This is a genomic window from Chenggangzhangella methanolivorans (genome assembly GCF_042648545.1).
GTDB lineage: Bacteria > Pseudomonadota > Alphaproteobacteria > Rhizobiales > Methylopilaceae > Methylopila > Methylopila methanolivorans.
In genome coordinates, this window is record NZ_JBHRXS010000015.1 from 107,915 (window position 1) to 162,849 (window position 54,935).

The following is a 54,935-nucleotide window of genomic DNA, read 5'->3' on the forward strand; positions in this document are numbered from 1 at the left end:
AGCGTCTCGGCGTCGACCGCCGAGGCCTTGTTCAGCACGATCACGTCTGCGAACTCGATCTGGTCGACGAGCAGGTCGACGAGCGTGCGCGCGTCGCCCTCCCCCGCGGTCTCGCCGCGGGCCGCCAGAAAGTCGCGGCTCGAGAAATCCCGCAGCAGGTTCGAGGCGTCCACCACAGTCGTCATGGTGTCGAGCCGGGCGACGTCGGAGAGCGAAAAGCCGTCCTCGTCGCGGAAGTCGAAGGTGGCGGCGACCGGCAGAGGCTCCGACACCCCAGTCGACTCGATGACGAGATGGTCGAAGCGCCCGCTCATCGCCAGCCGCCGCACCTCGCGTAAAAGATCGTCGCGCAGCGTGCAGCATATGCAGCCGTTGGTCATCTCAACCAGCGTTTCGTCGGCGCGCAGCACGCCGCCGTCGCGCACGAGATCGGCGTCGACGTTCACCTCCGACATGTCGTTGACGATCACCGCGACCTTGAGGCCCTGCCGGTTCGACAGGACGTGGTTCAGCAGCGTGGTCTTGCCAGCGCCGAGGAAGCCGGACAGCACGGTGACGGGAAGGCGGCGGTCGGACATCGAAGCCTCGAATGTTAATGTTATAACATCACATTTTTAGCCTCTGGATCGGTCGCGGCGCAAGCGGCGGAAACCGCGTTCGGCGAAAACAGTCGCGCGGCGGCGCCGCGCCTGCTAGACGCGCGGCGTTCATCCTCTTCGCCGCAACAGCCGAACTCCTCCCGATGCCGCGCGCCGCGACCCTTCCGAAAGACTTCGTCGACCGCCTCGAGGCCGCAGGCTTCGCGCGCGTCGAACCCGCGGTGCTGCAGCCGGCGGAGCCGTTCCTCGACGTGATGGGCGAGGAGCTTCGCCAGCGCGTCTTCCTCACGAGCGGCGCCGAGGGCCAGGAACTCTGCCTGCGGCCCGACTTCACCATCCCGACCGCTCTGGCGCACATCGCGCAGGGCGAGGCGTCGGGCGCGGGCGCCTATTTCTACGAAGGCGAGGTGTTCCGGCAGGGCTCGAACGGCGGCGAGGCCCGGCAGGCGGGCGTCGAAAGCTTCGGACGCGCCGACGCCGTCGAGGCCGAGACCGAGGTGCTGAAGCTCGCGCTCGAGGCCTGCGCGGCGCTCGGCGCCCCCTCCCCGACCATCCGGCTCGGAGACCGCGCCATCCTCGACTCCGCGGTCGATTCGCTCGACGCTCCGGTCGGCTATCGCCGCCGTCTCAAGCGCGCGCTCGCCCATGGCGGAACGATCGACGACCGCGCGCCGACGCCCGGCCAGGCCGGGCATGCCGGCCTCTACGCCGCGCTCGCGGCCGCCGGGCCCGAGGCCGGCAAGGCGGTGATCGAGGATCTCCTCTCGCTCGCCGGCATCGCGGCGGTGGGCGGGCGCACGCCGGGCGAGATCGCGGAGCGGTTCCTCGAGCGCGCGGAAGCCCAGGCCGTGACGCTCGGCGGCGCGGACCGGACGCGGCTCACGAGCCTCCTCGCGGTCGACGCGGCGGCGCCTGCCGCGCTCGCCACACTCGACTTCGTCGCCGAGGGCGGCGCGCCGAAGGTGCGCAGCGCCGTCGACGCGCTGCGCGCGCGGCTCGACGCCTTCCGCGCCGCCGGGCTGCCGGTCGACGACATGCGGTTCTCGGCGCGCTTTGGCCGCGGGCTCGACTATTACACCGGCCTCGTGTTCGAGCTGGCCGACCCCGCCACCGGCGCGGCGCTCGCGGGCGGCGGGCGGTACGACGGGCTGCTTTCGGCGCTCGGCGCGCGCGAGCCTTCGCCCGGCGTCGGCTTCGCGCTCTGGCTCGACCGGTTCGGGGAGGCCCGGCCATGAGCGGGAAGCTCATTCTCGGCGTGCCCTCGAAGGGGCGCCTTCAGGAGAACGTCGCGTCCTTCTTCGGGCGCGCGGGCCTCACCTTCGTGCAGCCCGGCGGCGCGCGCGACTATCGCGGCGCGATCGCGGACCTCGCCGACGTCGAGGTCGCCTATCTCTCGGCGTCGGAGATCGCCGGCCAGCTCGCGAGCGGCGCGATCCATCTCGGCGTCACGGGCGAAGACCTGATCCGCGAGAACATTTCCGACGCGGACACGCGCGTAAAACTGCTGCAGCCGCTTGGCTTCGGTTACGCCGACGTCGTCGTGGCGGTTCCGCAGGCCTGGATCGACGTCGCCACCATGGCCGACCTCGACGACGTCGCCGACGACATGCGGCGGCGCCACGGCAAGCGCCTGCGCGTCGCGACGAAATACGTGAACCTCACCCGCGGCTTCTTCGCCTGGAAGGCGCCGGCCGACGGGCGGCCCGGACGCGGCGTCTCCAACTACCGGATCGTGGAGAGCGCCGGCGCGACCGAGGGCGCGCCCGCCGCCGGCGCGGCCGACGTCGTGGTGGACATCACCACCACGGGCGCGACGCTGAAGGCCAACGCCCTGAAGGTTCTCGACGACGGCGTGATGCTGAAGAGCCAGGCGCAGCTCGTCGCGAGCCTCGCCGCGCCGTGGAGCGCGTCCGCGCGCGCGGCCGGCCGCACGATCATGACCCGGATCGCAGCGGAGACCCGCGCCCGCGCCGTGCGCGAGATCCGCGCCCAGATGTCGACCCGGATGGAGCGCCAGATCGTGGACCTCGCCGCCCGCTTCGACGCCCGCGCCCCGTTCGGCCCGCCGGTCGAGGGCGCGCCGCTGGTGCTTCATGCGCCCAAGAAGGCGGTGTTCGCGGTGATCGAGGCGCTGCGCTCGGCCGGCGCCGGGACCGTGACGGTCGCGACGCTCGAGGACGTGTTCGAGCCGGAGCCGCCGCTGGTCGCGACATTCGAGGCGGCGATCGGAAAGGCTTGAGGCGTCGCCGCCGGCCGTCGCTAGAGCGGGGTGCGTTTTCGCCGAAATGGGCGAACCGCCGCCTGCCGCCTGTCCGTGATGGGGCGCAGAAAAAGAAAAAGGCGGAACCGCCTCGGGGGGTAGCGGTTCCGCCTTCGTGAGGCTGACCAGTCGGGGGATCCGGTCGCCTGTCCAAAAGCTCGTCTTGGCGAGCTTTCGAGCACAGAACGCAGAGCCCCGAACCCGGTTCCGGACTTCTGAAAAAAAATTCGAACCGTTATCGGGTGGGCGGAACGGCCGCCCCCAGGCGCCCTTCCAGAAAGGCGATCGTGCGGTCCCAGGCGAGCGCCGCCGCGCGTCGTTCGTAGCGCGCGGGATTGGCGTCGTTGTTGAAGGCGTGGTCGACGCCTTCGTAGAACTCGACCTCGAACTCCTTCTCGTTCGCTTTCAGCGCGTCCTCGAAGGCCGGGACGTCGACATTGATGCGCTCGTCGAGCCCGGCGTAGTGCAGCAGCAGCGGCGCGCGCACCTTGGCTGCCTGGTCGGGAGGAAGCGCCTTGCCGTAATAGGCGACCGACGCCTTGAGGTCGGGCGAGGCGACCGCGAGCCGGTTCGCCATGCCGCCGCCCCAGCAGAAGCCGACCGCGCCGACCGAGCCGTTCGACTCCGGGTGGTCCTTCAGGAAGGTCACGGCGGCGACGAGCTCCGCGGTCGCCTTCTCGAGATCGAGCGCGCCGATCATCTCGCGCGCCTTGTCCTCGTCGGCCGGCGTGCCGCCGGCGGGCGACAGCAGGTCGACGCCGAAAGCGAGGAAGCCCGAGACGCCGAGCCGGCGCGTCACGTCCTCGATGTGCGGGTTGAGGCCGCGGTTCTCGTGGATCACCAAGACCGCCGGGCGCTTGTCGCCGCTTTTGGGCCGGGCGAGCAGGCCCGAGATCTTGCCGTCGGCGGCGTCGTAGGAGACGCGGTCGATCGCGAGCCGCCGGTCGTCCGGCGCGACGATCGCGGCGCGGGCGTAGTCGTTGGAGAGGCTCGAGAGCAGCGCCGAGGCGCCTGCGGCGGTGCCTGCGAGCAGAGCGAGCCGGTCGAGAAACTCGCGGCGGCTCATCTCGCCATGGGTGAAGCGGTCATAGAGCGCGATCGCGCACCGGTCGGGCCGCGAAGCCTCGGGACGATCGGTCATGTCGGCTTGATGCCCCGCTGTCGCAGCCCGCGGAGGATCCCGCTCCCGCCACCCTATACAGCCCCGCGGCCCGCGCGGCTAAGGCTTGCGGTCAGGGGATCACGTCATCGTAACCCGAAGGCTCAGCGCGGCGGAGTGACCGAGCGGGCGATCGCCTCGAACTCGCCGCGCCGCGCGGCGAAGCCGGCCTTGTCACCGACGCAGACGATCGTGGTGCGGCCCTTCGGCGTGTCCATCACGACGAGATAGGAGCGCACCTCCGGCGGCTTCTCCTCGCCCTCGACGGGCTTGAAGTCGGCCACCACCTCGGCGCCCATCAGGCCCTGATGCTCGAACGGCTCCACGGCCGCGACCTCGTAGCGCAGCGCGAGCGTGGCGCGGACGAGGTCGGTCCATTCCTTCTTGCGGGTGAAGGCGTTGATGTCGTCCTGGCTGAGCGCGGGGGAGCCGGCGGTCGGCGGCGTCGGCTGGAACGCGATCTTGCAGCCGGTGTCCTCCTCGCCCTGCTTCTGCACGGCGTAGACCACGGCGTAGCGCGGATCGCCCTCGGCCTTGCGGACCGCATATCCGGCCGGCGGCTCGACCGAGAGGCCCGTCGCCTCGTCCCGCGCCGGCTCGGCTGCGGCGGGCGCTGCGGCTGCGATCGCCAGTCCCGCCAGCGCCGCGAAGGAGAGCCGCCTGCGGCCCATTCTGGAACTCATAGTCCGAAGACTCCGATACGCATCCCCGATCCGGCGCTTCTTCTAGACCATCGACGGTCCGCGGCGCGCGTCGTCCGGTCACGATAGCCTGAGCGGGATCGAAACCGGAGGAAATGCATCATTTAAGCTAAACGACGGCGGCTTTGCGGTCGCGGCGCCGCAGGGCGCCGTCCCCTCGGCGCGTGTGAAGACGGTAAGACCTTGCGGCTTTCGCCGGAGGGTCGTTCCGGCGCGGCCCCCGCGGCCGGACGCATCGGACGGCGGTCGCATGACGTTTCTGGCACGCTTCGTTCTCGTCGCGGCGCTCCTCGCCCCCGTGGCGGCGTATGGCGCGCCGCCGCCGCCTCCTCCGCCGCCTTCCGAGGCCGACATCGACGCGGCGCGCTTCGAGGACTGGCGCGCCCGCATGGACGCTCAAGCCGCCGAGGACGATCGGCTGGCCAAGGCGCTCGAGACCGCCGAAGGCCGCTCCCGCGCCGCGCGCAAGGCGCGGGCGGAAGCGCTGAAGCAAAAGGCCGAGACCGAGAAGGCCCGCCGCAACGCGCCGCCCGACGCGTTTCTCATCCGCGTCCAGATCCTGCTCGACCGCGCCCACGCCTCGCCCGGCGTCATCGACGGGCGCGACGGCGACAATCTGAAGAAGGCCGTGCGCGCCTTCCGCATCATGCGCGCGATGCCGATCGAGGGCGGGATCGACGAGCCGTTCTGGCGCGCGCTCTCCGTGGACCAGGGCAAGGCCACCAGGGTCTACGAGCTCACCCGGGAGGACGTCGGGGGCCGCTATGTCGGAAAGCCGCTGCCGAAGGACTACGCCAAGCTCGCGAAGATGAAGGAGATCGGCTTCCGCGACGCGGCCGAGATGCTGGCCGAGCGCTTCCACATGGACGAGCGCTTCCTGAAGGCGATGAACCCGGGCGCCGACTTCGGCGCGGCCGGCGCGCGTCTGCTGGTCGCCGAGACCGGCGCGGCGCCGACGGGCCGCGCGGCGCGGATCGTGGTGGACAAGAAGGAGGGGGAGCTCCGCGCCTATGACGATACGGGCAAGATCCTGATCGCCGCTCCCGCCACCATCGGCTCGCCCGACACGCCCTCGCCGTCGGGCGCGATGAAGGTGACGAAGGCGTTCCCGAATCCGCACTACATCTACGACCCGAAGAAGAACTTCCAGCAGGGCAAGAACCGCCGCCGCCTCGTGCTGCCGCCGGGGCCGAATGGGCCGGTGGGCTCGATGTGGATCGACCTCACCAAGCCGACCTACGGCATCCACGGCACGCCGGAGCCCTCCGAGATCAGCAAGACCTCGAGCCACGGCTGCGTGCGCCTCACCAATTGGGACGCGGCCGAGCTCGGCGCGATCATCGCGCCGAACAAGACGACCGTGACGTTCGAGTAGCCTCGCCCGCCCCCGGCCCGTCCGCGAGCCAGGCGACGAGCGCCGCGGCGTAGGGCGTCAGCGCGCCGCGCCGCGTCGCCACCACGAGCGCGCGGGCGGCCCAGGGGTCGGACAACGGCACGACGCGGATCGCCATGGACCGCCGCGCGCGCCGCGCCGTGATCGCCGGCACGATGCCGACGCCGACGCCCTGTTCGGCCATCCGGCACACCGCCACGAAGCCGCGCACCCGGATGCGCAGCGACATGGTCGCGCCGAGCCGCCGCGCCTGCCCGGCGAGATAGTCCTGAAGCGCGGCGCCCGCGCCGAGCCCGACATGCTCGTAGGCGAGCGTCTCGGAGAAGGCGACGCGTCTCAGGCCGCCAAGCGGATGGTCGCGCGCCGCCACCATGGCGAGCTGATCGCGGCGGAACGTGCGGGTGTCGAGCTCGCCCCAATCGACCTGGTCGGACGCGACCCCGACCTCGGCGCGCCCCGCCGCCACCGCCTCGAACACCTCGCGGCTCAGACGCTCCTCGAGATCGACGTCGACATGCGGGTGGGCGGCGAGGAACGCGGCGAGCGGCTCGGGCAGATGCTCGGCGATCGCCGTGGTGTTGGCGACCATGCGCACATGGCCCCTCAGCCCCGATCCGAAACGCGCGAGCTCGGCCCCAAGCCGCTCGTGGCGCTCGAGAATCTCGCGGGCGTGGTGCAGCAGCGCGCGGCCGGCGGGCGTGAGCGCGACGCCGCGGTGCAGCCGCTCGACGAGCGCGGCGCCGGCGTAGGTCTCCATCGCCCTCACCCGTTCGCTCGCCGAGGCGAGCGCGAGATTGGCGCGCAACGCCCCCGCGGTGATGCTGCCGGTCTCGGCGACATGGACGAAGAGGCGAAGGTCCGGCAGGTCGAAGCGCATGGGCGGCTCCTCGATTGGCTTCGGAGTTTCCGAAGGCTGACGCCGCGAGGTCCAGATTGCGCCCGGCGCCGCGGCGGGATCAAGCTCGCCCCATGCCAGAGCTCACAATGTCCCTCGCCCTCTTCATGTTCCTGACCTTCGTGCTCGCGGGCGTGGTGAAGGGCGTGACCGGCATGGGCCTGCCCACCGTCGCCATGGGGCTGCTCGCGACCGTCGCCGCCCCCGGCGAAGCCGCGGCGCTGATGCTCGTCCCTTCGCTCGTGACGAATGTCTGGCAGCTGTCGGCCGGCCCCGATCCGGCCGGCGCGATGCAGCGCTTCTGGCCGATGATGGCGGCGGTGGCGATCGCGACGGTTATCACCGCCGGAACGCTCTCGGGCGACAACGCCCGCTACGCGGTCGTCGGCCTCGGCGCGATCCTGACGCTCTACGCCGCCTTCGGCCTCTCGGGAAAGCGCCTGTCGCTCGGAGCCTCGGCCGAACGCTGGGCCGGACCTCCGGTCGGCTTCGTCACCGGCGTGGTCACGGGCGCGACCGGGGTTTCGGTGATGCCCTCCGCGCCGTTCCTGCAGGCGCTCGGGCTCGACAAGGACGACCTCGTCCAGGCGCTCGGCCTGTCGTTCACGGTGTCGACCACCGCGCTTGCGGTCGGGCTCATGGCGCACGGCGCGCTCGACGCCCATATGGCGCTCGGCTCCGTCGCGGCGCTCGCACCGGCCGGGCTCGGAATGTGGCTCGGGCAGAGGCTTCGGGCGGTCATCTCGCCCACGACGTTCCGCACCGTCTTCTTCGTCGGGATGCTGGCGCTCGGCCTCTACCTCATGGCCGAACAGGCGGCCTGACGACGGCGGGCGCGTTCATCGCCTCGTGTTTTAGAATTTTTCAAAACAGGGGTTGCGCTCGCCCGGCGGTTGCGCCATAAGCCGCGGCCTTCGCGAGGCCTTGTGTCCGGGTTTTATGGCCCGGCTGGCGCGGACCGCCTTGCGGCCCCGTGTTCCGCCAGACGAAGTCGGCTTTGTAGCTCAGAGGGAGAGCGTCGGAAGGACGGCAAGGCGACCGCCTCGCACAATCCGCACAACACCCTCGTCTACTCCATGGAGCCGTTCTCGAAGTTCCAGGCCCCGATGGACGAGACCGCGGCGGCCTACAACGCGATCCTCCCCGAGGGCTTCCCCGTGACTCTGAAGACGGTCTCGATCGTCGAGCTGCAGTTTTCCGGCAACGTCGTGAAGGAGCTCTACCGGATCAGCCTCGAGGACGGCTCGGTCACCGACGTCGCGACGGGCAAGACCGCCGCGGCGAACTGATCTTCGCGAAATCCGCCTCCTGAGCGCGCGAAAGGCCCCGGCGCAAAATGCGTCCGGGGCCTTTCTTCGTTCACGCCACGAGCGCGAGATAGGCGCTGATCGTGACCACCGACAGAACCGTCGAGACCAGCACGACGCTCGACGTCAGGTTCGCCTCCCGCCCGTAGAACTCGGCGAGCATGAACGGCCCGGTGCCGGTGGGCAGCGCCGCGAGCAGCACGGCCGTGTGGGTGAGCGGCGCCGGCAGGCCGAACACCATCGTGGCCAGGACCCAGGTGACCGCGGGCTGGCCCAGCAGCTTGAGGGCGACGATCGCCGCGACCGCCCGGTCGTCGCGCTGCGTCGGCTCGCGCTTGGCGGCGAGGAACAGCCCGAGCGCCACCAGCGCGCAGGGCGACGCCGCCCCGCCGAGCAGCTTCAGGAACGTGTCGGCGGGCCCCGGAAGAATGAGGCCGAAAACGGGGAAGACCGCGGCGAGCGCCGGCGCGACGAGGAGCGGGTTCTTGGCCAGCGACCCGCTGACCTTCACGATCAGCCGTCCGCGGTTGCGCTCCGTCTGCAGGCCGACCTCGATCATCACGATCGCGACCGCGAACACCCCGCAGACGGTGATGAGGCTCGCGACCAGCGTCGGCGCGAGCGCCTCCCGCCCGATCGCGACGAGAACGAGCGGAAAGCCGATGTAGCCGACATTGGCGTAGGCCGCGTTCAGCCCGTCGATGGCCGCATCCGCCAGATGCCGCGGGCGGCGCAGGCGAAGCGCGACCGTGAGGCAGAAGATGACCGCGACGCCGAGCCCGAAGGCCGCCGCGAAACCCGGCCGCCAGATGTCTTCCGGACGGGCGTGGGCCACGATGTCGAACAGCAGCGCCGGCAGCGCGAGATAGACCACGAAGCGGTTGAGTTCGCGCGTCGCCCCGGGACCGAGCACGTCCAGCCGCCGCGCGAGCCAGCCGGCGAAGATCAGCACGAAAATCGGGACGACGATCGAAAGGGTCGAGAGCAAGGCGGCTGCCGGAAGCGTGAGGAGGCGTCTGCGACCTCTACCAAGCCCTTTGGGTATGATCTAATACCATTCCAAGGCGCATCCATACCTTATCGGCATCATGATCGACATCCGGCAGATGCGCTATTTCGTGGCCCTGGCCGAGACGCTGCATTTCGGGCGCGCCGCGGAGCGGTTGCGCATGAGCCAGCCGCCGCTCAGCCGGCAGATCGCCTCGCTCGAAGCCGAGCTTGGCGTGCGGCTGCTGGAGCGCCATTCCCGGCAGGCCTCGCTCACCTTCGCCGGACAGCGCTTTCTCGAGGACTGCCGGACCACGATCGCGGCCTTCGACCAGGCCTGCGAGAACGCGCGGATGGCGGATCGAGGCGAGCTTGGCGAGCTCTCGATCGGCTTCATGATGTCCTCGGCCTACACGGTCCTGCCCGCGCTCGCGCGGCGCTTCACCGCCAAGCATCCGAGGGTCGCGCTAAGACTCCGCGAGCTCCTGCCGCCTGATCTCGAGGAGGCCGTGAAGAGCGGGCGCTTCGACGCCGGCATCATGTTCGACGTGGGCGGCGTCGGCGGGCTGGAGGCGCGCGTCATCCATCGCGAGGCGCTCTGCCTGGCCGCGCCGTCCGACCATCCGCTCGCGCTGAAGGTCGAGATCGCGCCGGAGGATCTCGGCGGCGTCCCGCTCATCATCGCCCCGGCGGAGACGACGCCGTCGCTGCGCGAGGCCATCACCGGCTTCTGCCGGCGCGGCGGCTTCGAGCCGACGGCGCGCCTCGAGGCTCAGCTTCAGCAGACGATCGTGAGCCTCGTGTCGGAAGGCCTCGGCGTCGCCGTGACGCCGTCGTCGATGCGGAAGCTCGGCGTCGCCAACGTCGTCTATCGCGACCTCGTCGACGCGCCGCAGATCGAGCATGTGGTCGCCTGGCGCCCGGCGAACCTCAATCCGGCGCTGAGGCTGTTCCTCGCCGAGGCCGGCGCCGGCTAGCGCGGCGCGTCTTCGTCAGTAGAAGCTCACGAAAATGTTATCGGCGACGGCTTCATAAGAAGTTCTTGGGACCGCATTCCTCGACAGCCGATCGACAGGCGGGAGCGGCTGTCATCCAGCCGTCAATCCGAGCTGGAGAGGGCGGTCCGCGGCCCTGTATTTTCAACGAAAACAAGAAGAAATCAGCGATTTACTCGCCAATGACCGCCGTCATCGGACCGTCATGGGCGCTAAATAGCCTAATTTTAGGTAAAGCGCCAATTAATCGCGCGAACACCTGCCGTAGACAGACGCCTCACCGCCTCCGCGCCGGTCGTTCGACCAGCGCGGCGGTTGCGCGCGGCTGCACGGCTTCAAACAGCCTGGAGAGCGTCGAATGCAACAAGTCGACATATTTACGCAAATCATCGTGCCGGTCATCGGCGGCCTGGGCATCTTTATGCTCGGCCTGGAATTCATGTCGAACGGCATCCAGTCGCTCGCCGTCAACAAGATGCGGGCGATGCTCGCCAAGTTCGCCGGCACCCCCGCCAAGGGCGTCGTGGCCGGCACGCTCATCACCGGCGTCATCCAGTCCTCGACCGCCATGACCGTCATGGTCGTCGGCCTCGTCAACGCCGGCGTCGTCGGCCTCCGCCCCGCGATCTCGGTGATCATGGGCGCCAACATCGGCACGACGCTCGGCAACGGCCTAATCGCGCTGCCGCTCGGGCCGCTCGGACTGCTGTTCGCGGGCCTCTTCGCGCTGCTCTACATCTTCGCCAAGACCGACAAGGTGAAGAACATCGCGCTCGCCTGCATCGGCTTCTCGCTGATCTTCTACGGCCTCAACCTGATGACCGGCGGCCTCAAGCCGCTGCGCTCCATGCCCGAGGTGATGTCGATCATCTCGTCGCTGAAGGCCGACTCCTACGTCAACCTGCTCTATTGCGTGCTGATCGCCGCCGGCGTCACCGCGATGATCCACTCGTCCTCGGCCACGATCGGCATCGTGATGGGCCTCGGCGCCGCCGGCATCATCGACTGGAAGACCGCCGTCGCCTTCTCGCTCGGTGCCGACCTCGGCACCACCATCACCTCGTGGATGGCCTCGCTCAACCTGTCGAAGAACGCCAAGCGAGCAGCCTACGCCCACATATCCTTCAACCTGATCGGCGTGATGGTGACCATCCCGCTGTTCTTCGTCTCGATGGACGTGCTGACCTACGTCATGCAGTGGTTCGGCGGCGATCCGGGCGCGCCCGTCATGGTCAAGGGCAAGGAGACCTACCCGCTCGTCCCCGTCGCGATCGGCCTCTACTCGACCTTCTTCAACATCTTCAACGTCGTCCTGCTCTACCCCTTCGTGGGCGTGTTCGAACGCGTGCTGATGAAGGTCGGCGCCTCCTCGCTCGACGACGTCGAGGACTACTCGACGCCGAAGCACCTGACCGCCGAGGCGGCCAACGCTCCCTCGACCGCCGTCGCCGCGATCCTGGCCGAGAACGCCCGCTACCTCGAAGGCGCGCTCAAGTTCATCGACATCGCCCGCGGCAAGGAAGGCGCCCCGGAGAAGGTCGAGGTCCATTACAACCAGCTCGACCTGCTCAACCGCGACATCCGCGCCTACACCTCGGGTCAGTTCAAGGCGGAGATGCCCTATGAGCGGGCCGATCTCGTCGCGAGCCTGATCGAGGAAGAGGACTACACCGCAAGCCTCGGCGAGGCGCTCTACCAGATCGCCCGCCGCGTCGAGCGCCAGCCCTTCGGCGAGAAGGGCCGCCCGCTCGTCGACCGCCTGCTGGACCAGGTGAGCGACGCCATGCGCATTGTCGCCGACCCCGCGAGCGCCCGCCGCGACAACCTCTCGGCGGAAGCGGCGCCCCGCGTCGCCCAGCTCGGCGAGCTCCGCGCCGAAGCGCTTCGCCTCAACGGCTCGCTGCCGTGGGTCGAGCGCGGCGCGATCCTCGCGCTGCTCGGCAGCGCCGAGCGCGCCTACTTCCTGATCGAACGCATCGACGCCGAGCGCCGCTCGGTCTCGCGCGCCGTCCCGGCGGAAGCCGCGGCGGCCCGTGAAGTCGGCGGCTTCGGCGCCGCGCCGGTCCCGGCCTGACGACGCCAGGCGCGCCGGTCCGCAAGGGCCGGCGCGCCTCCCGTTCGATCTGGAGAAAACCCATGAGCCTCCGAACTCTTCGGCTCGCCAGCCGCGCGGCGCTCGCCGCGATGGCCGCAGCCCTCTTCGTCGCCACGCCGACCCACGCCCAGACCGTCACCGGCTCGGGCTCCACGCTGGTCCAGCCGCTCCTCAACCGCTGGAACCAGGACAATCTGCGCTCTCAGTGGACCGCCGAGTCCCAGCCCTCCGGCGGGCTCGACTACGAGGCCTCCGGCTCGATGGCCGGCGTCATGCGCATCAAGGACCGCGCGGTCGACTTCGGCGCGAGCGAAGTTCCGCTCTCGCCCGAAGAGGCGAAACAGTACGGCGTCGCGCAGTTCCCGATCGTGGTCGGCGGCGTCGCCGCGGCCGTCAATCTTCCGGGCGTCAGCCAAGGCGCGCTGAAGCTTTCGGGCGAACTCATCGCCGACATCTATCTCGGCAAGGTCAAGACCTGGTCGGATCCCGCCATCAAGGCGCTCAACCCCGACCTCGCGCTGCCCGCCGACGAAATCCGTCCGGTGCGCCGCTCCGACGGTTCGGGCACGACCTTCGCCTTCACGAGCTATCTCGCGAAGATCAGCGAAGGCTGGAAGACGGTCGGCGCCGGCCAGACGGTCGAGTGGCCGGTGGGCCGTCCGGCCCGCGGCAACGGCGGCGTCGCGGAGATGATCTCCCGCACGCCGAACTCGATCGGCTATCTCGACCTCGCCACCGCCCGGAAGGCCGGCCTCACGGTCGCGTCGTTGAAGAACGCCGCCGGCGCCTTCGTGGCGCCGAGCGCCGAGGGCTTCCAGGCCGCCGCCGCGAACGCCCCGTGGAACGCCGCGAACGACTTCGGCGTCTCGCTGGTCGACGCGCCGGGCGCGGCCGCCTACCCGATCGTGGTGACGACCTTCGCGCTCGTGCCGGACGCCAGGCCCGTCGCGACCGGGACCGCCGCGGCGCTCGCCTTCTTCAACTGGGGCTTCGAACGCGGCGACTCCGTCGCTGCCGAGCTCGGCTACGTGCCGCTGCCGCCCGAAACGGTGGAGAAGATCCGCGGCTACTGGCGCGACAAGCTCGGCGCCGAGCCGACGCTCGAGCCCCAGGCCGGCTGAAGGCCGCGAACCGGACGACGATCGAAGGCCCCGGCGCGAAAGCCTGCGTCCGGGGCCTTCCCCATTTCGGCCGAACAACCGCCCGGATCGGCGGCGTCAATCGACGCCGAAGCCTCGGGGGTTTTCGGGATGACCTTGGACCGACGCGCCTTTCTGGCCGCGCTGCCGTGCCTCGCCGCCGCCTCGCGCGCGCTCGCAGATCCCGGCCGGGACGACTGGCGGGCCCGTCTCCTCGCCGCGGCCGAAGCGCAGGTCGGCGTCACCACCATCTACGATCCGGCCTATGTCCGCCTCGCCTTCCCGGGCGGCGACGTGCCCCCGGAGCGGGGCGTCTGCACCGACGTCGTGATCCGGGCCTATCGCTCCGCCTTCGGCACGGACCTGCAGGCGCTCGTCAACGGCGACATGCGCGCCGCCTTCGCGTCCTATCCCAGGCTCTGGGGCATGAGCCGGCCCGACCGCAACATCGACCACCGGCGGGTGCCGAACCTCGAGACGTTCTTCCGCCGCCGCGGCGCCGAAAAGCCCGCGACGCAGGCCGGGACGGACTATCGCCCGGGCGATCTCGTCACCCAGCGGCTGCCCGGAAACCTGCCCCACATCGCGATCGTCACCGCGCGCCGAAGCGAAGGCGGGCGCCCGCTCGTCGTGCACAACATCGGCGGCGGAGCGAAGATCGAGGACACGCTGTTCGCCTATCCGATCGTCGGCCGGTTCAGCTTCGCGCCGACGGCGTGAGGGGCGAACGGTCTGACGTCATTCCGCGAACTGATAGCTCTCCGGAACCCAGCGGTAGCCCGTCCCCTCGCGCGTGACGAAGCCGAGCGAGGGAAACGACGTGTGATAGCCGAGCACGGGCAGCCGCTCGGCCGCGGCCATGTCGTAGATCTTCGCGCGCGTCGCCCGGCCCTGCTCCTTGTCCATGTCGAAGAACGCGCTCCATTCGGGATGGGCGAGCGAGGCGACCTCGTGATGCGCGCAGTCGCCCCAAACCAGCAGCCGCCGCCCCCCGCTCTCGACATGGAAGGCGAGATGCCCGGGCGTGTGGCCGTAGGCGCCGAGCGCCGAGACGCCGGCGACGACCTCCTGGCCCGGCTTCACCACATCCAGCCGGTCGCCGAGCGCCTCGATCGTCCTGGCGAAGAGCTTTGCGGACTTCAGCTCGTTCGAGCCTTCCGGCGCGGAGAGCCGCGCGGGGTTCTTCCAGAAGGCGCGCTCGATCTCGCCGATCGCGACGCGTGCGTTCGGGAAGGCCGGCGCGCCGCCGTCGAGAAGGCCGCCGATGTGGTCGACATGGGCGTGGGTCAGCGCCACGAGATCGATGTCGCCGGGAGAATAGCCGGCGCCCGCCAGCGCCTCGACCAGGCGGCCGCCGGCCGGCCGCGGGACGAAGCCGTCCGCGCCGTTGCCGGCGTCGATCAGCGTGCGGGTCCGCCCGTCGTCGATCAGCACGGGACTGAAGCCCGGCCGGAAACGCGCGGGCGGCAGAAGGCTGTCGCGCATCAGCCGCTCGACCTCTTCCTTTGGCCGGTCCTCGCCCACGATCGGCCAGGGCCCGTCGATCATCACGCTCGCGTCGGACAGGACGACGAGGTCGAGCGTCCCGAGCCGCAGGCGGCGGAACAGCGGCGTCTCGGGCCGCGCCGGCGCGGCCTCGGCCGGCCCCGAGGCTTGGCGCAGGATCGCGGGTGCGGCGAGCGCGGCGCCGGCCGCCGTCAGAACCCTCCGTCTGGACAGGATGACTTGGGTCCGGGCCATGGCTAGCGTCTCCCCGCGGCGCCTCTTGGTCGGGCGCCCGATTAGGAGACGCTAGCCTCCATGGGCGCTGCGCGCTTGTACGAACCGGCTGCCGGCCCCGGCCCGCTGTGGCGGGTCGACGCCGCCCGAACCCTGTTCGTCGGCCCGCTCGACTACAACGCCCCGCACCAGCACGGCGCGCCGGTGTTCCTGTCGAGCCTCGGCGGCCCGTTCGGCGTCCGGATCGCGGACGGACCGTGGCGCGCCTGCGAGGCCGCGATGGTCCCGGCCGGGGTCGTCCACGAATTGCGGGTCGGGATGGATCCGATCGCCGTGCTCTATGTCGAGCCGAGCGTCGCGGGGGCGGACGCCTTCCGTCCGCTGATGCGCGACGTCGAGGAGACGGGCGCCGCGCTCGTCGGCCGCTCGAACGTGATCTCGCTGGTCCGGCGCCTGCACGAGGACCGCGACAGCGCGGCCTGGGCCGGCGAGGCGCTCGACGACGTTCTGGACTTCGGCGGGCGACGCGCGCGGCGGAGCATCGATCCGCGGGTCGCGGCGGCGATCGGGCTGCTCGAGGCCAACGATCGCCTGTCATTGGCCGACGCCGCCCTTGCGGTCTCGCTGTCTCCGTCGCGCCTTCAGCATCTCTTCGCCGAAGAGGCCGGCGTGCCGTTCCGCCGCTACCGCGCCTGGACGCGCATGCGCCGCGCGATCGGCGCGGTGATCGGCGGCGCGAACCTCACCGAGGCGGCCCATGCGGCCGGCTTTTCCGACCAGCCCCATTTCGCGCACGACTTCCGCCGCACCTTCGGCGCGCCCGCGTCCTTCAGCCTGACGGGCGTGAGGCGGTAAAGAAAAAGGCCCCGGATCGCTCCGTGGCCTTCGTCATTCGCTCGGGAAAGAATTCATCAGAAGTCCATGCCGCCTGTGAAGTCGGGCTTGCCCGACTTCACCACTCTTGGTGATGGGCGGCTTTTATGGACGTCCTCAGAAGTCCATGCCGCCCATGCCGCCGCCCGGCATCGCGGGGGCGCCGGCGTCCTTCTTCGGAAGCTCGGCCACCATCGCCTCGGTGGTGATGAGCAGCGCCGCGACCGAAGCCGCGTCCTGAAGGGCGGTGCGCACGACCTTGGTCGGGTCGACGATGCCGGCCTCGATCATGTCGACGTACTCTTCGGTCTGGGCGTTGAAGCCCGAGGTCGCCTTGTCGGTCTCGAGCAGCTTGCCCACGACGATCGAACCTTCGACGCCGGCGTTGGTCGCGATCTGACGGATCGGAGCCTCGAGCGCCTTCAGCACGATGTTGAAGCCGGCCTGGATGTCCGAGTTCTCGTTCTTGATGTCGCGGATCGACGCCTTGGCGCGCAGCAGAGCCACGCCGCCGCCCGGGACGATGCCTTCTTCCACGGCCGCGCGGGTCGCGTTGAGGGCGTCGTCGATGCGGTCCTTCTTCTCCTTGACCTCGATCTCGGTCGCGCCGCCGACGCGGATCACCGCGACGCCGCCCGCGAGCTTGGCGAGACGCTCCTGGAGCTTCTCACGGTCGTAGTCCGAGGTGGTCTCCTCGATCTGGGCCTTGATCTGGCCGACGCGGGCCTCGATGGCCGACTTCTCGCCGGCGCCGTCGACGATCGTGGTCTTCTCTTTCTCGAGCGTCACCTTCTTGGCGCGGCCGAGCATGTCGAGGGTCACGTTCTCGAGCTTGATGCCGAGGTCCTCGGAGATCACCTGGCCGTTGGTCAGGATCGCGATGTCCTCGAGCATCGCCTTGCGGCGGTCGCCGAAGCCCGGAGCCTTCACGGCCGCGACCTTGAGGCCGCCGCGGAGCTTATTGACGACGAGCGTGGCGAGCGCCTCGCCCTCGATGTCCTCGGCGATGATGACGAGCGGCTTGCCCGACTGCACGACGGCTTCGAGAACCGGCAGGATCGCCTGGAGGCCCGAGAGCTTCTTCTCGTGGATGAGGATGTAGGGATCCTCGAGGTCCGCGATCATCTTCTCGGCGTTGGTGATGAAGTACGGCGAGAGGTAGCCGCGGTCGAACTGCATGCCCTCGACGACTTCGAGCTCGGTCTCGAGGCTCTTGGCCTCCTCGACCGTGATGACGCCCTCGTTGCCGACCTTCTGCATGGCGTGGGCGATCATGTCGCCGACTTCCTTGTCGCCGTTGGCCGAGATCGTGCCAACCTGGGCGACTTCGGCCGAGGTCGCGATCTTCTTCGACGAGGCCTTGAGGTGCTCGATGACCTTGGAGACGGCGAGATCGACGCCGCGCTTCAGATCCATCGGGTTCATGCCCGCGGCGACGGACTTGGCGCCCTCACGGACGATCGCCTGGGCCAGAACGGTGGCGGTGGTGGTGCCGTCGCCGGCCAGATCGTTGGTCTTCGAGGCCACTTCGCGCACCATCTGCGCGCCCATGTTCTGGAACTTGTCCTCGAGCTCGATTTCCTTCGCGACGGTCACGCCGTCTTTGGTGATGCGCGGAGCGCCGAAGGACTTCTCGATCACGACGTTGCGGCCCTTCGGGCCGAGCGTGACCTTCACCGCATTGGCGAGGATGTCGACGCCCTGAAGCATCTTCTCGCGGGCGTCGGCGGAAAACCGTACCTCTTTCGCAGCCATGTTCTCAGTTCCTTGAAACGGGGTTCAGAAGAAACCGGCTGGCTGCGGATCGTTCCGCGCCTCGCCGGCTGGAATTCACGATCCGGAAATCAGGCGATCACGCCCATGATGTCCGACTCCTTCATGATCAGCAGCTCTTCGCCGTCGATCTTGACTTCGGTGCCGGACCACTTGCCGAACAGGATCTTGTCGCCGGCCTTGACGTCGAGCTCGACGAGCTTGCCGGCGTCGTCACGGGCACCCGGGCCCACGGCGACGACTTCGCCTTCCTGCGGCTTTTCCTTGGCGGTGTCGGGGATGATGATGCCGCCCTTCGACTTCTCTTCGGCGGTGAGGCGGCGGACGACCACGCGGTCGTGCAGCGGACGGAAGTTCATGGGGATTATCCTCTTGAAGCGGCGTCTGCTTCTGAAAACTCAAGGCTCGTGACGGCCGGGCCGCCGGCGCTGTTAGCACTCCCGAAGAGAGAGTGCCAGCGCGTCGGCGAGATACGAACGGAGGCGGTCAGAGTCAAGGCCGCGAGAGGCGCGCGGGCCGAGGATTTTTGCGGAGCGCGCCGCGCGGTTAATGCGGCGCGCTCCCCCGTCCACTATCGGCCGCCCCGATGACGGCGGCGCGACAGACCCTTACGCCTCCGGCACCGGGGCGTCGGTCGAGATGATCTTGGCCTCGCGCAGCTCGCGCCAGATTTCGGGCGCGAGCGTCATACGCATCGAGCCGGCGTTCTCGGCCGCCTGCGCGGCGTCGCGCGCGCCCGGGATGATGGCCGAGACCACCGGATGGGCGGCCGCGAAATGCAGCGCCACGGTGCGCATGTCGGTTGCGTGGCGGGCCGCGATCTCCATGATCCTGGCGCGCTTCTCGAGCGCCCCAGCCGGGATCTTGCCGGCGTAGTCGTAGCGCGCCTTGCCGGCGAGGAAGCCGGCGTTCAAGGGCGCGCCCACCACCACCGAGGCGCCGCGCTTTTCGGCGAGCGGCATCAGGCGCTTCAGCGCGTCCTCGTGCTTGATCAGCGAATACTGCGTCGCCGACAGGATGATGTCGGGATCTGCGGCCTCGAACGCCGCGAGCGCCGGCTCCAGCGTGTTCACCCCCAGCCCCCAGGCCTTGATCAACCCCTGCTCGCGCATGCGGGTGAGTTCGGGCATCGCGCCCTTCTTGGCTTCCTCGAGCTTGGCCGCGTAGTCGCCGAGATCCTTGTTGTCGGGCGAGAGGTCGTGGATGAACACGATGTCGAGCGAGGCGATCCCGAGGCGCTGCAGGCTGTCCTCGATCGAGCGGCGGGTTCCTTCCGCCGTGTAGTCGTAGACGTGCTTGAAGGGCGGCACCTCGGCCCAATTGCCGACCTTGGAGCCCGCGACCGACTGGTCAGGCTTCAGCAGCCGGCCGACCTTGGTCGAGATCACGTAGTCCTCGCGCGGCTTGTCCTGCAGGAAGGCGCCGAAGCGACGCTCGCTCAGTCCCAGGCCGTACCAGGGCGAGGTGTCGTAGTAGCGGACGCCGTTCGCCCAGGCGCTCTCGAGCGCGGCGGCGGCCTTTTCGGGGCCGGTGGGGAAGAAGTTGCCGCAGACCTGCGTGCCGCCCATGCCGACCCGCATCGGCGGGCGATAGCGGCCGCCCGGCTTGTTCATGGGGAGCGGCCGCAGGTTCTGCGCCGCCGCCGGAGCGGCCGCCACGGCCGCTAGCGCTGCGCCCGCGGCGACGCCTGCTGCGGCGCCGGCGATAAAGGTTCGGCGGGTGGTCATGGGAGAGCCTCCGTGGCGATGGGAGCCGCCGTGGGGGTCGGCGGCGGTCGACCGGTAAGGCTAGAGCGCTGATCTCTCGACCAAAGTCGTAGTCGGTTCACGAATTCGCGCATTTGCGGACGTGAAGCCTGCGCGCTCCTCTGCGACGCCCGGAACACTTGATTTACGAACGACCACCGGCGATCTTCACAAAATGCCGACCCGCGATGAAATTCTCGACATTCACAACATGTGCGCCTGCTCGCACACGCGGATGGCCGCCCGCGCGGTGACGCGCTTCTACGACGAGGCGCTGCGCCCGTCCGGGCTGAAAGGCACGCAGTTCGTGCTGCTGGCCGCGATCGAGGCCGGCGAGGCCATCTCGATCACGGATCTCGCCGACCTCATCGACATCGAGCGGACCACGCTGGTGCGCAACCTCCAGCTCCTTCGCAAGGAGGGGCTGGTCTCGCCGCTCAAGGGCATGAACGGGCGCCGCAAGCCGGCGCTCACCCCGAAGGGCCAGGAGGCGCTCGACGCCGCGCTGCCGCTGTGGCGCTCGGCCCAGGGCGAGATCGAGGGACGGCTCGGCTTCGGCTCGTGGCAGGTCACCCGCCGGCGGCTGGGCGATCTTCGGAAGGCTGTGAGCTGATCTCGGACGCGACCTCGCGAGAGTAGTGCGCGTCGAGCGCGCGCTCGTCGTCGCCGCGCCGCCTCACGCCCGGATCGCGCACGAACCCCTGACGTTCAAGGCAGGCGACGCCGTCGGCGAGACGCTCGTCGACCCAGGCGTCGAGCCGCGCCGCGCCGGAAGCCGCCGCGAAGGCGTCGGCGCCGACCACAAGCGCCGCGGCGAGCCCCTGCCCTCTGGCCGAGGTCTCGAGGCACAGGAGCCGAAGCTCGAACTCTCCCGGCCGGGCGGCGGGCGCGACGCCGAGCGAGCCCGCGACGTCGCCGTCGCGCGTCACCAGCCAGAGCCGGCCGCCCGCGTCGGCGAAGGCCGAGGCCGGCTGCGCCAGCATCTTGTTTTCGGCTTGCGAAAGGGTCGCGCCATAGGCGGCCCATTCGCGCGCGAGCAGCGCCGCGAGGGCCTCGCCGTCGTCGTCGGTCGCTTCGCGGATCAGGAATTCGGGCGTCACGGTCGGCCTCCGGCCATCGCTCGGCCCCGGGACGCATATGTGTCGGCCGCGTTCCAAAGGAAGCCGGACGGACGGATCGCGACGGTGTGATAGGCCGCGCGATCCCCTCAAAACCCCGATGCAATTTGGCGACAGGAGCCTGCGAAAGCGTAACGGCGCTCGATTTGCGCTCTCGCACGCCCAAGTCCGGACAGATCATACGCGCAAGCACTTGCGCGAGGCCCGCCGCGGCGCATCATGCGGGCGGGCATGGGAGTGTCGGCGCGCGCTTTGGCCGCGCCTTTTGTCGAGGAGCCGAAAGTCTTGAACATCGTCCGCGCTTTCGCAGCCGCCTGCGCCTGCGGAGCCCTCGCTCTCGCCGTATTGGCGGCCTCGCCGGCGCCGGTCTCCGCCGACCCGGTGGTGATCCCCGCGCCCGACTACGTCCCGCGCGAGACCCAGCCGCGCCGCGTCCAGTCCTATGGCGACAGCTACGCCTACGATCGCCCGTCGCGCTCCGAACGGCGCGTCTATTACGGCCGCCGCTACGCCGAAGACATCTTCGAGGAGGACGAGGGCCGCTATTACGAGCGCCGCGTCCGCCGCATCCCGAGCGCGCGCGAGCGCGCCGCCGAGCAGGCCTATGGCGACGACTACGTCGCGCCGCGCCGCTATTCGGGCCGCGACACGCGCGTGCGCCGCTACTACGAGGACGGCGACTACTCCTACGAGTCGGTCGAGCCGAGCTACGAGCGCTCTCCGCGCCGCCTCGCCGGCCCGCCGTCTTCGATGGGCGCGGCCGAAGGCCGGCGCGCCATGGACCCGGCGTTTGCGCGCACGACCGTGCGCTATGACGGGCCGGAGCCGGCGAACTCGATCGTGATCAACACCAAGACGCGGTACCTCTACCTCGTGCAGGGCGACGGCACCGCGATCCGCTACGGCGTCGGCGTCGGCAAGGAAGGCTTCACCTGGAAGGGCGTCGAGACCATCTCGGCCAAGCGCGAATGGCCCGACTGGTACCCGCCGGCCGAGATGCGCCAGCGCCGCCCAGAACTGCCGGTGATGATGGCGGGCGGCCCCGAAAATCCGCTGGGCGCCCGCGCGCTCTATCTCGGCAAGACGCTCTATCGCATCCACGGCTCCAACGAGCCCTGGACCATCGGGCGCGCGGTTTCGTCGGGCTGCATCCGCATGACCAATGACGACGTCACCGACCTTTACGGCCGCGTCGGCGTCGGCACGACCGTCAAGGTGATGTGACGCGACCGGCTGGCGATCGCGGATCGCGACGCCTGCCGGCCCCCTCCACCATGGGCTTCGCCCATGGTCCCCCTCCCCCGCGCCGAAGCGCAGGGGAGGATCCGCGCGCGCGGTTCGACGCTTCCTTGATCCTCCTCCGCGCAGCAGAGGAGGGGGACCATCGCGCCAGCGATGGTGGAGGAGGCGAACGCTACGGTCTTCATGCAGGCCGCCCACGATTCGCCGGCTGCATGAAACAAATTGCCCTAAGCCCTAACGATCATTAAGACTTTTCAGTTTTTTCGGGTCACGAAGCCGTCACCATGAAACCAGTAGGCTCCGCCCGCGTTTACGCGCTGGGTCGCGTATCGCCGGAGTGTTTCTGATGGCGCCGTTCAACGTTCTCATTCTTGAAGACGACGCCATTCTGGCGCTCGATCTCGCCACCATCGTGTGCTGCTGGACCGACGCCAACGTCACCTCCTGCCGGTCGATCGAGCAGGCCAAGCGCGCGCTCGGCGGCGCCTTCGACCTCGCGCTGCTCGACATCGATCTCGAGGACGGCAAGTCCTACGAGATCGCGACGTCGCTGAAGGAGCGGAACTTGCCTTTCGCCTTCGTGTCGGGCGCGGCGACCGACGAGACGCCCGAGCATCTGCGCGACGTCGCCTTCATCTCCAAGCCCTACAGCCAGCGGGCGATCGAGAAGCTGATCTCGTCGGCCTCGGGCGGCCGCCGCCACCCGTAAGGCCCGCGGGCTTCGCTCACCCCTCGTCCGGCCGCCGGCGCTCTCGCGCGGCGACCGGAAACCGGTCGAGAAAATTCGACGCCTCCACGTCGTCCGACGAGGTCTCGTCATCTGCGGCCGCGAAAGCCCGCAGGGCTTCCTCGAACCTGTCGTCGGGAGCAAGGACGCGGTCCCGCGCGTCGAGCGGATGTCCGTCGCGATCAAATGTCATCGTCGAGCTCCTTCGATGACCGGCGCAGCCAGAGCGCCCTGCCCCCAGAAGTCGGACAAACGGCCCAACGGCCGATCGGTTGCATGGACGACGTCAGATCCAGCGATCGTCGCCGCCGCTGTCCCCGTCGAAATCGTCGTCGTCGCCGTCAGGCTGCGGATGGTCGTCGTTCGCCTTGTCGGTTCCGCCGAACCAGCCGGAAAACTGGTCGCTGATCTGATCCATAGTGGATCCGCCAGCCGCGCCGTCGTCCGCCGCGCCGCCGCCCGCGGCGCGCGCCGCCTGATCCGCCGCGCCGGCCTGCGCCTCCTCGCCGCCGAAGAGCGAACGCACGCCCTGGAAAATCAACGCGCCGGCGGCCACGCCCGCGGCCGTCTGCAGCGCGCCCGACAGGAATCCGCCTCCACCGCGCGAAACCTCCGCCTGCGGAGGCTGCGGCGCGCTCGGCTGCGGGTAGCCCTGCGGCCCTGAACTCTGGGGCGGCGCCCCGTAGGCGAGCCCCGAACCGCCATAGCTCGGACGCGCGCCCGGCGTCGCGCGCGGGGCGTCGTCGTCGCGACGGTCGTAGCCGTCCCGCCGCTCATAATCTTGGCGCTCATAGTCCCGGTGGCCGTAGCCGTCGCGCTCGTCGTCCTCGTCGGGCCGTCCCATCGCCTCCCGGGCGCGCGGGCCCCAGGGCGACGGCGCGGACGATCCGCGCCGGTCGTACTCCGCGCGATCCGCGGCCTCCGTCCGAGCTTGCGCGAGCTCGCGCTCCAGCGTCTCGATGCGCGCCTGCGCCGCCTTAAGCGCCTCGTCCTGCACCACCACGGTCTGGGCCATGGCGTAGGGCGCGTGCGGCTGACGCGAGACCTCGTCGGAGATATAGGCCTCGGCCTCCGGGTCGCGGCTCGCGCCTTCGGTGCGCTTGATGCGGGCGAACAGGCTCGCGATGAGATCGCGTTCGGCTTGGTTCATGGGATCGGGCCTCCGGGGCCTCGCAAGATCGACGCGGGACAGGCTCGCGCCGAGTTGTGTCCGCATCTTGGCCGAACGCCGGCCGCCCGCATGAACTCGCAGTAAGGTTTCCGGCCTTACTCCGCCGCCGCGAGCCTCCGCTCCGTCACGCGGCCCTGCAGCGCCTCGGGCAGCGGCCCGCCGGTCGCCCAGTCGAGCAGCTCCGCGGTGTGGACGCAGGGCGCGCCGAGCGCGGGCCGAAGCTGGGTGAGGCAGCCGATGTTGCCCGCCGCCACGATCTCGGGCTCGGTCCTGGCGATGTTGGCGGCCTTGCGGTCGCGCAGGCGCGTGGCGATCTCGGGCTGGAGGATGTTGTAGGTGCCGGCCGAGCCGCAGCAGAGGTGCCCCTCGGCCGGCTCCTTCACGCGGAAGCCCGCCGCCTTCAGCAGCGCCTTCGGCTCGTCGCGGATCGCCTGTCCGTGCTGCATCGAACAGGCCGAGTGATAGGTGACCGCCTGTCCGGTCTCGCGGGCGGGCGTCACCCCGAGACGGATGGCGACCTCGGAAAAATCCTTGGCGAGCGCGGAGATCCGCGCGGCCTTCTCGGCGTAGGCCGGATCCTCGCGCAGCATGAAGCCGTAGTCCTTGATGGTCGTGCCGCAGCCCGACGTCGTGATCACCACCGCGTCGAGCCCGCCGGCCTCGATCTCGCGCGTCCAGACGTCGACGTTGCGGCGGGCGCTCGCGAGCGAGTCGTGCTCGCGGCCCATGTGATGGACGAGCGCGCCGCAGCAGCCTTCGCCTTCCGCCTGCACCACCTCGACGCCATGTCGCGTCAGGAAGCGGATCGCGGCGTCATTGATCGCGGGCTCCAGCACCCCCTGGGCGCAGCCCTGGAGAATGGCGACGCGCATCTTGCGCTCGCCCGCCGCCGGGAACACGCGCTGGTTCGCGGTCGCGGAGCGCGCCGCGGGCTTTGCGGGCGCAAGCCGCAGCATCGCGCCAAGCCGCGCCAGCGCCGGCACGGAAGAGAAAAGCGGCGCGAGCGGCTTGGCGAACCAGGCGGCCGCAAGCGCCAGCCGGAAGCGCCCCGGATGGGGCAGCACGAAGGCGAGCGTCGCGCGCATCAGCCGGTCGGCGAGCGGGCGCCGGTAGGTCTGCTCGATATGGGCGCGCGCATGGTCGACGAGGTGCATGTAGTGCACGTCGGAGGGACAGGTCGTCATGCAGGAGAGGCACGACAGGCAGCGGTCGACATGCTTGACGATCTCGGGCGTGGCGTCCTTGCCGCCCTCCAGCATGTCCTTGATCTGGTAGATGCGGCCCCGCGGGCTGTCGAGCTCGTCGCCGAGCAGGACATAGGTCGGGCAGGTCGCGGTGCAGAAGCCGCAATGCACGCAGGTGCGCAGGATCTTTTCAGACGACGCAAGCTGCGGATCGGCCGCGAGACGTTCGGGAGCGAAGGCGGTCTGCATGGGCGGCTACTCTGAGATCACCGGGGAGCGGCGAGATACTGCGCGGAAAACCGCACGAGCCTGCGGTTCTGCATCGCGACGGTGACGCGGAACTCGGCTTGGCCGCGGCCCGTCGAAATCAAGCGGCGCGAGACGAACTCCTCGCCGCCGAGCGTGCGGAAGGTGTGAAAACTGCGCTCGGTCTTGTTGAGCAGGTCGAAGCCCTCGTTCTCGAGCGTCACGGCGGTCGAGTTGAACGAGAGCCCGATCGGGAAATGGCAGGATAGCCGCGCGGTCACGTCCGCGCGTTGGGCGAGCGTCTCCGAGATCACCGCCGCAAGCGTCGCCTCGATCGGCGGACAGTCCTGCGCCGCGGCCGGCGCCGACAGCGCGAGGAGCGCGCCGCCCGCCAGAAGCCGCCTCCAGACCCTCATTCCGATCGTCCCGTTCGACCCGCCGCCTCATCGGACCGCCGCCTGCCAGTCGCGGACGGCGTCGAGCGGCCACAGGATCATCAGCACGTTGAGGGTCAGGTTGTCCCGGATGACGTAAAGCGCCAACAGCTCCATGAAGATCGCGGCCAGAACGACGGTCCAGACCGGAGCGAGCCGCGCGACGAAGAAGCCGAGCGCCATGAAGGCGATGTCGGCCATCGAGTTCAGCACGCTGTCGCCGGCATAGGCGTCGGACGCGGTGGTCTCGCGGTAGCGGTCGATGATGAAGGCGCTGTTCTCGAGGAGCTCCCAGCCGCCCTCCACCAAGATGGCGGCGAACAGCGCCGCCCCGAAGCCGAGCGCCCTGCCCCGCAGCCGCCCCACGAGATGGGCGGCTCCGTAGAACAGGAAGCCGTGGATCACGTGCGAGAGCGAGTACCAGTCCGAGACATGCTGGGACGTGCCGTCGTCGTTCGCCGCGCCGTGCCAGAGCTCGACCGTCCCGCACGGGCAGATCGCGCTGCGTCCCATGGCGAGCAGGAGCGCGGCGAAGGCGCCCATGGCGACGAGGCAGGCGAGCGTCCAGAGCGCCGACGTCGCCGCAGCCGGCTTGCGACCCGCGATCCCGGCTTCAGCTGCGAGCATGCATGCGCCCCGGATTGAGCACGCCGGCGGGATCGAACGCCGCCGTCACCTCGCGCGCGAGCCGCGCGAAGGCGGGAGCCTCGGGCTCGAACACGTCGACCGACGCGCGCACACCATCTTCGGCCCTTAACAGCGTCGCGTGGCCGCGCGCAGCCTTGACCGCGGGACGCAGGATCGCCGCGCCGGCGTCGTCGGAGGGCTCGACCGCGATCCAGACCAGTCCTCCGCTCCAGTCATAGAAATGCGCCGCGACCAGCGGGCCGAGCGACGCCACGAAAGCGGCGGCGCGCGACGGCGCGACCGAGACGCGCCACACCGCGCGCGACGGATCGCCGAGCAGCGGCGCGGCGGCGCGGATCTCGCCCCAGAGCGCCCGAGACGGCTCCCGATCGAGATGCGCGGCGGAGCCATAAGGCTTCAGCAGCTTTTCGAGTTCGCCGAGCCGATAGCGGAGCTGGCTCTCGAAGTTTTCGAGCCGGACGACCGTGCGCGCCGGACCGCCGTCGACGGACGGCAGATGCGCCGTTCCGCTCGGCTCGAAGGGCGAGCCCATGGCGGCCGAGAGCGCCGCGACTGCGCGGGCGTCGTCGAGGCCCTCGATCACGAGCGAGCCCTCGGTCTCGGGGATCGGCGAGGTCTTGAACGTCGCCTCGGTGACGACGCCGAGCGTCCCGTGGGATCCGCAGGCGAGCTTCACGAGGTCGTAGCCCGTGACGTTCTTCATCACGCGCCCGCCCGAGCGGATCACCTCGCCGCGGCCGGTCGCGAGCCGCACCCCGATCAGCGCGTCGCGCGCCGCGCCGGCGATGACGCGGCGCGGGCCGGAAGCGTTGGTGGCCACGAGCCCGCCGATCGTCGGCTCGGCGCCGTTTCCGCCATAGAGCGGGCGATGGTCAAAGGGCTCAAAGGCCAGCCGCTGCCCGGCCTGGCCAAGCGCGGCCTCGACTTCCGCAACGGGCGTTCCGGCGAGCGCCGAGACCACGAGCTCGGCGGGTTCGAGCAGGGTGACGCCCGTCAGCTTCTCGGTCGTCACAGTTCGCGCCGCCTGAACGGGCCGCCCGAGCCCCGAGCGGGTGCCGGCGCCGCGGATCGCGATCGGGGTCTTGGACGACATCGCCTCATGGATCGCGGACGCGATCCCGGCTTCGTCGGCTGGCGCGACGAGATCGCTCACGCCGCCTTCCTCGTCGCGGCGCTGAACGACAGCGGGAATACCTTTGCGGGGTTCAGCAGCCAGTTGGGGTCGAAGGCCGATTTCACGCGCATCTGCTGATAGAGCTCGGTCTCGTTGAACTGGGTCGACATCAGCTCGCGCTTCTCGATGCCGACGCCGTGCTCGCCGGTGAGGCACCCGCCCACCTCGACGCAGGCGACGAGAATGTCCTCGCCGGCCTTCTCGGCCTTCGCGAGCGAGGCCGGGTCGTTCATGTCGTAGAGCACCAGCGGGTGCAGGTTGCCGTCGCCGGCGTGGAAGATGTTGGCCACTTTCAGCCCTGCGCCGTCGCAGATCTCGGTGATGCGGGCCAGAACCTCCGGCAGGCGCCCGGTCGGGATGGTGCCGTCCATGCAGATGTAGTCCGAGATGCGGCCCATCGCGCCGAAGGCGGACTTGCGGCCCTTCCAGATCGCGGCGGCCTCGGCCGCGGTCGTCGCCTGCTTGGCCGAAGTCGCGCCGTTGGCCTTCGCGATCTCGCCGATGCGGGCGAGCTGCTCGTCGATCTCGTCCGGCGATCCCTCGACCTCGACGATCAGCAGCGCCCCGGCGTCCATCGGATAGCCGGCGTGGGCGAAGTCCTCGCAGATGTCGATCGCGATCTTGTCCATGAATTCGATCGCGACCGGCACGATGCCGGCGGCCAGAACCGCCGCGGTCGCAGCGCCTGCGGCCTCGCTCGAGGGGAAGCCGAACAGGATCGGGCGCGCGCCCTCCGCCATCGGCAGGATGCGCACGACGGCTTCGGTCACCATGCCGAACTGGCCCTCCGAGCCGCAGATGAGCCCGAGCAGATCAAGGCCCGGCGCATCCATCGCGTCGCCTCCGATCTCGACGATCTCGCCCTTCATGGTCACGAAGGTCGCGCCCATGAGGTTGTTGGTGGTGACGCCGTATTTCAGGCAATGCGCGCCGCCGGAATTCATCGCGACGTTGCCCGCGATGGTGCAGGCGAGCTGCGACGAGGGGTCGGGGGCGTAGAAGAAGCCCTCATGGGCGATCGCGCCCGAGACGCCGAGATTGGTGATGCCGGTCTCGACCCGCATGGTGCGGTCGCCGAGATTGACGTCGATCACGCGCTTCATCTTGGAGACGCCGACCACCACCGCGTCCTCCTGCGGCAGCGCGCCGCCGGCGAGCGAGGTGCCGGCGCCTCGCGGGATCACGGGCACGCCCTGTTGGTCGAGAAACTTCAGCACCTCGGCGACCTGTTGCGTGGTCGAGGGCAGCACGACGGCGAGCGGCATGCGGCGATAGGCGGTGAGCGCGTCCGTCTCGAAGGCGCGCCGCTCGTCCTCCGATTCGATCACCCCCTCGCCCGGCACGATCGCGCGCAGGCCCGCGACGATCTCGTCGCGCCGCGCGAGGATCCGCGGGTCGGGATCGGGCATGGCGATGCCGGTCATGGACGTCTCCCTCAGTTCCCCGGCTTCTCTTGCAGCCGTCTCGCCAGCCGCAGGTCCGGTCATCTTCGCCGCTTCTGATATATCAGTTGCACGGCAGGCGATAGTCGCGCTCGACGCATGGGCGCCTGCGCCTGACGCGCGGCCCCGGGCCGGACGACGACGAAGCCATCTGCCTCGTCAGACTGACATTTGCCCGCGTGTCTGGAGCGGTTTCAAGTGGCCGCAGCGCAGGAACGCACAACAGGGCTCCCGAAACCGGCGCGCTGAACTCTTGCCCCACGCTCACGTTGTGTCCACTGACGCGGCGGACGTCGCCGCGCAAAGACATCCGTGACAGTCCCGTCGCGCCGCCGATCGAGAGCCGACCCGGCTTATCGGCGCGCGGAACGGAGGATGATCTCCATCGTGACGACTGACTTCATCCATCGGACCGAGGCCGAAGGCGCCCTCGCCGTCACGGCCATCGCAGGCGTCCTGTTCGGCGGCGAGAAAGCGCCGGACGAAAAGCCGAAAAACGACGAGAAATCCGGCGAGGCCGACAAGACCGGCGATAAAGACGAGGCCCTCGACGAGGAGCTCGACGAAAGCTTCCCGGCGAGCGATCCGCCCGCCAGCACCCAGCCCTGAGGGCGCGGCCCGAAGGCCTGCGCTCGCGGCGCAGGCCCTAGGTCCGGCCGGCGATTGCTCTAAGTTGAGCGCGCCGAACCGGAACCCGCCATGACCGTCCGCAATCTCGACGCCGTCTTCTCGCCGCGCTCCGTGGCGCTTGCGGGCGGCAGCCCGCGCGAGGGCAGCGTCGGCCGTGTGTTTCTCGGCAATCTCCGCGCCTCCGGCTTCAAGGGCCCGATCGGGCTGGTGAACCCCGATCACGCTTCGATCGACGGGGTCGAGGCCGCGCGCGCCTTCGCAGATCTCGAAACGCCGCCGGATCTCGTGGTCGTCACGGCCCCGGCTCCCGCGGTGCCCGAGATCGTCGAGGCGGCGGGCGCGGCCGGCGCGCGCGCAGCGGTCGTCGTCACGCTCGCCCCCGGGGCCGGCGCAGCCTCGTTCCGGGAGGCCGCGGCGGGGGCTGCGCGCAAACGCGGCATGCGGCTCGTCGGGCCGGGCTGCCTCGGCGTCCAGAGCCCGCACGCCCGCCTCAACGCCAGCTCCGCGCCCGCCGCGCGCGCAGGCGAACTCGCGCTGCTCTCCCAGTCGAACGGCGTCATGACCTCGATCATCGAGTGGGCCAACGCCCGCACGATCGGGTTTTCGGGCGTGGTGTCGTTCGGCGACATGGCCGACGTCGACGTCGACGACCTTCTGGACCACTTCGCCACCGACCGGCGCACGCGCGCGATCCTGCTCTATCTCGACGAGATCTCGGACGCGCCCCGCTTCATGTCGGCCGCGCGCGCCGCGGCCCGCATCAAGCCCGTGGTGCTGGTGAAGGCTGCCCCGCGCGAGACCGTGGCGCGAGGCTTGGGCGTGCAGGCGAGCCTCGTGGACGCGGACGCCGTCGCCGACGCCGCCTTCCGACGCTCGGGGCTGCTGCGGGTCGCAGACCTCTCCGAACTCTTCGAGGCGGCTGCGACGCTCGCCCATGTCGCGCCGCTCACCGGAAAGCGGGTCGCGATCGTCTCCAACAGCGACGGGCTCGGGCGGCTCGCGCTGTCGCGGCTGCTGGCGCGCGGCGGGACGGCGGCGAAGTTCGGCGAGGCCACGGCCAGAACGCTCGGGGAGACGCTGCCGCGCGACGGCTCGGCCGAAAACCCGATCGACCTCTGCGGCGACGCCGGGCCCGACCGCTATGGCGCGGCGCTCGACGCGGCGCTCGCCGACGAGAGCGTCGACGCCGCCCTCGTCGTTCATGCGCCGAGCGCGATCTCGCCCGCCGCCCCGTGCGCCGAGGCCGTGACGCAGGCCGCGGCGCGCGCGCGAAAGCGCCGCTATCCGCCCAAGCCCGTCTTCGCCGCGTTCCTTGGAGCCGATCCCGCGCCGCGCCGCATTCTGGAGGCCGCGCACGTCCCGTTCTTCCGCACGCCCGAGGCCGCGGCCCAGGGCCTGATGCACCTCGTCGCCCATGTGGAGGCGCAGGCCGCGCTGCTGGCCGCCCCGCCCTCGACGCCGACGAGCTTCGCGCCGGACGTCGCGCGCGCCCGCGTTGCGGTCGAGGCCGCGCTTTCGAAGGGCCGCGACTGGCTTTCGCCCACCGACGTCGCCGAAGCGCTCGGCGCCTATGACGCGCCGTCGCTGCCGCAGGCCTTCGTCGCGACGCCGGCCGACGCCGCCGCGGTGGCGCAGGCGCTTATGGGGCCGCGCGGGGCTGTGCTCAAGATCGTCTCGCCCGACATTCCGCGACGCGCGCTTGTGGGCGGCGTCCGCATCGGGCTCGAAAGCCCGACGGCGGTCGAGGAGACGGCCCGCGCCATGCTCGCGCGCGTTGCCGAGCGCATGCCGCAGGCGCGGATCGACGGCTTCGTGGTCCAGCCGAACGTCAAGCCCGACGACGGCCAGGAGCTCTATCTCGGCGTCGCCGACGACCCGGTCTTCGGGCCGGTGGTGGCGTTCGGCGCCGGCGGCGGCGACGCGGTGCTGCGCCACGACGTTTCGGTCGAGCTGCCGCCGCTCCATCTCGGCCTCGCCAACGATCTGATCGACCGCACCGTGGCCGGGCGCCTGCTCGGCGGCTATGACGGCCGACCGGCGGCCGACCGCGAGGCCGTGGCGCTGACGCTGCTCAAGATCGCCCAGCTCGCGGTCGACCTGCCCGAAATCCGCGAGATTTCGATCAATCCGCTGGTCGCGACGCCCCGCGGCGTGATCGCGTTCGACGCCCGCATCCGCGTCGCTCCGGAGCCGCGCGCCCGCGCCGGCGGACCGCATCCGCGGCTTGCGATCCGCCCCTATCCGAAGGCGCTCGAAAGCGAGCTCAGCCTGCGCGACGGCTCGACCGTGACGCTGCGCCCGATCCGGCCGGACGACGAGCCCGTCGTCGCGGCCTTCTTCCGCGGCGTGGCGGCGGAGGACCTGCGACAGCGCTTCTTCACGCCGGTGAAGGAGGTCCCGCGCGCCTTCATCGCCCGCCTCACCCAGATCGACTACGCCCGAAACCAGGTCCTGCTCGCGATCGACCACTGGGGCGACGCCGTCGGCGTCGTGCAGCTCCATGCCGACCCTGACGTCGAGACCGGCGAATACGCCATCCTGCTGCGCTCCGACCAGAAGGGCCGCGGCCTCGGGCGGCTGCTGATGCAGGCGATGATCCGGGCGGCGGCGAGCGAAGGCCTGAAGTCCGTGACCGGCGAGGTGCTGACAGAAAACAGCGCGATGCTGGCGATCTGCCGCGACCTGGGCTTCGACATTCGTCCGGATCCGGACGATCTCAGCCTCAGGCGCGTGAGGCTCGTGTTGCCGGCCGGCTGACCTGTCCGCTCAGCGCGTCGCCGCGCGCGGAACGAGACGCGGGCTCGAGGGCTGCGGGCGCCCCTGATCGGAGGCGGCGGGCCGTACCGGGCGCGGCGTTCCGAACAATTCGCCCTGCGCGAGCCGAACCTCCATGTCGAGCAGCTCCGGCACTGTGCGCTCTTCCTCGACATGGGTCGCGATCAGCTCGACGCCGTTGCGCACCAGAAGATTGGCGAGATCCGCCGGATGGATCGCGAGCCCGGAGGCCGCCCCGGGGTCCAGCAGCCGCTCGGCCCGGATCTTGACGAAGCGCACGCCGCGGCGGGCGAGCGAGCGCGGATCGAGACGCAGATCCTCGACCTTGTCGATCGAGAGCCTCACGCCCTGTGAAATCAACGCCTCGACGGAGCCGCGCTCGCGCTCCGACAGCGCCTCGAACACCGCCTGGGGCGTCTCGAACACCAGAAGACGGCGCAACTCCTGCTGCGCTTCCAGCAGCGCCGAGATCGCCCCGAAGGCGGCCGGATCGGCCAGCGTGTCGCGCGCGACGTTGAGGAACAGTAGCCCGCCGCCCCGCGCCGAGACGCGCAGCGCGACCGAAGCGCAGCGTTCGAGAATGCGCCGGTCGAGCTGCGGCAACTTTCCTTCCGCGCTGGCCGTGTCGACGAACTGCGCGGCCGCCAGCACGCCGTCGTCCTCCACGAGGCGCGAAAACGCCTCGTAATGGGCGGTGCGCCGGCTCGGCAGCGTCACGATCGGCTGGAGGTAGGGCTCGATCCGGTCCTCGGCCAAGGCGCGTTCGAGGCGGCTTTCGAGCGGGGCCTGAAGGGGCGCCTCGGCGCCGTCGTCGGCGCCCGGATCGAACGGTTCCGGCGCCTGCATCTTCGCGGGCTGGGCGGGGATCTGCGGCCGCGCCGACGCGCGACGCGGCTGCGGCGCAGGCGTTTCGGCCCGGTAGGCCGGCGGCGGAGGAGCCGGCGGCTCGGGCGCGCGGGCGGGAGGCGGCTCGGGCGCCTCGACCTTCGGCGCCGACAGCCGCTTGATCGTGAGGTCGTGGGCCGCGACCTCCTTGGCCACGGTGGTGACGAGCGAGCCGAGCGCGGCGATCTCCTCGACGAGCGGCTTCGTGGCCGCGCGGGCCCGATCGCCCATCGCGCTCTCCAGCCGCTCGAACCGGGTCTCGATCGACTCCAGCCGGTCGTGCAGGTCGCTGGTGAAGCGGTCGAGCTCGTCGAGGCGGCTGTCCTCGCGCGGCTGGACGCGCAGGAAGGCGAGATGGATCACCGCCATGCCGGCGAGCGCCGCAAGCCCCGCGGCGAAGGACTCGCCGAAGCCGAGCCCGAGCCCAAAGCTCGCGATGACCGAGACGCATCCCGCCGTCACCGCCATGGCGGCGGCGACGAAGATGACGGCGGGTTTCGACATGCGTCGCAGGTCCGGCGGAAAAGAATTCGTTGAAAGATCATCGCCGATTCGCAGACGCCGACCTAATGCGCAAGCCCGGAAGCTGAGCTTTTCCATAACGATGTCGTCGCAAGAGAGAGGCGCAGAGCCGCCGCGACGGCGACCGGCCGCGTTTCGGCCCCCGCCCTGGCCGCGCGAACCGGCCGCTCGATCATCTTTCGTTTACCCTGTTCGACGACCTTCGTGGCGAACCGGCGTAGGATCTAACCCGGCCATTTCAGGCCCCGCCGCCCGACCGAGGATCCATGGCCCGACCGCTGACGAGGGACGCCGCAGGCCTTGCGCCGCTCGCCCGCACGCGCGTCGCGGTGGTGGACGGCGACCTCGCCTCGACCCGCGTCGCGACTTCGGGCGTGGCCACCGCCGGCGGCGAAGTGGTGGCGGCGCTCGCCCACGCCGACGCTGCGTCTCCGGGCGCTCTGCGCGGCGCGGCGCTCGCGGTGGTGGACCTGCCCGAGCGCGGCTCGCTCGAAACCATCGACCATCTCGTCTCTCAGGGCCTCGTGGTCGTCGCGACCAGCGGCGCCGGCTCGGTCGCGCTCGCCGTCGAGGCGATGCGGCGCGGCGCGGTCGACTTTGTCCTGAAGCCCTATACGCCCGACGCCCTCGCCCGGCGGCTCGCGCCGCGTTTCGCGGAGATCGCCGAGCGCGCGGCAGACGATGAGGCGACGCCCGAGAAACCCGGCGGCGGCTTCGACTTCGACTCGTTCGTGGGCTCGTCGCCCGCCATGCGCGCGCTCTACGCCGAGATCGAGCGCATCGCGCCCTCGCGCGCGCCCGTCTTCGTCATGGGCGAGAGCGGCTCGGGCAAGGAGCTCTGCGCCGAGGCGATCCACGCCCGCTCGGGCCGCGCGCAAAAACCGTTCGTGGCGCTGAACTGTGGCGCGATCCCGCGCGAACTCATGGAGTCGGAAGTCTTCGGCCATGTCCGCGGCGCCTTCACGGGCGCAAGCGAGGACCGGGCCGGCGCGGTGGAGGCGGCCCAGGGCGGCACCCTCTTCCTCGACGAGATCGGCGAGATGGAGCTGTCGCTCCAAGCCAAGCTCCTGCGCGTGCTGCAGACCGGCGAGTTCCGCCGGGTCGGCGAGGCGCGCGCCCGCGTCGCGGACCTGCGCATCGTCTGCGCGACCCATCGCGATCCCCAGGCCGAGGTGCTGGCCGGCCGCTTCCGGCAAGACCTTTATTACCGTCTGCACGTCCTGCCGATCCGCCTGCCGGCGCTGCGCGAGCGCGGATCGGACGTCGAGGCGCTGGCGCAGGCCTTCCTCACGCGCTTCGCCGCCGAGGAGGGCCGCGCGTTCCGCCGTTTCTCCGACGAGGCCATGCGCCGGATGCGCGCCCATGACTGGCCGGGCAACGTGCGCGAACTCCAGAACGTCGTGCGCCGCGCCGTGGTGCTCGGCGAGGGCGAGGAGGTGACGCCCGACATGCTGCCCGTCGAGGTCGGCGCCCTCAACGCGGTCCGCTCGTTCGCGCAGCCTGCCGTCGGCGAGGCGGACATCGAGCCGTTCTGGATCTCCGAACGGCGCATCATCGAACAGGCGCTCGTCACCTTCGGCGGCAACACGGCGCGCGCCGCAGCCGCGCTCGAGCTCAGTCCCTCGACCATCTATCGCAAGCGCGAGCGCTGGGCGGAGCTCGATGGAGCAGCCTGAAGGTTCGATCACGCCGACGCGAGTGGATTCTTTCGTTCACAAGCATTAGCAATCGCCCCTGCTTCAAAGAACAGTGGGGGAAATAATCAAATGATAAGATTTACTTTGGCGGCCGCGTTGTTGGCGGCCTCGATCCTCGGGCCGCAGGCGGCGTCGGCCCAGACGGTCAAGCAGCCCGTGGTCGTGGACGACAATGGCAAGGCGCTCGGGCCGCTCGTCGGCGTGAACTCCGTGCTGCTGTCCTATCAGTCGGTCACGTTCCTCGCGCCCTTCACCCGCTTCGGCTTCAAGATCGACGAAGACAAGAACTTCTCTGGCCTCAGCCAGGACACGACGATCTACTACTTCTCGAACGACTGCAGCGGCGACGAATATCTGAAAGCTGGCCCGGTTCCGGCCGTCGCGGCCCTGAAGTCGAACCGCTTCCTGTTCCCGGACGCCGCCTACACCCACAACATGTCCCAGTCGCGCCGCAAGGGCCCGAACGCCGCCTGCAAGACGGAGACGGAGTTCGGAGACTTCGGTCTGCTCCAGTCGAAGTCCGTCGCGAGCTTCGGCTTCAAGCCGCCGTTCCGCGTCGAACTGCGATAGGCGGCCCCAGGCCCCGCCTTGACGTCGCGGCGCCGATGACGGAAGCGTCCCGTCCTTGCCGAGGCAGGACGGACGGAAAATGGCCGACACTTTCGATCTCGCGGTGGTGGGCGCAGGCGTCATGGGCCTCGCCCATGCGCTCGCCGCCGCCCGCGCCGGCCGCCGCGTCGTCGTGATCGATCGCGACGCGCGCGCAAACGGCGCTTCGGCGCGCATGTCCGGCCTCGTCACCGTCGCGGGCCATGCGCCGGGGCAGATGTGGCGGCGAGCCAAGCGCTCGCGCGAGGTCTGGGCCGAGGTCTGCGCGCAGGCGAGCGTGCGGATCGAGCATGAGGGCCTCGCGATCGTGGCGCGCCGGCCGGAGGCCGCGACCACGCTCGAGGCCTTCGCGGCGACCGAGGGCGGCGCCGGCTCGTCCTTCTACCTGCCCGACGACGCCCACGCGCTGTTCCCGCAGTTCAAGGGCGACATCGCCGGCGTGTTCTGGAGCCCGGACGAGCTGCGCGTCGAACCCCGCAGCGCCATGGCGAAGATCGCGTCCTGGCTCGAGGAGGCGCATGGCGTCGCGTTCCGGTGGGAGACCGCCGTCATCGGCGTCGAGGACGGCGAAGTCTCGACGTCGCGTGGGCCGATCTCGGCGGAGGCCGCCGTGGTGTGCGCGGGCGACGACTTCCGTTCGCTCTTCGCCGAGCGCCTCTCCGCCGCGGGACTGACGCGGGTGAAGTCGCAGATGCTGCGCGTCCGGCTCGAGGACGGCTACGAGCTGCCGGGGGCGGTCGCGAGCGACCTCGCGATCCTGCGCCTTCCCGGTTTCGAGGAGCTCGACGGCGTCGCGGCGCTGCGGGCGCGGCTCGAGGCGGAGCAGCCCGAATGCCTGGCGAACGGCGTCGTGTGCCTCGTCTCCCAGTCGGCCGACGGGTCGCTCGTGGTGTCAGGCAGCCGGCAGGCCGACCCGACGCCGGACCCATTCCAGTCCCAGGCGATCGACGACCTGATCCTCGGCGAGTTCGAGGCGGTTCTGGGCAAGCGCCCGAAGCAGGTGACCTCGCGCTGGATCGGCACCTACGCGTTCTCGAGCGAGCGGCCGGTGATCGTGGACGCGCCGTCCGAGCGCGTGCGGGTCGTGGTGGCGGCCTCGGCGGCGGGCGCGAGCTCGGCCTTCGCGGTCGCGGAGGAGACGATCGCCGGGCTGTTCGGCAAAGGCTGACGGCGGCGCAGTCCCTGGAACGGCGCAAAGAAAGCCGCGCAAGATATTGGCTCGGCGGCCGTTCTGCTTTTTCGCCGCCAAGGGCGAAAACTTCTTCTTGTCAGATCCCGCAACCGACCCTTTACTGATGTCGCCAAGGTGATCCTGTGGCGCACGCAGTTCACAGAGGCGTGATATTGCGTCTGCGAACATGAAATGCGGCTTTCCTCTGCGTCGATACATAATTTTACACGCCAGACTTGAATAAGACCGAGCATTTACCGCCTCTGGCGCGTATGAAAGGAACCTACACCAGAGATCAGCCGGAAAACCTGAACGCTTTCTGACTCCGCATGGGCGACGGTTCGATCAGAACGCCGCGCCTTCAATAAAAAACAACAGGGAGGAAGTGGATATGCGTCACAGCACCAAGTTGATCGCCGCCGCGATCGCAGCCGCCGCGTTGACCCTCTTATCGGGCGGGCAGGCGGTTCAGGCCCAAGGCCCCATCGATCCGGAAACCTGGGTCTACGGTCCGCGGTTCGACGACACGACCGGCGGCCTGATCTGGAACCCAGCCAAGAAGCAACTGCTCAAAGGCAAGCCCGTCATCGGCCCGACCGTCAGCACGACGAACCAGGAGACGATGAACGAGACCTACTGCTCCATAGCGAGCCAGAGCGACGCCGACTTCACTTGGACCGAGATGCAGCATTCCGGCGTCGACTGGGGCGACGCGTGGCGGATGTGGGCCTATGCGGGCTCGGATCAATGCCCGGGCCGGAAGGCCGTGCCCGGAGCCCGCGTCGCCTATACCGACGAGCGGGAGATCCAGCATGCGCTCGACGGCGGCGCCATGGTTCTGGTCGTGCCGACGGTCGACACGGTCGAAGAAGCCCGGGAAGTCGTGCAGTGGACGTATTTTCCGCCGATGGGGAAGCGCAGCAACGGCGGCAGCCAGACCGCGGCGGCGCTCGCTCCGTGGCTCCCCGCCGGCGTCAGCTACCGAAACACGTTCAACAACAACATCGTGCTGATCGTGATGATCGAGACCATCGAGGGCGTGAAGAACGCGGCCGCGATCGCGAGGGTGCCGGGGGTTCACGCCGTCTATGCGGCCTCGGGCGACATCGGCAACTTCTCCGGCTACATCGAGGGAGACAGGCCGTACGAGCGGCTGATCTCGCACATCGCCAAGCACACGCTGGCGGCGGGCAAGCGCCTGTGCGGTCCCTACAGCTGGAAGGACACCCGGTCGGGCTACACCTGCTTCCTGCGATGACCACACGCGCGTGAACGCAGGAAGCGGCGACGCGCGTCGAACGACAGGGACTGCGGCCGGCGGTTCGGCCGGCCGCAGTCCATTGGCCTGAGCGATGCGTTTAGGATGAACCTTCCACGACGGGCGGCGCGACGGCCTTCAGCCCGCCAGCACCTTCGCGGCCGGGAACACGACCTCGGCGAGCGTCCCCTGCCCCGGCTCGCTGGTGAGCGTGAAGGCCGCGTCGTTGGCCTCGGCGAGCGCCTTGGCGAGCGGCAGCGCCAGCCCCTTGGCCTCACCGCCGCTTCCGAGTGGGCGGAACGGCTCGAGCGCGGCCGCGACCTCCTGCTTCGACATGCCGGCGCCGGCGTCCCGCACGCGGATCGCCGCCTGTCCGAGATCGGTCATCGCCGTCGCGACGATGACCTGCCCGCCGGGCCGGCTAAGCTTCACGGCGTTGGCGGTGAGCGTCGTCATGATCTGCCGGACCGAGCGGCGGTCCGCCATCACCGGCGGCAGGCCGCGCGCCTGCGAGACGCGGATGATGACGTGGTCGCGGCTCGCCTGCGGCTGGAGCAGCGTCGCCGCCTGGGCCGCGACCTCGTTGAGGTCGACCGGAGACGGCTCGAGCTTGATCCCGCCGGACTCGATGCGGGCGATGTCGACGAGGTCGTTGACGAGGCCGACGAGATGGCCGCCCGAGACGTGGATGTCGCGCAGATAGTCCTTGTAGCGCGGGCTTCCGACGGGGCCGAAGCGCTCCTCCATCATCACCTCGGCGAAGCCGATGATGGCGTTGAGCGGCGTGCGGATCTCGTGGCTGACCTTGGTGAGGAACTCGCTCTTCTGCGCGCTCGCCCGCTCTGCCTGGCGCTTGGCCGCGAGGAGCTCCTCTTCCGCCTTCTTCCAGGGAGTGACGTCGCGCAGGACCGCGCAAAAGCGGTCGCTCTCATGCGCGCCGATCCGCCCGATCGTCATGTAGAGCGGGATCGCGCCGCCCTGCCGCACGAGGCCCAGCACCTCGCGGCCGTCGTTCATGACGGCGGCCACGCCGTTGGCGCGCATGCGGTCGAGATAGTCGAACGCCGCCTTGCGGCTTTCCGGCGCGAGCGAGAGCGTGAAGAGGCTTCCGATCACCTCCTGCGCCTCGAAGCCGAACAACGCCTCGGCGCTGCGGTTCGCGCTCAGGATCCGACCCGCGCCGTCGAGCGTCAGCACGCCGTCGGTCGCGGTGTCGAGGATCGCCGCGGTCTCCTTCTCGCGCTCGATCGCCTCGCGGGCCGCCGCGCTCGCGCCCTCGGCGCGCTTGAGCGAGACGAGCGTGGCGGGCTCGCCCTCCCAGAAGATCGCGGAGAGCCGCGCCTCCGCCTCGACCTCCGCCCCGTCGCTCGCGACCAGCCGCAGCGCCGCCGGGGCCGCGTCGTCCTCGCGCGGCAGCGGTTCGGCGAAGAGCGTGCCGGCGTCGCGCTCGGCGAGGCTCGTCAGGTCCGGATGGCCGAGCAGTTCGAGCGCGTGGCGGTTGGCGTAGACCACCGCGCCGCGCTTCAGGGCGAGCGCGCCGGCCGGCAGGCGGTCGAGCAGGCGCAGCAGCTCGTCGGCCCGCGCGCCGACCGCAAGACGGGCCTCGACGTCGTTGATGGTCCAGGGCGCCTGCTCCCCGTCGTCGCCATAGGGAGACGAGGAGGTGCGCACGCCGACGTCGCGCAGGCGCCGGGCGATCTCGTCGAAGGCGCTCTCCTCGCTGGTCGTCAGCAGCGGCGGCGCGGTCTCGCGCAGCGTGACGACGTTGCGCCCGAGCAGCCGGGCGACCGGCGGCGGATCGGAGACCACCGCCTCATCCGAAATGGGGGGCTCTTCGGCGACGGCGACGTCTTCGGCGACGGCCGACTCGTCCGGACCCTGAGGCTCGGCCGGACCGGCGGCGCTCTCCAGATCGTCGAGAACGGCGAGTTCGGCGTCCTGCGACGCCATACCGGCCTCGATGGCCTCGACCGAAGCGCCTTCCGAAAATCCGGGAGACACTGCGGCCTCCTCGTCCGGCGAGACGACGGGCTCCTGGGGCTCCGCGACCGGCGCCGATGCGGCGCGGCCGAGGCCCCGGAAGCCGACGAGCGCGCGGTCGCGGTCATACATCGGCAGCGCCGAGAGGCTGAGCGGCAGACGGCGGCCGTCCTCGAGCGGCCAGGCGATCGAAACGTCGCTCCAGCCCTCTCCGGCCTCCCGCGACCGCTCGACCGCGCCGTCGGGATCGAGCGCCAGCGCGCGGGCGGTCTCGCGCCACAGCCGCCCGACGGCCGCGGAGGCCGACGGGCCGACCGCATCCGCAAGGTCCGGCGACAGGAAGCCCAGCCGTCCGTCCGCGTCGATCTCGAACACGAAGCGCACGCCAGCGAGGTCCTCGTCCGCCGGCGCTTGGAAGGCCGCCGGAGCTTCGACTTCAGCAGCCGCAGTGAGGGGCTCGGGCTCGGGCTCGGCGTTGGATTCGTTGGGCTCTGGCGCGTCGTCCACGGGAGGGGCGTCGACAGCCCGGACTTCGACTTCCGCCCGCCCAACCGACGCGTCGGGCGCCGTCACGGCGGGCTCGTCGCCGGCGTCCGGATCGTCGAGCTCGAATTCGACCGTCGGGTCGATCTCGCTCAGCGCCTCGACGACGAGCACCGTCCGCCCCTCGTCGAGAACCGCCGGCCGCGTCCGCACGACGAGCGGCGCCGCCCGGCCGAGCGCGCCGAAGCGCAGCCGCGCCATGGTGGCGGCGCCGGAGGCGGCAAGCCGAACGAGCGTCGCGGCCGAGGCGCTCTCGAGGCCGCCGGCGTCGATGAGCCTGCGGGCGAGCGGGCCGGCCCACACCACGGCGCCGTCGGCGTCGATCACGAAAGCGGGACGGCCCGCGCTCTCCTGCGCGAGCGTGCCGGCTTCGGTCGTCATGGCGTCTGGAGGCGTGCCGGTCGACATCGCGATCCTTGAAATTCCCGCAAAACCACGCGGGCGTCCGAGATCGGTTAATGAAAGCTTAATTATCGGCCGGGCGGCCTTGCGTCCACGGATGCGGCGCGTTCGTCCCCCGCCATCGCGCGGCAGAGTTAACGCGGGACCGGGCCGCAGGACGCGACCCTGGGCTGCATGCGCCGAAAGCAGGTTTGCGCAGGCCCGGCCCCGCTGTTAACCAAGGCTCACGACCTCGGCTCCGCGCTCCTCGGTCGCGCGTTTCGGCTCGAACGGTCGGGATTTTAGAGGGGTGTCGACGATGGCCAGCAGGGGTTCTGCGGACGGCGGATACGAAATTCCGAACGAGATGCGCGATTTCGCGGACAAGAGCGTCGAACAGGCCCGCAAGGCGTTCGACGGCTTCCTCGACGCGGCCTACAAAGCCTCCAACACCATGGAGACTCAGGCGAACACCGCGCAGACCAACGTCCGCGCCGTCGCCGGCGCCGCGGTCAGTTTCGCCGAGCAGAACATGGCGGCGAGCTTCGCCTATGCGCAGAAGCTGGTGCGCGCCACCACGATCGACGAAGTGCTCAAGATTCAGTCGGAATTCGCCCGGGCGCAAATCGACACCCTCACCAAGCAGATGAAGGAGATGGGGGCCGTGGCGGGTCGCAGGCCTGACACGAAATGATGCTTTGATGTTCGCCATGGGGTTGATCCAAGTGCAGCGCAACATTATGTTGCACTGCACACAAGGTTGAGACGCGGCGTTCCGATGGGTTTGGCGTTCGGATCCGCTGTGCAAGGCAGGCCCGTGCGTGTCCGGCGGAACGCGGCGCCTGCCTTAATGTCCAAAAGTCCGCCGCCCGACCCATAGAGGTGAGACCCATGGCCACGACCGCCCCCAAGACCGCCGCCGCCAAGTCCGACGAAGCCGTCGAAGAGACCCTCGCGACCGCGTCCAAGATCGCCGCCGACGTGCCTGCGCCCGTCCGCGAGCTCGCCGAAAAGTCCGTCCAGCAGGCCAAGGACGGCTACGCGCGCTGGAAGGCCGCCGCCGAAGAGACCTCGGACGCCTTCGAGGACGCCCTTGCGACCTCGTCGAAGGGCTACAAGGAGTTTTCGCGCAAGTCGGTCGAGCTGACCCGCTCGAACGTCAACGCGCATTTCGACTTCCTGCAGGCCCTGATCGGCGCGAAGTCGGTCAGCCAGGCGATCGAGCTGCAGACGTCGTTCGCGCGTCAGCAGTTCGAGGTCCTGTCGGGCCAGGCCAAGGAGCTGTCGTCGCTCGCCCAGAAGGCGGCCACGGACGGCACAAAGCCCTTCCAGGATCTCGCCTCCAAGACCGCGCGCTTCGCCCAGTCGCAGTGACGGGCCCCGAGCGGCCGCGCTAAGCGGCCGTCAAGCCAAGCTTTTCGACGCCCGAGCCGCCACAACGCGGCCCGGGCGTCGTCGTGTTCGCAGGCTGGATTTTTCCGGCGGTCAAAAACCGATCCGAGGCGCTTGCTTCGCGGCGCCCCTTCACATAGGTTCCGCCGCGCTTCCCGTGGGCCTTGCGCCCGCGCAGACGCTCCCACGCCGCCATAGCTCAGTTGGTTAGAGCGCTAGATTGTGGATCTAGAGGTCCCCCGTTCAAGCCGGGGTGGCGGTACCAATCTTCCTTTGGGAACCCCCGAAGAAACTCCATTTCATCGAGCCCCCGCGAGGCTCACGGCCGGGTTTCCCGCGTCGGCGCGAGCGCCGAAGACGCGCCGGGAGCGTCCGCTCCCGACACATGCGCGCGCCTGCCGGTCGTTGGAACGGCCGGGATGACGCCCTCGCGCCGACGCCGGCGCCATCCCCACGATCTCCGGCGGAAGCGCCGCGAAACCCCGCGCCTGTGCGCCTCCGGCCTCTTGCGCTTGCGGTCGACGACCGCTCAAATCGCGAGAGGATTCGCGCGTCCGCCGGGTGAGAAGCGGGGAGCATCACCACCCCGGCGAGCAACCCCTCCCCTCAGTCTCTCGGGTGTCAGCGATGGCGACGTCATTTTCCCGGCGCGGTTTCATCGGCGCCGGACTCGCAGCGGGCGCGACGGTCTCCGCAGCTCCGAACGCAGCTCTCGCGCAGTTCGTGATCGGCTCCGGCGATGGCGGCCTTTTGGCGCTCGCTCGCGACATGCAGGGCCGGCTTCTGCTGCCCGACGATTATGCGTACCGCTACAGCGCCCGGTCCAACAATGCGCGCTACGACCACGTGCTGCCGCGCGCCATCGCGCTGTGCGCCTCAGATAGCGACGTCGTGCGGTGCCTGCGCTGGGCGCGCGACAATCGCGAGGTGTTCGCGGTCCGCTCGGGCGGCCACTCCTATGCGGGCTACTCCACGACGCCGGGCTTGCTGATCGACATGCGCGCGCTGCGCCGGGTCAGCGTCAATCTCGGCGACCAGACCCTCACCGTGCAGGGCGGCGCCACCAATCAGGACGTGGCGGACGTCGCGAGCGCCTATCCGTTCGCGATTCCCTCGGGCCGCTGCCCGACCGTCGGCGTCACCGGCCTGACGCTCGGCGGCGGCTGGGGCTTCGCCAGCACCCATGCGGGCCTGACCTGCGACAGACTGCTGTCGACCACCCTCGTCCCGGCGAATCTGGAGCCTCTCACCGCAAGCGCCGAGACCAATCCCGACCTGTTCTGGGCGCTGCGCGGTTCCGGCGGCGGGAACTTCGGGATCAACACGAGCCTGACCTATCGCCTGGTGCCGGTCGGGAACGTGACGGTCTTCAACATCGTCTGGCCGGCGCAGAAGCAGGTCGAGATGATGCTCGCGCTGCAGGATCTGCAGCTCAAGAACGCGCGCGACATCTCCACGCGCAGCAAAGTCGCGGCCGGACGGGCGGGGCCGTTCCCCGGGCTCGATCAGCTCGCCGCGCAGACGCTCGGCCTGTTCTACGGAGAGGAAAGCGCCTTCCGCGAGCTGATCCAGCCGCTGTTTCGCCAGCGCGCGCCGGCGCGCGCCTACATCAAGCAGATGAGCTACTGGGAGGCGCGCGACTATCTGGTGACCGACGACCCGGAAGGGTTCTTCGACGTCCGCTCGAGCATGGTGCGGGAGCAACTGGCCGCCGACGCCCTGGAGGCGTCGTTGTCCTGGATGACGAAATGGCCCGGCGGCTCGATCGCGCAATCGAACATGGGCATTCTGTTCGCGATCGGCGGCGCGGTCGGCGACAAAAAGCCTGACGAGACCGCCTATGCGCACCGCGGCTCCAACTTCATCTTCGAGATGGAGCGGGCATGGTCGCCGCTCGATCCGCCGGATCTGGTGGAGAAGCAGGCCCGCTGGCTCGACGACTATTTCGCCGACATGCAGCGCTTCGTGCTTCCGCGGTCCTATGTGAACTTCCCCGACCGGACGCTGAAGGACTGGCGGCAGGCCTATTACGGCGACAACCTTGCGAGGCTGAGCACGGTGAAGCGTCACTACGACCCCGAAAATCTGTTCCGGTTCGAGCAGAGCATCCCGCTGTCGCCGGCGTAAGGCCCGGCGGGCGAAGTCGGGGCCGCGTCGCGAGGCGAAGCGTCTTCGGCTTGGCCCTTCGAGGCGCGGCCTGCGGCGGCCGCGCCTGTGCTCAGGGCGTCAGAGGCGGCCTGCGCCGCCCGACGTTTGCGTCACTTGCCGCCCGACAGCAGCCGCTCGACCTGCGCCCGCTCGGCGGGGCTCAGCTCCGGCTTGCCGTTCGAGACGGCGCGCGAGGCCTGCCCGATCGGGGTCGCAGAGGCCTGGACCGGCGAGCGGTAGCCGCGCAGCGTCGTGACGCCGCCTTTCGCTCCCACATAAGCGAAGTCGTTGATGTTGTCGTACGGGTCGCCCGACGAGATCAGGCTGCCCGGATTGAGCGTCAGCGTGGCGGCGGGCGTCTTCGTCTTCGAGGCGTCGTAGACGAGGATCTCGCTGCCGCGTCCGAAATAGATCCGGTCGTTGTCCGGCACATACTGCGCCGCCCAGAAATAGCCCGGCGCGCCGGCGCTGAAGTCGTTGATCACCTTGAAGTTCTCGAAGTTCGTCGTGCTGACGAGCTGCCCCGTCATCGTGAAGTTGGCGTCATAGGCGCCGAGCAGGACATAGGCGGTCGAGCCCTTGAAGCTGATGTCGCGGATATCGTAGGGGCGATCCTTGGAGGGCTTCAGCACGTTCTTGACCTTGGCGGTCGAGAGGTCCGCGGCGTCGCCCGCGATCCTCTGGAGGCGCGAGGCCTTGCTGTAGCTGCCGCCGCCCTGCGAGCCGCCGATGCCGGCGACGTAGAGGTCCGAGCCGTTCGCCGCGATCGCGAAGGCGTTCTTCACGAGGCCGGCGTTGTAATCGCCCTCCTTCAGCGTGATCGACTTGCCGCCCTTGACGGTGAAGCGCGCCAGCAGGCTGTCGGCGTAGTTCGAGAACGAGCCGTCGGGGAAGGCGAACAGCACGTAGAGCGTGTCGTTCACGACGACGATCGCCTGGCCGCGGGCGGCGAAGCCCTCCGGGGTGAGGCGCGCGGGAAGCGAATAGGTGACGCCCGTCTCGGCGAAGGTTCCCTTCGCGATCTCGACCACGCGGGCGTTGTCGTAGTCGAGCGCGTAGAGATATTTGCCGAGGCGGACGAGCCCGGACATGTTGCGCACGTTCGACCAGGTCGGGCTCGCGCTCGGCAGCGGGTTCGTGGCGGGCGCGGCGTTGTAGATGTATGTGGGCGGGATCGCGCCCGGCGCCGAGACGCGGTCGGTCACCGCGATGCGGAACTTGCCGTCGGCCGGAACCACGCCCTCGACGATCGGATCGCCGCCGAGGCCGGTGCGCAGATTGCGGATGACGGTGACGGCGCTTCCGTCGTCGCGGATGCGGCCGGCCATGCCCTGCGGGCCGCCATTGTAGGTGTAGACCGTGTAGGCGGCGTAGCCCGTGGCGTCCTGGGCGCTTGCGGACGGCGCGGCGGCGAGGCAGAGCGCCGCGAGCCCGCTTGCGACGAGGGCCTTGAGCGGTCCGCCCTCCGTCCGGCGAGAGGCGTGAAGCGAGACTTCAGTCATGTTTATGCTCTCCATGTGAAAAATCGTTCGCCGTCAGAACGTCATCGTCGCGGTCGCGTAGACCGTGCGGCCTTGCTGCGGGTAATAGACGTTCGGTCGCAGATCCCAGTACTTTGGCTCTGACGTCGTCGGGTCCTGATGCAGCAGAAGTCCCGAAAACCTCTGCTTCGGACCGCGATTGAAGATGTCGGTGACGCCGCCAGAGATCTTGAGGCCGTTCTCGAACCGATAGTGCGATCCGAGATCGATCGTGGTGAGCGGCTCCTCATAGGCCTGCTTCTCCCGCGCGAACTGCGCGTGGTAGACGCGGCCCACGTAACGAAGCTCGGCGAAGGTCGTGAGCGCGCCCTCGAGGAAGTGGACGTTGAGGCGGGCGTTGGCGCTAAAGTCCGGATTGCGCAGGACGCGGAGCTTGCCGTCGACGACGCGCGCGTCGGTCCCGCCGAAGAAATAATAGGTGCCCTTGACGTAGCGGCCGTCCTGCAGCGTGCCGGCGAGATGAAGGTCGGCCCGGTCGCCGAAGGCGAGGTTCCCCTCGAACTCCAGGCCCCGCGTCAATGTCGTGCCAGAGTTGACGTATCTCGCGCCGGCGGGCGTCTGGTAGAATGTGATGGCGTCTTCGGTCCGGCGCTGGAAATAGGTGAGGCGGAAACCGCCCTTCCAGTCGCCGCAGAGCGCGCCGGTCCAGCCGAACCCCGAGTCGAAATTCGTCCCGTGCTCGCGCTTGAGCTGGCGGGCCTTCTTCGTGCTGTCGAGGTCGGGCGAGACGTAAACGCCGTCTCCGTAGATCTCGTAGAAGCTCGGGTAGCGGTTGTACGTGCCCGTGTTCGCGAACACCTCCCAGCCGTCGAACAGGCGCTTCTTGGCGCTGAGGCTCCAGCTCGGCTTCCAGCCGTAGTCGCCGGAGGCGCCGCCGAGCGGCGACAGGCGGCTGCCGAGGACCGGACCGTCGAGCTTTTCGAGGCGGCCGACGGGCGTGACCTCGAGGTCGCCGAGCGGACGGACCGTGATCGTGTCCTGCGCCTGGATCGTGCTGCGCCGGCGGGGAAAGCGGGTCAGCAGATCGCTGCCCTCGCGGTCGCTCGCATCGGCGTAGAGCGTCTCCCAGAGCTGCTCGGCCCGCACTTCCAGCCGGTGGCCGAGCGCCCAGTCCTTGCCGAGTTCGTAGGCCGCGTCGCCCGAGATCCCGTAGCGGCGCGTGCGGTAGTCCGACCAGATCGCGCCGACGCCCTGGAACCCGACCATGTCGAGGTTCCGGTAGCGTTTCGACTGGTCCATGAAGGTGCCGGTCGCGCCGACGGTGAGGTCGCCGAACGTGTCGCGCCAGCCGAAGGCGCCGTTGTGTTCGCTGACGCGCTGACGGCGGCGCTCGCTGTCGACGCCCGTGATCGGCGGATCCTTGACGTCCTCCCACCGAAGCGCGCCGAGATCGACCGCCGTCGGCATGAAGCGCTCCATGGCGTTGTAGGACCACTTCGCGAAGACGGTCTCGTTCTGCCACTTCAGGAGGCCGTTGGCCTTCTCGTAGTCGTTGTTGAGGCGGGTGCGGTCGGTCGGGCGCTGCGAGTTCGGATTGCGCTGCGCATAGGTGGTGCCGTCCGAATAGACGATCCGGTCCAGCGACCTGACGGCGTATTTCGTGTAGTCGAAATCGCCCGTGCTCTTCTCGCCGTCGACGCCGATGAGCAGCGTGCCGCCGGCAAGCGGGGCGGTGACGCTGCCCGAAGCCTGCCGCCCGCCGAAGGAGCGCCCGCCCGCCGAGGCGCTCGAGCGCGCCTGGTCCGGCCGCTTCGTCACGATGTTGATCGCGCCGCCGAGCGGAGCTCCGGAAAACCGGGCCGGCGTCGTGCCGCGATAGACCTCGACCCGTTCGACGTTCGACATCGGGATCGTGGAGATGTCGGTCGCGGCCTCGCTCGCCGTGTTGTACGGCACGCCGTCGATGTAGATGTTCACCTGGCTGGGCGAGGAGCCGCGGATGCTGGCGGTGGTGTACTGGCCGGTGCCCGCCACCCGGCGCGCATAGACGCCGGGGATCTGGTCCAGCAGGTCGGGCAGAGACTTGTGCTCGCCCTTCACGTCGTCGGGATAGACGACCGAGACCTCGCCCGGCGACTGGACGTCCTTCAGCTTCGGCTCGTCGCCCACGACCGTGATGGTCTCGAGCTGCGTCGCCTCTTCGGCGTCCTCCGCGCTCTGGGCGAACGCCGGCGCGACCAGTCCGAGGGCGGCCGACAAGGCGCCCGCCGCACGCAAGGTCATGCCGAAGTTCATCGCGTCGTCCCCGCGCCTTGCGACTCGAGCGGGGGACTCCGTGGATCACGGTCGGCGCGTTTCGGGCGGATCGGCGCATGGGCCCGCCAGAACGAACCGATGCGGCCCCCGCCGCACCGTTGTCGCTCAGACGGACGAAGCCGCGCCCCGGCCATCCCCTGGGCCGCGGCAAGAGCGATCGGACGCCGGCAGGTCTCCTGGCTCGCGGGTCACGGCCCGACGCGCTGGCCTTCCCGGATCGGCTCCGACTCGCGGATCCCTTCCAGTGGCCGGAAGCTCAGGGCCTCGCCCCGCTTCCAACGCGCATCGAACTCGCCGCTTACAGTTGCAGGGACAGCCTCGGAATTGAGCGACACGTCGCTCTCACCGAGTTCCCAATTAAGCTTCTTTCGAAGCGCCGACGTGATCGAAGCCTTCGGCGCGAGCCGAAGACAGAGGCGACGCTAGCTGTCCGCGATCGTCTTCGCAATCGGACTTACGGCGTTCGCGCAGCCGTGATCGAACCGTCCATCGGATCTCGCGCTTTGCGGCCCGAGCCGCTACCAGTCGCGCTTCGACACGCCGGACGGCGGCTGCGGGAGGGCGCATGCCCAAGACGATCAAGATCATCGGCATCGGCGCGGGCGACCCCGACCATCTCACCATCCAGGCCGTGAAGGCGCTGAGCCAGGTCGACGTCGTCTTCCTGATGGACAAGGGCCCGGCCAAGGAGAAGCTCAACGCGCTGCGGAAGAAGATCTGCGCGCGGCACATGGGCGAGCGCGCCTATCGCTTCGTGGACGCGGCCAACCCCGAGCGGGAGCGCGAGGGCGACTATCTCGCGGCCGTCGCCGATCTCAACGCGCGCAAACAGGCGGTGTTCGAGCGTCTCATCGCAGCGGAGCTCAGGGACGGCGAATGCGGGGCCTTCCTCGTCTGGGGCGACCCTTCGCTTTACGACAGCACGATCCGGCTCGTCGAAGCGATCGCGGCGTCGGGACGCCATGATCTCGACTGGGACGTGATCCCCGGGATCACCAGCGTCCAGGCGCTGACCGCACGGCACCGCACGACGCTGAACGCGATCGGCCGCGCGGTCACGATCACGCCCGGGCGACGTCTGGCCGAGCGGTTTCCGGACGGGGTCGACAGCGTGGTGGTGATGCTCGACGCCGAAAACGCCTTCAGGCGGCTCCGCGAAGACGACGTCGACATCTACTGGGGCGCCTATGTCGGCACGCCGGACGAGATCCTGATCGCGGGAAAACTCGACGACGTCGCCGGCGAGATCGAGCGCGTCAGGGCCGAGGCCCGCGCGGCTCACGGCTGGATCATGGACAGCTATCTGTTGCGCCGTCCGACGGTTGCGGACAAAACGTCCGACTGACCCGTCCGCAGGACGTCGACCGCCGTGCGGGCGCGCTTCGCATCTCGCGCGAATGGCGTCGTCGAAACCGTGTCGGCGGTCAGCTCGCCGCGGCGGCCCGCTTCTTCACCGGCTCCGCAGTCCGCGGCGCGACCCGGGCTCGCAGGCTCAGCTCGACATGAACTTCGCGGGTCGGGAACGGTTCGGCGTCGTTGTGCGCGACAGCCGCGTCCGCCGGGAAAGCGGACTGCTCGCGGCCGCGATAGGCGACCGGGCTCTTGCTGGCCATTTCATCCTCCCTGGCGGCCGACTGGGCCGCCAACGCCCGAGGATTGACGATCAGCGTTAACGCGTTGTCAACGCGAGGCGGGCGTCGACGGCCGCGTGGCTCCGCTTCTGTTGCGGAAGCGTCACGCGGCCGTCAAGAGCGGAGAGCTCAGACGCGTCGGTTGAACAGCGACCCGATCACGGCGCCCAATCCGCCGGACGGCGGGGTGGAGCCGGACGAAGACGAGGAGCCCGTCGACGAGCTCGAGCCGGTCTGCGTCGTCGGCGTCGTGGACGGGGACGACGGCGCAGGCGAGGTCTGCGCCGGAGCCGCAGGCGTCGGAGCGGGCGCGGCCGGGGCCGGCTGCGCGGCGACGGGCTCCGTCGGAGCCGGGGCCGGTTCCGGGCTCGCAGCCACAGGCGCCGGGGCGACGGCGACCGGGGCCGCCGCGGGCTCGCTCGGCGCAGGCGCGGGCTGAGGCGTCGGGATCGTCACCGCGACGATGGGAGCCGGCGTTTCGTCCGCGGGCTCGACGACCGGTTCGGCGGGGACCGTCGCCACAGGCGCAGGCGTCGCCGGGCTCGGCTCGGCCTGGCTGGGCGCCGGCTGGCTGGAAACGGGCTGGAGGATCGCCGGGGCGGGCGCGGGCGTCGTCGGCTGGATCGTCGGCTGCGCGACGACGGCGACGGGCTGGACCGCAGCGGTCTGCTGGGCCGGGCTCGAGGCCGCCGGGACGGCCGCGGCTGCGCTCGCCTCCGGCTGGACGGCCGCCGCGGCGCTCGTACGCGTGGTCTCGACATAGCCGACATTCGCCAGCATTTCGTCGACGGACTTCACCTTCTCGCCGCCGCCGTCGGCCGCCGCCGCGGGTTCGGCGGCCGCCGCCACCGCCGCCGCCTTCGCCGAAGCGATCAGCTTGGAGACACGGTCGATACCGACCGTCGGGGTCTGGAGCGCGCCGAACAAGGCGGAGGTGCGCTGCGCGGCCGCAGCGGCGCGGTCGGAGGCGTCGTCCCGGCTCTCCGTCTTCGACGTGCGGACCGTGTCCGCGTTCGACGACCGCGTGGAAGAGGTGCGCGAGGAATAAGGATCGGACTGCGAGGAAATCGGACTGATCGACATGGCGTCCCCCACACGGCCTCCGAATGGAGACCGCAACGCCGCAGATCTGGCACGAGACCCCTCACGGCCTCGCTTCAAAATTCAATAGAATTTTAGGGACTTGTCGTTTTCTGGCGCGACTCGGCCGCTTACCAGTCGACGCCGAACGAATAGGACAGGCCCGCGCCCGCCGTGAACGCGTCCTTGGTGCCGAGCTTCTTGGCCACCGGGCTGTCTGCGGCTTCGCCGACGAGGCGGTTGTAGGCGCCGAACGCGGTCACGCTCCACGCGTCGCTCACGTCATAGGTGACGGCCCCGGCCGCGCCCACGGACTTCACGCCGCCCTTGGCCTTATACGGCGTGATCCGGCCGTTGGCCGCGGCTTCGCTCGCCGAGACGCCGAAATACTCGTTCATGAAGTCGCTGTCGCCGATCTCCATGCGCGGTCCGAGCGACACCGTGAAGGCGCCGAACTTCTGGATGTAGTCGGCCGAGACGTTGCCGACGAAGCCCTCATGGCCCCACACGCCGTGGCGAAGCTCGCCGCGGATGCGGAACACGTCGACCGGATAGACCTCGACGAACGCGCCGGGCTCGATCGCCCAGTCGATGTCCTTCATACCGAAGAACTTCTTTACGTCGCTCGAATCGCGCTCGCCGCGGATGCGGGCCACGGGGCCCATCTGGAACCACGGCGTGTCGATCACCGCGAAGCCGAAGCCGTCGTCCGGCGCGCCAAACTTCCAGGGCTGGCCGGGACGGCGGATGCTGAGGCCGGGATAGCCGGACAGGCCGTATTTCGCCGCGCCCTCGAACTCGGGCTGAACGACGGCGGTGCCCTTGAGGGTCACGATCCAGCCTTCGTTCACGGCGGCGGCGGCCACAGGCGCGTCGATGGCCGGCATGTCGGCCGCAAACGCCGACGCCGAACCGAGCGCGGCGAGCGAGACGACCGTGGCGACGACGCGGAAAACCATGGAACTCTGCGACCCTGTCCTGACTTTTCGCGGCTGAAGCCCGCCGGAAAATCGAGAGCCATTTGCCCCGTTTTCGCACTGCAACGCAATGGCGTGACAGGCGATCCCGGCAAGGCGTGGCCATCGTGCCACGCCTGGTCTCGTCACCCCCGATACCGCCTGCGCCATGGTGCGGCATCACTTCCCCTCGCGGCCCGCCCCCATTTCGATCGCGCGCGCTATAAGGGCCTCGTGAGCACGTCGTCTTCCGCAATGCCGCGCGGCCAAACCGCGCGAATGTTCCGCTTATGAAGCTCTACGACCTCGCCATCATCGGCGGCGGCGTCAACGGCTGCGGGATCGCGCGCGACGCCGCCGGCCGCGGCCTCGCCGTGCATCTGTGCGAGAAGGGCGACCTCGGCTCCGGCACGTCGTCCGCCTCGACCAAGCTCGCCCATGGCGGCCTGAGATATCTCGAGACCATGGAGTTCCGCCTCGTGCGCGAGGCGCTCGCCGAGCGCGAGGCGCTGCTGCGGATCGCGCCCCACATCGTGCGGCCGATGCGATTCGTGCTGCCGCATCGGCCCGGACTGCGGGCCTGGCCGATCATCCGGCTGGGGCTGTTCGTCTATGACAGCCTCGGCGGCCGGCGGACGCTTTCGGGCTCGCGGTCGATCGACCTCGCCAGGGACGACGCAGGCGCGTCGCTGCGCTCGCCCGACGGCCGCGCCTTCGAATATTCCGACTGCTGGGTCGACGACGCGCGGCTCGTGGTGCTGAACGCGATGGACGCGGCCGAACGCGGCGCGACGATCGCGACGCGCACCGCCTGCGTCGCGGCGGAGCGGACAGGCGGCGTCTGGCGCGTCACGCTCGACGGCCCGCAGGGGCGCTCGACGATCCGCGCCCGCGGCCTCGTCAACGCGGCCGGCCCCTGGGTTCCGGCCGTCGCGCAAGGGTCGCTCCGCGCCAACGCCGCCGCCGACGTCCGGCTCGTGCGCGGCAGCCACATCGTCACGCCGCGCCTGTTCGAGCACGACCGCGCCTATCTGCTCCAGCAACGCGACGGGCGCGTCGTGTTCGCGATTCCCTATGAGGACGATTTCACCCTGATCGGCACCACCGACGTCGATCACGACGGCGCGCCCGATCACGTCGAGCCGAGCGAGGCCGAGATCGAATATCTGTGCGAGGCGGCGAGCGACGTCTTTCGCGCAGGGGTCCGGCGCGAGGACGTCGTCTGGGCGTTTTCGGGCGTGCGCGCGCTCCACGCCGGCGGCGACGGCGCCGCGCAGAAGGCGAGCCGCGACTACGCGCTCGAACTCGAAGCCGGCGAGGGCCGCCCTCCCCTGCTCACGATCTATGGCGGCAAGCTCACCACCTATCGCCGCCTCGCCGAGGCCGCGCTCGACAAGCTCGCGCCGGCGATGTCGATCCCGCCCGGCCGATGGACCGGCCGGTCGCCGCTGCCGGGCGGCGGCGTGCCGGCGGCCGAGCCGCTCGCCGACCGCCTGGCCGCCCATCACCCTTATCTCTCCGAAGCCCTCGCGAGCCGCCTCGCCCGCACCTATGGGTCGCGGGCCTGGGACATTCTCGACGGCGCGACGAGCGCGCGGGCGCTCGGCTATGTGTTCGGCGCCGATCTCTCCGAGCGCGAGGTCCGCTACCTCGTCGCGCGCGAATGGGCCGAGACCGCCGAGGACGTGCTGTGGCGGCGCACCAAGCTCGGCCTGCGCTTCAGCGCCGAGGAGCGCGAGACGCTCGCCCGGTTCATGCCCGGAGGGGACGTGTGACGACGGCTCGGGCGGCGGCCTTGCCCTAAGGTTTCGGTTGCGGGCCAGGCCTTCGACGGGAAAGCTCCGGCGCCATGGCGGACCATATCGTCGCGATCGACCAGGGCACGACCTCGACGCGGGCGATCGTGTTCGACGCCAGACTGCGCCCTGTCGCGACCGCAAGCCGCGAATTCCGCCAGATCTTCCCGAAGCCCGGATGGGTGGAGCACGACCCGGAAGACCTCTGGGCGACGACCGTCGCGACCGTCTCCGAGGCCATGGCGCGCGCGGGCCTCACGGCTGCCGACGTCGCAGGGATCGGGATCGCCAACCAGCGCGAGACGACCGTGCTGTGGGACCGGCGCACCGGCAAGGCGGCCGCCAACGCCATCGTGTGGCAGGACCGGCGCACGGCCGCGATCTGCGCGACGATGCGCGAGGCGGGCGACGAACCCGAGGTCACAGCGCGCACCGGCCTCGTGCTCGACCCCTACTTTTCCGCCACGAAGCTCGGCTGGCTGCTGGACGAGACGGACGGCGCCCGCGAGCGGGCGCAGGCGGGCGACCTCGCCTTCGGCACAGTCGACGCCTTCCTGATCTGGCGGCTCACTGGCGGGGCGGTCCACGCGACCGACGCCACCAACGCCTGCCGCACCCTGCTCTACGAAGTGACCGAGGGCCGCTTCGACGAGCGCCT

49 protein-coding genes, 1 tRNA gene and 1 riboswitch (2 of these 51 running past the window's edge) are annotated in these 54,935 nt (G+C 70.0%); of the genes, 26 read left to right on the forward strand and 24 right to left on the reverse strand.

Features of this window, described 5'->3' with window-relative positions; all coding sequences use genetic code 11:
• Positions 1 to 578: the 5' end (the start) of a GTP-binding protein gene (locus ACFOWB_RS21390; RefSeq protein ID WP_261402252.1), read on the reverse strand. 631 nt of this gene lie to the left of the window's left edge; 578 of the gene's 1,209 nt are visible here — the first part of the coding sequence; the start codon lies at positions 576 to 578; its stop codon lies off the left edge, out of view.
• 164 nt (positions 579 to 742) lie between these two features.
• Between ACFOWB_RS21390 and ACFOWB_RS21395 the strand changes: the two genes are divergently transcribed.
• Positions 743 to 1,834, forward strand: a complete 1,092-nt coding sequence (locus ACFOWB_RS21395) for an ATP phosphoribosyltransferase regulatory subunit (protein ID WP_261402251.1) — start codon at positions 743 to 745, stop codon at positions 1,832 to 1,834.
• Complete coding sequence (hisG, locus tag ACFOWB_RS21400) at positions 1,831 to 2,838, forward strand: ATP phosphoribosyltransferase (protein ID WP_378149230.1); 1,008 nt, start codon at positions 1,831 to 1,833, stop codon at positions 2,836 to 2,838. The genes ACFOWB_RS21395 and hisG overlap by 4 nt, the downstream gene beginning before the upstream one ends.
• A 256-nt stretch (positions 2,839 to 3,094) precedes the next feature.
• Here hisG and ACFOWB_RS21405 read toward each other — a convergent pair whose 3' ends face one another.
• Positions 3,095 to 4,000 (reverse strand): dienelactone hydrolase family protein, encoded by a 906-nt coding sequence (locus tag ACFOWB_RS21405; RefSeq protein ID WP_261402250.1) that lies wholly within the window; start codon positions 3,998 to 4,000, stop codon positions 3,095 to 3,097.
• Positions 4,001 to 4,122: 122 nt separating this feature from the next.
• On the reverse strand, positions 4,123 to 4,701 hold the full coding sequence (locus ACFOWB_RS21410; protein ID WP_378149232.1) for a hypothetical protein: 579 nt from the start codon (positions 4,699 to 4,701) through the stop codon (positions 4,123 to 4,125).
• A 268-nt stretch (positions 4,702 to 4,969) separates the two neighbouring features.
• On the opposite strand from ACFOWB_RS21410, the gene ACFOWB_RS21415 reads away from it, so the two are divergent.
• Positions 4,970 to 6,094 carry a L,D-transpeptidase family protein gene (locus ACFOWB_RS21415; RefSeq protein ID WP_378149234.1) on the forward strand — a complete coding sequence of 375 codons (1,125 nt, stop codon included), beginning with the start codon at positions 4,970 to 4,972 and terminating at the stop codon, positions 6,092 to 6,094.
• On the opposite strand, the gene ACFOWB_RS21420 is transcribed toward ACFOWB_RS21415, so the two are convergent.
• Complete coding sequence (locus ACFOWB_RS21420; protein ID WP_261402247.1) at positions 6,057 to 6,989, reverse strand: LysR substrate-binding domain-containing protein; 933 nt, start codon at positions 6,987 to 6,989, stop codon at positions 6,057 to 6,059. The genes ACFOWB_RS21415 and ACFOWB_RS21420 overlap by 38 nt on opposite strands.
• A gap of 107 nt (positions 6,990 to 7,096) precedes the next feature.
• On the opposite strand from ACFOWB_RS21420, the gene ACFOWB_RS21425 reads away from it, so the two are divergent.
• Both ACFOWB_RS21425 and ACFOWB_RS21430 read left to right on the forward strand, forming a co-directional pair.
• A complete protein-coding gene (locus ACFOWB_RS21425; protein WP_261402246.1) occupies positions 7,097 to 7,831 on the forward strand; it encodes a sulfite exporter TauE/SafE family protein in 735 nt (244 codons plus the stop codon).
• A gap of 252 nt (positions 7,832 to 8,083) precedes the next feature.
• A complete protein-coding gene (locus ACFOWB_RS21430; protein WP_261402245.1) occupies positions 8,084 to 8,296 on the forward strand; it encodes a hypothetical protein in 213 nt (70 codons plus the stop codon).
• Positions 8,297 to 8,366: 70 nt separating this feature from the next.
• Here ACFOWB_RS21430 and ACFOWB_RS21435 read toward each other — a convergent pair whose 3' ends face one another.
• Positions 8,367 to 9,302, reverse strand: coding sequence for an AEC family transporter (locus ACFOWB_RS21435; protein WP_261402244.1), 936 nt, complete (start codon positions 9,300 to 9,302; stop codon positions 8,367 to 8,369).
• 100 nt (positions 9,303 to 9,402) lie between these two features.
• On the opposite strand from ACFOWB_RS21435, the gene ACFOWB_RS21440 reads away from it, so the two are divergent.
• The 4 genes from ACFOWB_RS21440 to ACFOWB_RS21455 all read left to right on the forward strand — a co-directional run bounded on the left by ACFOWB_RS21440 (position 9,403) and on the right by ACFOWB_RS21455 (position 14,250).
• Positions 9,403 to 10,278 carry a LysR family transcriptional regulator gene (locus tag ACFOWB_RS21440; protein ID WP_261402243.1) on the forward strand — a complete coding sequence of 292 codons (876 nt, stop codon included), beginning with the start codon at positions 9,403 to 9,405 and terminating at the stop codon, positions 10,276 to 10,278.
• 376 nt (positions 10,279 to 10,654) lie between these two features.
• A complete protein-coding gene (locus ACFOWB_RS21445) occupies positions 10,655 to 12,370 on the forward strand; it encodes a Na/Pi cotransporter family protein (protein WP_378149238.1) in 1,716 nt (571 codons plus the stop codon).
• A 62-nt stretch (positions 12,371 to 12,432) separates the two neighbouring features.
• Positions 12,433 to 13,512, forward strand: coding sequence for a phosphate ABC transporter substrate-binding protein PstS (gene pstS / locus ACFOWB_RS21450; protein WP_261402241.1), 1,080 nt, complete (start codon positions 12,433 to 12,435; stop codon positions 13,510 to 13,512).
• Between the two features lie 129 nt (positions 13,513 to 13,641).
• Positions 13,642 to 14,250: a DUF1287 domain-containing protein gene (locus ACFOWB_RS21455; protein ID WP_261402240.1), complete on the forward strand. Its 609-nt coding sequence runs from the start codon at positions 13,642 to 13,644 to the stop codon at positions 14,248 to 14,250.
• An 18-nt stretch (positions 14,251 to 14,268) separates the two neighbouring features.
• On the opposite strand, the gene ACFOWB_RS21460 is transcribed toward ACFOWB_RS21455, so the two are convergent.
• Positions 14,269 to 15,270 (reverse strand): MBL fold metallo-hydrolase, encoded by a 1,002-nt coding sequence (locus ACFOWB_RS21460; protein ID WP_378149241.1) that lies wholly within the window; start codon positions 15,268 to 15,270, stop codon positions 14,269 to 14,271.
• Between the two features lie 75 nt (positions 15,271 to 15,345).
• Between ACFOWB_RS21460 and ACFOWB_RS21465 the strand changes: the two genes are divergently transcribed.
• Positions 15,346 to 16,104, forward strand: coding sequence for a helix-turn-helix transcriptional regulator (locus ACFOWB_RS21465; RefSeq protein WP_378149244.1), 759 nt, complete (start codon positions 15,346 to 15,348; stop codon positions 16,102 to 16,104).
• A gap of 135 nt (positions 16,105 to 16,239) precedes the next feature.
• Here ACFOWB_RS21465 and groL read toward each other — a convergent pair whose 3' ends face one another.
• From groL to ACFOWB_RS21480, 3 genes are all read right to left on the reverse strand, one after another.
• The gene (groL, locus tag ACFOWB_RS21470) at positions 16,240 to 17,877 is read right to left on the reverse strand and encodes a chaperonin GroEL (RefSeq protein WP_378149246.1); all 1,638 of its coding nucleotides are present in this window, start codon (positions 17,875 to 17,877) and stop codon (positions 16,240 to 16,242) included.
• An 89-nt stretch (positions 17,878 to 17,966) separates the two neighbouring features.
• Positions 17,967 to 18,254 carry a co-chaperone GroES gene (gene groES, locus ACFOWB_RS21475; protein WP_378149248.1) on the reverse strand — a complete coding sequence of 96 codons (288 nt, stop codon included), beginning with the start codon at positions 18,252 to 18,254 and terminating at the stop codon, positions 17,967 to 17,969.
• A gap of 249 nt (positions 18,255 to 18,503) precedes the next feature.
• Entirely contained in the window at positions 18,504 to 19,622 is a 1,119-nt protein-coding gene (locus ACFOWB_RS21480; protein ID WP_378149250.1) for an aldo/keto reductase, read from the reverse strand.
• Between the two features lie 193 nt (positions 19,623 to 19,815).
• On the opposite strand from ACFOWB_RS21480, the gene ACFOWB_RS21485 reads away from it, so the two are divergent.
• Positions 19,816 to 20,253 carry a MarR family winged helix-turn-helix transcriptional regulator gene (locus tag ACFOWB_RS21485; protein ID WP_261402236.1) on the forward strand — a complete coding sequence of 146 codons (438 nt, stop codon included), beginning with the start codon at positions 19,816 to 19,818 and terminating at the stop codon, positions 20,251 to 20,253.
• Here the strand turns inward: ACFOWB_RS21485 and ACFOWB_RS21490 are convergent.
• Positions 20,210 to 20,740, reverse strand: coding sequence for a GNAT family N-acetyltransferase (locus ACFOWB_RS21490; protein ID WP_261402235.1), 531 nt, complete (start codon positions 20,738 to 20,740; stop codon positions 20,210 to 20,212). The genes ACFOWB_RS21485 and ACFOWB_RS21490 overlap by 44 nt on opposite strands.
• Positions 20,741 to 21,049: 309 nt before the next feature.
• Here ACFOWB_RS21490 and ACFOWB_RS21495 point away from each other — a divergent pair, with 309 nt between their 5' ends.
• Both ACFOWB_RS21495 and ACFOWB_RS21500 read left to right on the forward strand, forming a co-directional pair.
• Entirely contained in the window at positions 21,050 to 21,982 is a 933-nt protein-coding gene (locus ACFOWB_RS21495; RefSeq protein WP_378149361.1) for a L,D-transpeptidase, read from the forward strand.
• Between the two features lie 364 nt (positions 21,983 to 22,346).
• The gene (locus tag ACFOWB_RS21500) at positions 22,347 to 22,709 is read left to right on the forward strand and encodes a response regulator (protein WP_261402234.1); all 363 of its coding nucleotides are present in this window, start codon (positions 22,347 to 22,349) and stop codon (positions 22,707 to 22,709) included.
• A gap of 16 nt (positions 22,710 to 22,725) precedes the next feature.
• Here ACFOWB_RS21500 and ACFOWB_RS21505 read toward each other — a convergent pair whose 3' ends face one another.
• The 7 genes from ACFOWB_RS21505 to ACFOWB_RS21535 all read right to left on the reverse strand — a co-directional run bounded on the left by ACFOWB_RS21505 (position 22,726) and on the right by ACFOWB_RS21535 (position 29,008).
• On the reverse strand, positions 22,726 to 22,920 hold the full coding sequence (locus tag ACFOWB_RS21505; RefSeq protein ID WP_261402233.1) for a hypothetical protein: 195 nt from the start codon (positions 22,918 to 22,920) through the stop codon (positions 22,726 to 22,728).
• Positions 22,921 to 23,013: 93 nt separating this feature from the next.
• A complete protein-coding gene (locus tag ACFOWB_RS21510; RefSeq protein WP_378149254.1) occupies positions 23,014 to 23,877 on the reverse strand; it encodes a DUF2076 domain-containing protein in 864 nt (287 codons plus the stop codon).
• A 116-nt stretch (positions 23,878 to 23,993) separates the two neighbouring features.
• Positions 23,994 to 25,331 carry a glycolate oxidase subunit GlcF gene (glcF, locus tag ACFOWB_RS21515; RefSeq protein ID WP_378149257.1) on the reverse strand — a complete coding sequence of 446 codons (1,338 nt, stop codon included), beginning with the start codon at positions 25,329 to 25,331 and terminating at the stop codon, positions 23,994 to 23,996.
• Between the two features lie 17 nt (positions 25,332 to 25,348).
• The gene (locus ACFOWB_RS21520; RefSeq protein ID WP_378149259.1) at positions 25,349 to 25,744 is read right to left on the reverse strand and encodes a hypothetical protein; all 396 of its coding nucleotides are present in this window, start codon (positions 25,742 to 25,744) and stop codon (positions 25,349 to 25,351) included.
• A gap of 27 nt (positions 25,745 to 25,771) precedes the next feature.
• A complete protein-coding gene (locus ACFOWB_RS21525) occupies positions 25,772 to 26,389 on the reverse strand; it encodes a DUF2585 family protein (protein WP_378149261.1) in 618 nt (205 codons plus the stop codon).
• On the reverse strand, positions 26,376 to 27,563 hold the full coding sequence (locus tag ACFOWB_RS21530; protein ID WP_378149263.1) for an FAD-binding protein: 1,188 nt from the start codon (positions 27,561 to 27,563) through the stop codon (positions 26,376 to 26,378). The genes ACFOWB_RS21525 and ACFOWB_RS21530 overlap by 14 nt, the downstream gene beginning before the upstream one ends.
• On the reverse strand, positions 27,560 to 29,008 hold the full coding sequence (locus ACFOWB_RS21535) for an FAD-linked oxidase C-terminal domain-containing protein (protein WP_378149266.1): 1,449 nt from the start codon (positions 29,006 to 29,008) through the stop codon (positions 27,560 to 27,562). The genes ACFOWB_RS21530 and ACFOWB_RS21535 overlap by 4 nt, the downstream gene beginning before the upstream one ends.
• A gap of 393 nt (positions 29,009 to 29,401) precedes the next feature.
• On the opposite strand from ACFOWB_RS21535, the gene ACFOWB_RS21540 reads away from it, so the two are divergent.
• Positions 29,402 to 29,635, forward strand: coding sequence for a hypothetical protein (locus ACFOWB_RS21540; protein WP_261402227.1), 234 nt, complete (start codon positions 29,402 to 29,404; stop codon positions 29,633 to 29,635).
• Positions 29,636 to 29,725: 90 nt separating this feature from the next.
• Complete coding sequence (locus tag ACFOWB_RS21545) at positions 29,726 to 32,413, forward strand: bifunctional acetate--CoA ligase family protein/GNAT family N-acetyltransferase (RefSeq protein WP_378149268.1); 2,688 nt, start codon at positions 29,726 to 29,728, stop codon at positions 32,411 to 32,413.
• Between the two features lie 9 nt (positions 32,414 to 32,422).
• Here the strand turns inward: ACFOWB_RS21545 and ACFOWB_RS21550 are convergent, their stop codons facing one another.
• Positions 32,423 to 33,820: an EAL domain-containing protein gene (locus ACFOWB_RS21550; RefSeq protein WP_261402224.1), complete on the reverse strand. Its 1,398-nt coding sequence runs from the start codon at positions 33,818 to 33,820 to the stop codon at positions 32,423 to 32,425.
• A gap of 284 nt (positions 33,821 to 34,104) precedes the next feature.
• Here ACFOWB_RS21550 and ACFOWB_RS21555 point away from each other — a divergent pair, with 284 nt between their 5' ends.
• The 4 genes from ACFOWB_RS21555 to ACFOWB_RS21570 all read left to right on the forward strand — a co-directional run bounded on the left by ACFOWB_RS21555 (position 34,105) and on the right by ACFOWB_RS21570 (position 38,573).
• Positions 34,105 to 35,514, forward strand: a complete 1,410-nt coding sequence (locus ACFOWB_RS21555) for a sigma 54-interacting transcriptional regulator (RefSeq protein WP_378149271.1) — start codon at positions 34,105 to 34,107, stop codon at positions 35,512 to 35,514.
• Between the two features lie 120 nt (positions 35,515 to 35,634).
• Entirely contained in the window at positions 35,635 to 36,105 is a 471-nt protein-coding gene (locus ACFOWB_RS21560) for a hypothetical protein (RefSeq protein WP_261402221.1), read from the forward strand.
• A gap of 79 nt (positions 36,106 to 36,184) precedes the next feature.
• The gene (locus tag ACFOWB_RS21565) at positions 36,185 to 37,312 is read left to right on the forward strand and encodes a TIGR03364 family FAD-dependent oxidoreductase (RefSeq protein WP_261402220.1); all 1,128 of its coding nucleotides are present in this window, start codon (positions 36,185 to 36,187) and stop codon (positions 37,310 to 37,312) included.
• Positions 37,313 to 37,706: 394 nt separating this feature from the next.
• On the forward strand, positions 37,707 to 38,573 hold the full coding sequence (locus tag ACFOWB_RS21570; RefSeq protein ID WP_378149274.1) for an aldolase/citrate lyase family protein: 867 nt from the start codon (positions 37,707 to 37,709) through the stop codon (positions 38,571 to 38,573).
• A 138-nt stretch (positions 38,574 to 38,711) separates the two neighbouring features.
• On the opposite strand, the gene ACFOWB_RS21575 is transcribed toward ACFOWB_RS21570, so the two are convergent.
• Entirely contained in the window at positions 38,712 to 41,504 is a 2,793-nt protein-coding gene (locus ACFOWB_RS21575; RefSeq protein ID WP_261402218.1) for a sensor histidine kinase, read from the reverse strand.
• Between the two features lie 340 nt (positions 41,505 to 41,844).
• On the opposite strand from ACFOWB_RS21575, the gene ACFOWB_RS21580 reads away from it, so the two are divergent.
• The 4 genes from ACFOWB_RS21580 to ACFOWB_RS21595 all read left to right on the forward strand — a co-directional run bounded on the left by ACFOWB_RS21580 (position 41,845) and on the right by ACFOWB_RS21595 (position 44,996).
• Positions 41,845 to 42,171: a phasin family protein gene (locus ACFOWB_RS21580; protein ID WP_261402217.1), complete on the forward strand. Its 327-nt coding sequence runs from the start codon at positions 41,845 to 41,847 to the stop codon at positions 42,169 to 42,171.
• A 197-nt stretch (positions 42,172 to 42,368) separates the two neighbouring features.
• Positions 42,369 to 42,851 (forward strand): phasin, encoded by a 483-nt coding sequence (locus tag ACFOWB_RS21585; RefSeq protein ID WP_261402216.1) that lies wholly within the window; start codon positions 42,369 to 42,371, stop codon positions 42,849 to 42,851.
• A gap of 206 nt (positions 42,852 to 43,057) precedes the next feature.
• Positions 43,058 to 43,134 (forward strand) — tRNA-His (locus ACFOWB_RS21590).
• Positions 43,135 to 43,496: 362 nt separating this feature from the next.
• The gene (locus ACFOWB_RS21595; RefSeq protein ID WP_378149277.1) at positions 43,497 to 44,996 is read left to right on the forward strand and encodes an FAD-binding oxidoreductase; all 1,500 of its coding nucleotides are present in this window, start codon (positions 43,497 to 43,499) and stop codon (positions 44,994 to 44,996) included.
• 131 nt (positions 44,997 to 45,127) lie between these two features.
• Here ACFOWB_RS21595 and ACFOWB_RS21600 read toward each other — a convergent pair whose 3' ends face one another.
• Positions 45,128 to 46,519, reverse strand: a complete 1,392-nt coding sequence (locus ACFOWB_RS21600; RefSeq protein WP_378149279.1) for a hypothetical protein — start codon at positions 46,517 to 46,519, stop codon at positions 45,128 to 45,130.
• 33 nt (positions 46,520 to 46,552) lie between these two features.
• Complete coding sequence (locus ACFOWB_RS21605) at positions 46,553 to 48,793, reverse strand: TonB-dependent receptor (protein WP_378149281.1); 2,241 nt, start codon at positions 48,791 to 48,793, stop codon at positions 46,553 to 46,555.
• A 170-nt stretch (positions 48,794 to 48,963) separates the two neighbouring features.
• Positions 48,964 to 49,210, reverse strand: a riboswitch (cobalamin riboswitch).
• Positions 49,211 to 49,379: 169 nt separating this feature from the next.
• Between ACFOWB_RS21605 and cobF the strand changes: the two genes are divergently transcribed.
• On the forward strand, positions 49,380 to 50,159 hold the full coding sequence (cobF, locus tag ACFOWB_RS21610) for a precorrin-6A synthase (deacetylating) (RefSeq protein WP_378149283.1): 780 nt from the start codon (positions 49,380 to 49,382) through the stop codon (positions 50,157 to 50,159).
• A 79-nt stretch (positions 50,160 to 50,238) separates the two neighbouring features.
• Here cobF and ACFOWB_RS21615 read toward each other — a convergent pair whose 3' ends face one another.
• From ACFOWB_RS21615 to ACFOWB_RS21625, 3 genes are all read right to left on the reverse strand, one after another.
• Positions 50,239 to 50,427: a hypothetical protein gene (locus ACFOWB_RS21615; RefSeq protein ID WP_261402208.1), complete on the reverse strand. Its 189-nt coding sequence runs from the start codon at positions 50,425 to 50,427 to the stop codon at positions 50,239 to 50,241.
• A gap of 147 nt (positions 50,428 to 50,574) precedes the next feature.
• The gene (locus ACFOWB_RS21620) at positions 50,575 to 51,528 is read right to left on the reverse strand and encodes a hypothetical protein (protein WP_261402207.1); all 954 of its coding nucleotides are present in this window, start codon (positions 51,526 to 51,528) and stop codon (positions 50,575 to 50,577) included.
• Between the two features lie 128 nt (positions 51,529 to 51,656).
• Positions 51,657 to 52,484 carry a MipA/OmpV family protein gene (locus ACFOWB_RS21625; RefSeq protein WP_378149286.1) on the reverse strand — a complete coding sequence of 276 codons (828 nt, stop codon included), beginning with the start codon at positions 52,482 to 52,484 and terminating at the stop codon, positions 51,657 to 51,659.
• Between the two features lie 287 nt (positions 52,485 to 52,771).
• Here ACFOWB_RS21625 and glpD point away from each other — a divergent pair, with 287 nt between their 5' ends.
• A complete protein-coding gene (gene glpD, locus ACFOWB_RS21630; RefSeq protein ID WP_261402205.1) occupies positions 52,772 to 54,256 on the forward strand; it encodes a glycerol-3-phosphate dehydrogenase in 1,485 nt (494 codons plus the stop codon).
• 74 nt (positions 54,257 to 54,330) lie between these two features.
• Positions 54,331 to 54,935, forward strand: partial view of a glycerol kinase GlpK gene (glpK, locus tag ACFOWB_RS21635; protein ID WP_261402204.1) — the beginning only. Its footprint extends 886 nt past the window's final position; 605 of the gene's 1,491 nt are visible here — the first part of the coding sequence; it begins with the start codon at positions 54,331 to 54,333; its stop codon lies off the right edge, out of view.

What these genes read in the sequence shown, in the direction of transcription:
- ACFOWB_RS21395 (WP_261402251.1), top strand. Translation starts at nt 743, where the DNA reads ATGCCGCGCGCCGCGACCCTTCCGAAAGACTTCGTCGACCGCCTCGAG.
- hisG (WP_378149230.1), top strand. Translation starts at nt 1,831, where the DNA reads ATGAGCGGGAAGCTCATTCTCGGCGTGCCCTCGAAGGGGCGCCTTCAG.
- ACFOWB_RS21405 (WP_261402250.1), bottom strand. Translation starts at nt 4,000, where the DNA reads ATGACCGATCGTCCCGAGGCTTCGCGGCCCGACCGGTGCGCGATCGCG.
- ACFOWB_RS21410 (WP_378149232.1), bottom strand. Translation starts at nt 4,701, where the DNA reads ATGAGTTCCAGAATGGGCCGCAGGCGGCTCTCCTTCGCGGCGCTGGCG.
- ACFOWB_RS21415 (WP_378149234.1), top strand. Translation starts at nt 4,970, where the DNA reads ATGACGTTTCTGGCACGCTTCGTTCTCGTCGCGGCGCTCCTCGCCCCC.
- ACFOWB_RS21420 (WP_261402247.1), bottom strand. Translation starts at nt 6,989, where the DNA reads ATGCGCTTCGACCTGCCGGACCTTCGCCTCTTCGTCCATGTCGCCGAG.
- ACFOWB_RS21425 (WP_261402246.1), top strand. Translation starts at nt 7,097, where the DNA reads ATGTCCCTCGCCCTCTTCATGTTCCTGACCTTCGTGCTCGCGGGCGTG.
- ACFOWB_RS21430 (WP_261402245.1), top strand. Translation starts at nt 8,084, where the DNA reads ATGGAGCCGTTCTCGAAGTTCCAGGCCCCGATGGACGAGACCGCGGCG.
- ACFOWB_RS21440 (WP_261402243.1), top strand. Translation starts at nt 9,403, where the DNA reads ATGATCGACATCCGGCAGATGCGCTATTTCGTGGCCCTGGCCGAGACG.
- ACFOWB_RS21445 (WP_378149238.1), top strand. Translation starts at nt 10,655, where the DNA reads ATGCAACAAGTCGACATATTTACGCAAATCATCGTGCCGGTCATCGGC.
- pstS (WP_261402241.1), top strand. Translation starts at nt 12,433, where the DNA reads ATGAGCCTCCGAACTCTTCGGCTCGCCAGCCGCGCGGCGCTCGCCGCG.
- ACFOWB_RS21455 (WP_261402240.1), top strand. Translation starts at nt 13,642, where the DNA reads ATGACCTTGGACCGACGCGCCTTTCTGGCCGCGCTGCCGTGCCTCGCC.
- ACFOWB_RS21460 (WP_378149241.1), bottom strand. Translation starts at nt 15,270, where the DNA reads ATGGCCCGGACCCAAGTCATCCTGTCCAGACGGAGGGTTCTGACGGCG.
- groL (WP_378149246.1), bottom strand. Translation starts at nt 17,877, where the DNA reads ATGGCTGCGAAAGAGGTACGGTTTTCCGCCGACGCCCGCGAGAAGATG.
- groES (WP_378149248.1), bottom strand. Translation starts at nt 18,254, where the DNA reads ATGAACTTCCGTCCGCTGCACGACCGCGTGGTCGTCCGCCGCCTCACC.
- ACFOWB_RS21480 (WP_378149250.1), bottom strand. Translation starts at nt 19,622, where the DNA reads ATGACCACCCGCCGAACCTTTATCGCCGGCGCCGCAGCAGGCGTCGCC.
- ACFOWB_RS21485 (WP_261402236.1), top strand. Translation starts at nt 19,816, where the DNA reads ATGCCGACCCGCGATGAAATTCTCGACATTCACAACATGTGCGCCTGC.
- ACFOWB_RS21500 (WP_261402234.1), top strand. Translation starts at nt 22,347, where the DNA reads ATGGCGCCGTTCAACGTTCTCATTCTTGAAGACGACGCCATTCTGGCG.
- ACFOWB_RS21505 (WP_261402233.1), bottom strand. Translation starts at nt 22,920, where the DNA reads ATGACATTTGATCGCGACGGACATCCGCTCGACGCGCGGGACCGCGTC.
- ACFOWB_RS21510 (WP_378149254.1), bottom strand. Translation starts at nt 23,877, where the DNA reads ATGAACCAAGCCGAACGCGATCTCATCGCGAGCCTGTTCGCCCGCATC.
- glcF (WP_378149257.1), bottom strand. Translation starts at nt 25,331, where the DNA reads ATGCAGACCGCCTTCGCTCCCGAACGTCTCGCGGCCGATCCGCAGCTT.
- ACFOWB_RS21520 (WP_378149259.1), bottom strand. Translation starts at nt 25,744, where the DNA reads ATGAGGGTCTGGAGGCGGCTTCTGGCGGGCGGCGCGCTCCTCGCGCTG.
- ACFOWB_RS21525 (WP_378149261.1), bottom strand. Translation starts at nt 26,389, where the DNA reads ATGCTCGCAGCTGAAGCCGGGATCGCGGGTCGCAAGCCGGCTGCGGCG.
- ACFOWB_RS21535 (WP_378149266.1), bottom strand. Translation starts at nt 29,008, where the DNA reads ATGACCGGCATCGCCATGCCCGATCCCGACCCGCGGATCCTCGCGCGG.
- ACFOWB_RS21540 (WP_261402227.1), top strand. Translation starts at nt 29,402, where the DNA reads ATGATCTCCATCGTGACGACTGACTTCATCCATCGGACCGAGGCCGAA.
- ACFOWB_RS21545 (WP_378149268.1), top strand. Translation starts at nt 29,726, where the DNA reads ATGACCGTCCGCAATCTCGACGCCGTCTTCTCGCCGCGCTCCGTGGCG.
- ACFOWB_RS21550 (WP_261402224.1), bottom strand. Translation starts at nt 33,820, where the DNA reads ATGTCGAAACCCGCCGTCATCTTCGTCGCCGCCGCCATGGCGGTGACG.
- ACFOWB_RS21555 (WP_378149271.1), top strand. Translation starts at nt 34,105, where the DNA reads ATGGCCCGACCGCTGACGAGGGACGCCGCAGGCCTTGCGCCGCTCGCC.
- ACFOWB_RS21565 (WP_261402220.1), top strand. Translation starts at nt 36,185, where the DNA reads ATGGCCGACACTTTCGATCTCGCGGTGGTGGGCGCAGGCGTCATGGGC.
- ACFOWB_RS21570 (WP_378149274.1), top strand. Translation starts at nt 37,707, where the DNA reads ATGCGTCACAGCACCAAGTTGATCGCCGCCGCGATCGCAGCCGCCGCG.
- ACFOWB_RS21575 (WP_261402218.1), bottom strand. Translation starts at nt 41,504, where the DNA reads ATGTCGACCGGCACGCCTCCAGACGCCATGACGACCGAAGCCGGCACG.
- ACFOWB_RS21580 (WP_261402217.1), top strand. Translation starts at nt 41,845, where the DNA reads ATGCGCGATTTCGCGGACAAGAGCGTCGAACAGGCCCGCAAGGCGTTC.
- ACFOWB_RS21585 (WP_261402216.1), top strand. Translation starts at nt 42,369, where the DNA reads ATGGCCACGACCGCCCCCAAGACCGCCGCCGCCAAGTCCGACGAAGCC.
- ACFOWB_RS21595 (WP_378149277.1), top strand. Translation starts at nt 43,497, where the DNA reads ATGGCGACGTCATTTTCCCGGCGCGGTTTCATCGGCGCCGGACTCGCA.
- ACFOWB_RS21600 (WP_378149279.1), bottom strand. Translation starts at nt 46,519, where the DNA reads ATGACTGAAGTCTCGCTTCACGCCTCTCGCCGGACGGAGGGCGGACCG.
- ACFOWB_RS21605 (WP_378149281.1), bottom strand. Translation starts at nt 48,793, where the DNA reads ATGAACTTCGGCATGACCTTGCGTGCGGCGGGCGCCTTGTCGGCCGCC.
- cobF (WP_378149283.1), top strand. Translation starts at nt 49,380, where the DNA reads ATGCCCAAGACGATCAAGATCATCGGCATCGGCGCGGGCGACCCCGAC.
- ACFOWB_RS21615 (WP_261402208.1), bottom strand. Translation starts at nt 50,427, where the DNA reads ATGGCCAGCAAGAGCCCGGTCGCCTATCGCGGCCGCGAGCAGTCCGCT.
- ACFOWB_RS21620 (WP_261402207.1), bottom strand. Translation starts at nt 51,528, where the DNA reads ATGTCGATCAGTCCGATTTCCTCGCAGTCCGATCCTTATTCCTCGCGC.
- ACFOWB_RS21625 (WP_378149286.1), bottom strand. Translation starts at nt 52,484, where the DNA reads ATGGTTTTCCGCGTCGTCGCCACGGTCGTCTCGCTCGCCGCGCTCGGT.
- glpD (WP_261402205.1), top strand. Translation starts at nt 52,772, where the DNA reads ATGAAGCTCTACGACCTCGCCATCATCGGCGGCGGCGTCAACGGCTGC.